The 57,312-nt window shown below is 71.5% G+C and carries 43 protein-coding genes and 4 pseudogenes (1 of these 47 running past the window's edge); 20 read left to right on the plus strand and 27 right to left on the minus strand.

What is annotated here, in order from left to right:
• Positions 1-2,128: 2,128 nt before the first annotated feature.
• Both ACIOMQ_RS34455 and ACIOMQ_RS34460 read left to right on the plus strand, forming a co-directional pair.
• A complete protein-coding gene (locus ACIOMQ_RS34455; RefSeq protein ID WP_401268126.1) occupies positions 2,129-2,893 on the plus strand; it encodes a GNAT family N-acetyltransferase in 765 nt (254 codons plus the stop codon).
• Between the two features lie 543 nt (positions 2,894-3,436).
• Entirely contained in the window at positions 3,437-11,584 is an 8,148-nt protein-coding gene (locus ACIOMQ_RS34460; RefSeq protein WP_402191768.1) for a type I polyketide synthase, read from the plus strand.
• 481 nt (positions 11,585-12,065) lie between these two features.
• Here the strand turns inward: ACIOMQ_RS34460 and ACIOMQ_RS34465 are convergent, their stop codons facing one another.
• Positions 12,066-12,974, minus strand: coding sequence for a helix-turn-helix domain-containing protein (locus ACIOMQ_RS34465; protein WP_401939970.1), 909 nt, complete (start codon positions 12,972-12,974; stop codon positions 12,066-12,068).
• Between the two features lie 137 nt (positions 12,975-13,111).
• On the opposite strand from ACIOMQ_RS34465, the gene ACIOMQ_RS34470 reads away from it, so the two are divergent.
• Both ACIOMQ_RS34470 and ACIOMQ_RS34475 read left to right on the plus strand, forming a co-directional pair.
• Positions 13,112-14,029: an MBL fold metallo-hydrolase gene (locus ACIOMQ_RS34470; protein ID WP_401270886.1), complete on the plus strand. Its 918-nt coding sequence runs from the start codon at positions 13,112-13,114 to the stop codon at positions 14,027-14,029.
• Positions 14,030-14,058: 29 nt separating this feature from the next.
• The gene (locus ACIOMQ_RS34475) at positions 14,059-15,498 is read left to right on the plus strand and encodes a carboxylesterase/lipase family protein (RefSeq protein WP_401939973.1); all 1,440 of its coding nucleotides are present in this window, start codon (positions 14,059-14,061) and stop codon (positions 15,496-15,498) included.
• A 457-nt stretch (positions 15,499-15,955) separates the two neighbouring features.
• Here the strand turns inward: ACIOMQ_RS34475 and ACIOMQ_RS34480 are convergent, their stop codons facing one another.
• Together ACIOMQ_RS34480 and ACIOMQ_RS34485 are read right to left on the minus strand one after the other, a co-directional pair.
• A complete protein-coding gene (locus ACIOMQ_RS34480) occupies positions 15,956-16,168 on the minus strand; it encodes a hypothetical protein (RefSeq protein ID WP_362211233.1) in 213 nt (70 codons plus the stop codon).
• A gap of 52 nt (positions 16,169-16,220) precedes the next feature.
• Complete coding sequence (locus ACIOMQ_RS34485; RefSeq protein ID WP_362211230.1) at positions 16,221-16,643, minus strand: hypothetical protein; 423 nt, start codon at positions 16,641-16,643, stop codon at positions 16,221-16,223.
• A 631-nt stretch (positions 16,644-17,274) separates the two neighbouring features.
• Between ACIOMQ_RS34485 and ACIOMQ_RS34490 the strand changes: the two genes are divergently transcribed.
• Positions 17,275-17,430: a DUF6131 family protein gene (locus ACIOMQ_RS34490; RefSeq protein ID WP_266798967.1), complete on the plus strand. Its 156-nt coding sequence runs from the start codon at positions 17,275-17,277 to the stop codon at positions 17,428-17,430.
• Positions 17,431-17,675: 245 nt separating this feature from the next.
• Complete coding sequence (locus ACIOMQ_RS34495) at positions 17,676-17,849, plus strand: CsbD family protein (protein WP_362211226.1); 174 nt, start codon at positions 17,676-17,678, stop codon at positions 17,847-17,849.
• A 33-nt stretch (positions 17,850-17,882) separates the two neighbouring features.
• Here ACIOMQ_RS34495 and ACIOMQ_RS34500 read toward each other — a convergent pair whose 3' ends face one another.
• Complete coding sequence (locus tag ACIOMQ_RS34500; RefSeq protein ID WP_362211223.1) at positions 17,883-18,425, minus strand: hypothetical protein; 543 nt, start codon at positions 18,423-18,425, stop codon at positions 17,883-17,885.
• 250 nt (positions 18,426-18,675) lie between these two features.
• Positions 18,676-19,542 carry an IS701 family transposase gene (locus ACIOMQ_RS34505; RefSeq protein ID WP_402191792.1) on the minus strand — a complete coding sequence of 289 codons (867 nt, stop codon included), beginning with the start codon at positions 19,540-19,542 and terminating at the stop codon, positions 18,676-18,678.
• Between ACIOMQ_RS34505 and ACIOMQ_RS34510 the strand changes: the two are divergent.
• Together ACIOMQ_RS34510 and ACIOMQ_RS34515 are read left to right on the plus strand one after the other, a co-directional pair.
• Positions 19,542-20,181 (plus strand): annotated as a pseudogene (locus ACIOMQ_RS34510) (ISAzo13 family transposase); the annotation flags it as partial. The gene ACIOMQ_RS34505 and the pseudogene ACIOMQ_RS34510 sit on opposite strands and share 1 nt — an antisense overlap.
• Before the next feature lie 274 nt (positions 20,182-20,455).
• Positions 20,456-20,902, plus strand: coding sequence for a hypothetical protein (locus ACIOMQ_RS34515; protein WP_362211220.1), 447 nt, complete (start codon positions 20,456-20,458; stop codon positions 20,900-20,902).
• Between the two features lie 365 nt (positions 20,903-21,267).
• Here the strand turns inward: ACIOMQ_RS34515 and ACIOMQ_RS34520 are convergent, their stop codons facing one another.
• From ACIOMQ_RS34520 to ACIOMQ_RS34530, 3 genes are all read right to left on the minus strand, one after another.
• On the minus strand, positions 21,268-22,155 hold the full coding sequence (locus ACIOMQ_RS34520; protein WP_402191770.1) for an SDR family oxidoreductase: 888 nt from the start codon (positions 22,153-22,155) through the stop codon (positions 21,268-21,270).
• A 211-nt stretch (positions 22,156-22,366) separates the two neighbouring features.
• Positions 22,367-23,149 (minus strand): SAM-dependent methyltransferase, encoded by a 783-nt coding sequence (locus ACIOMQ_RS34525; RefSeq protein WP_401270868.1) that lies wholly within the window; start codon positions 23,147-23,149, stop codon positions 22,367-22,369.
• 75 nt (positions 23,150-23,224) lie between these two features.
• Entirely contained in the window at positions 23,225-25,540 is a 2,316-nt protein-coding gene (locus ACIOMQ_RS34530; RefSeq protein WP_362211210.1) for a hypothetical protein, read from the minus strand.
• A gap of 189 nt (positions 25,541-25,729) precedes the next feature.
• Here ACIOMQ_RS34530 and ACIOMQ_RS34535 point away from each other — a divergent pair, with 189 nt between their 5' ends.
• Positions 25,730-25,894 (plus strand): hypothetical protein, encoded by a 165-nt coding sequence (locus ACIOMQ_RS34535; protein ID WP_401270862.1) that lies wholly within the window; start codon positions 25,730-25,732, stop codon positions 25,892-25,894.
• A 392-nt stretch (positions 25,895-26,286) separates the two neighbouring features.
• Here ACIOMQ_RS34535 and ACIOMQ_RS34540 read toward each other — a convergent pair whose 3' ends face one another.
• Positions 26,287-27,249 (minus strand): ornithine carbamoyltransferase, encoded by a 963-nt coding sequence (locus tag ACIOMQ_RS34540; RefSeq protein WP_362211207.1) that lies wholly within the window; start codon positions 27,247-27,249, stop codon positions 26,287-26,289.
• A gap of 1,033 nt (positions 27,250-28,282) precedes the next feature.
• On the opposite strand from ACIOMQ_RS34540, the gene ACIOMQ_RS34545 reads away from it, so the two are divergent.
• Both ACIOMQ_RS34545 and ACIOMQ_RS34550 read left to right on the plus strand, forming a co-directional pair.
• Positions 28,283-29,452 carry a glutamate--cysteine ligase gene (locus ACIOMQ_RS34545; protein ID WP_362211204.1) on the plus strand — a complete coding sequence of 390 codons (1,170 nt, stop codon included), beginning with the start codon at positions 28,283-28,285 and terminating at the stop codon, positions 29,450-29,452.
• Between the two features lie 49 nt (positions 29,453-29,501).
• Complete coding sequence (locus ACIOMQ_RS34550; RefSeq protein ID WP_362211201.1) at positions 29,502-29,729, plus strand: CDGSH iron-sulfur domain-containing protein; 228 nt, start codon at positions 29,502-29,504, stop codon at positions 29,727-29,729.
• Between the two features lie 15 nt (positions 29,730-29,744).
• Here ACIOMQ_RS34550 and ACIOMQ_RS34555 read toward each other — a convergent pair.
• A pseudogene (locus tag ACIOMQ_RS34555) lies at positions 29,745-29,882 on the minus strand (transposase); the annotation flags it as partial.
• A 344-nt stretch (positions 29,883-30,226) separates the two neighbouring features.
• On the opposite strand from ACIOMQ_RS34555, the gene ACIOMQ_RS34560 reads away from it, so the two are divergent.
• Positions 30,227-30,649 (plus strand): hypothetical protein, encoded by a 423-nt coding sequence (locus ACIOMQ_RS34560; protein WP_401270857.1) that lies wholly within the window; start codon positions 30,227-30,229, stop codon positions 30,647-30,649.
• 385 nt (positions 30,650-31,034) lie between these two features.
• Here ACIOMQ_RS34560 and ACIOMQ_RS34565 read toward each other — a convergent pair whose 3' ends face one another.
• From ACIOMQ_RS34565 to ACIOMQ_RS34590, 6 genes and pseudogenes are all read right to left on the minus strand, one after another.
• On the minus strand, positions 31,035-32,351 hold the full coding sequence (locus ACIOMQ_RS34565) for an MFS transporter (protein ID WP_402191773.1): 1,317 nt from the start codon (positions 32,349-32,351) through the stop codon (positions 31,035-31,037).
• A complete protein-coding gene (locus ACIOMQ_RS34570) occupies positions 32,348-32,947 on the minus strand; it encodes a helix-turn-helix domain-containing protein (protein ID WP_362211192.1) in 600 nt (199 codons plus the stop codon). Before ACIOMQ_RS34570 ends, ACIOMQ_RS34565 begins: the two co-directional genes overlap by 4 nt.
• An 87-nt stretch (positions 32,948-33,034) precedes the next feature.
• A pseudogene (locus tag ACIOMQ_RS34575) lies at positions 33,035-33,396 on the minus strand (Tn3 family transposase); the annotation flags it as partial.
• Between the two features lie 234 nt (positions 33,397-33,630).
• A complete protein-coding gene (locus ACIOMQ_RS34580) occupies positions 33,631-34,641 on the minus strand; it encodes a TauD/TfdA family dioxygenase (RefSeq protein ID WP_402191775.1) in 1,011 nt (336 codons plus the stop codon).
• 39 nt (positions 34,642-34,680) lie between these two features.
• On the minus strand, positions 34,681-35,799 hold the full coding sequence (locus ACIOMQ_RS34585; RefSeq protein ID WP_402191777.1) for a hypothetical protein: 1,119 nt from the start codon (positions 35,797-35,799) through the stop codon (positions 34,681-34,683).
• Between the two features lie 186 nt (positions 35,800-35,985).
• The gene (locus ACIOMQ_RS34590; protein WP_402191778.1) at positions 35,986-37,038 is read right to left on the minus strand and encodes an iron-containing redox enzyme family protein; all 1,053 of its coding nucleotides are present in this window, start codon (positions 37,036-37,038) and stop codon (positions 35,986-35,988) included.
• A gap of 144 nt (positions 37,039-37,182) precedes the next feature.
• On the opposite strand from ACIOMQ_RS34590, the gene ACIOMQ_RS34595 reads away from it, so the two are divergent.
• The 3 genes from ACIOMQ_RS34595 (at position 37,183) to ACIOMQ_RS34605 (ending at position 39,504) form a co-directional block, all read left to right on the plus strand.
• Positions 37,183-37,509: a hypothetical protein gene (locus ACIOMQ_RS34595; RefSeq protein ID WP_401270845.1), complete on the plus strand. Its 327-nt coding sequence runs from the start codon at positions 37,183-37,185 to the stop codon at positions 37,507-37,509.
• Between the two features lie 19 nt (positions 37,510-37,528).
• Entirely contained in the window at positions 37,529-37,849 is a 321-nt protein-coding gene (locus tag ACIOMQ_RS34600; RefSeq protein ID WP_362211043.1) for a hypothetical protein, read from the plus strand.
• Positions 37,850-38,058: 209 nt separating this feature from the next.
• Positions 38,059-39,504, plus strand: a complete 1,446-nt coding sequence (locus ACIOMQ_RS34605) for a hypothetical protein (RefSeq protein ID WP_401754229.1) — start codon at positions 38,059-38,061, stop codon at positions 39,502-39,504.
• A gap of 300 nt (positions 39,505-39,804) precedes the next feature.
• On the opposite strand, the gene ACIOMQ_RS34610 is transcribed toward ACIOMQ_RS34605, so the two are convergent.
• The 4 genes from ACIOMQ_RS34610 to ACIOMQ_RS34625 form a co-directional block, all read right to left on the minus strand.
• Positions 39,805-41,058, minus strand: coding sequence for an alpha/beta fold hydrolase (locus tag ACIOMQ_RS34610; protein WP_401754232.1), 1,254 nt, complete (start codon positions 41,056-41,058; stop codon positions 39,805-39,807).
• 171 nt (positions 41,059-41,229) lie between these two features.
• The gene (locus tag ACIOMQ_RS34615; RefSeq protein ID WP_401270899.1) at positions 41,230-41,886 is read right to left on the minus strand and encodes a response regulator; all 657 of its coding nucleotides are present in this window, start codon (positions 41,884-41,886) and stop codon (positions 41,230-41,232) included.
• On the minus strand, positions 41,871-44,042 hold the full coding sequence (locus ACIOMQ_RS34620) for a histidine kinase (RefSeq protein ID WP_402191779.1): 2,172 nt from the start codon (positions 44,040-44,042) through the stop codon (positions 41,871-41,873). The genes ACIOMQ_RS34615 and ACIOMQ_RS34620 overlap by 16 nt, the downstream gene beginning before the upstream one ends.
• A gap of 358 nt (positions 44,043-44,400) precedes the next feature.
• Entirely contained in the window at positions 44,401-45,423 is a 1,023-nt protein-coding gene (locus ACIOMQ_RS34625) for an Lrp/AsnC family transcriptional regulator (RefSeq protein WP_402191781.1), read from the minus strand.
• A 271-nt stretch (positions 45,424-45,694) separates the two neighbouring features.
• Between ACIOMQ_RS34625 and ACIOMQ_RS34630 the strand changes: the two genes are divergently transcribed.
• Both ACIOMQ_RS34630 and ACIOMQ_RS34635 read left to right on the plus strand, forming a co-directional pair.
• Positions 45,695-47,083 carry an MFS transporter gene (locus tag ACIOMQ_RS34630; RefSeq protein ID WP_362211060.1) on the plus strand — a complete coding sequence of 463 codons (1,389 nt, stop codon included), beginning with the start codon at positions 45,695-45,697 and terminating at the stop codon, positions 47,081-47,083.
• Entirely contained in the window at positions 47,080-48,276 is a 1,197-nt protein-coding gene (locus ACIOMQ_RS34635; protein WP_362211063.1) for an amidohydrolase, read from the plus strand. The genes ACIOMQ_RS34630 and ACIOMQ_RS34635 overlap by 4 nt, the downstream gene beginning before the upstream one ends.
• Positions 48,277-48,834: 558 nt before the next feature.
• Here ACIOMQ_RS34635 and ACIOMQ_RS34640 read toward each other — a convergent pair.
• From ACIOMQ_RS34640 to ACIOMQ_RS34655, 4 genes are all read right to left on the minus strand, one after another.
• Entirely contained in the window at positions 48,835-49,293 is a 459-nt protein-coding gene (locus tag ACIOMQ_RS34640) for a CBS domain-containing protein (RefSeq protein WP_362211066.1), read from the minus strand.
• 203 nt (positions 49,294-49,496) lie between these two features.
• A complete protein-coding gene (locus ACIOMQ_RS34645; protein WP_362211069.1) occupies positions 49,497-49,796 on the minus strand; it encodes a hypothetical protein in 300 nt (99 codons plus the stop codon).
• A 239-nt stretch (positions 49,797-50,035) separates the two neighbouring features.
• Entirely contained in the window at positions 50,036-50,419 is a 384-nt protein-coding gene (locus tag ACIOMQ_RS34650; RefSeq protein WP_402191784.1) for a hypothetical protein, read from the minus strand.
• 41 nt (positions 50,420-50,460) lie between these two features.
• Positions 50,461-50,589, minus strand: a complete 129-nt coding sequence (locus ACIOMQ_RS34655; RefSeq protein WP_402191786.1) for a hypothetical protein — start codon at positions 50,587-50,589, stop codon at positions 50,461-50,463.
• Positions 50,590-50,925: 336 nt separating this feature from the next.
• Here ACIOMQ_RS34655 and ACIOMQ_RS34660 point away from each other — a divergent pair, with 336 nt between their 5' ends.
• Genes ACIOMQ_RS34660 through ACIOMQ_RS34670 form a run of 3 tightly spaced genes read left to right on the plus strand, consistent with a single transcriptional unit; the run spans position 50,926 to position 54,952 of the window.
• Complete coding sequence (locus ACIOMQ_RS34660; protein WP_401939998.1) at positions 50,926-51,837, plus strand: ABC transporter ATP-binding protein; 912 nt, start codon at positions 50,926-50,928, stop codon at positions 51,835-51,837.
• An 8-nt stretch (positions 51,838-51,845) separates the two neighbouring features.
• Positions 51,846-52,820, plus strand: a complete 975-nt coding sequence (locus tag ACIOMQ_RS34665; RefSeq protein WP_362211073.1) for an iron-siderophore ABC transporter substrate-binding protein — start codon at positions 51,846-51,848, stop codon at positions 52,818-52,820.
• Positions 52,821-52,822: 2 nt separating this feature from the next.
• Positions 52,823-54,952, plus strand: a complete 2,130-nt coding sequence (locus tag ACIOMQ_RS34670) for an iron ABC transporter permease (protein WP_401270821.1) — start codon at positions 52,823-52,825, stop codon at positions 54,950-54,952.
• 365 nt (positions 54,953-55,317) lie between these two features.
• Here the strand turns inward: ACIOMQ_RS34670 and ACIOMQ_RS34675 are convergent, their stop codons facing one another.
• The 3 genes and pseudogenes from ACIOMQ_RS34675 to ACIOMQ_RS34685 all read right to left on the minus strand — a co-directional run.
• Positions 55,318-56,052, minus strand: coding sequence for an MgtC/SapB family protein (locus tag ACIOMQ_RS34675; RefSeq protein ID WP_362211076.1), 735 nt, complete (start codon positions 56,050-56,052; stop codon positions 55,318-55,320).
• Positions 56,053-56,391: 339 nt separating this feature from the next.
• Positions 56,392-56,922 (minus strand): annotated as a pseudogene (locus ACIOMQ_RS34680) (siderophore-interacting protein); the annotation flags it as partial.
• A gap of 80 nt (positions 56,923-57,002) precedes the next feature.
• Positions 57,003-57,312 carry the 3' portion of an ATP-binding cassette domain-containing protein gene (locus ACIOMQ_RS34685; protein WP_402191794.1) on the minus strand. Its footprint extends 392 nt past the window's final position, so the window shows 310 of its 702 coding nt (coding positions 393-702); its start codon lies beyond the right edge, outside the window; its stop codon occupies positions 57,003-57,005.

Below are 57,312 nucleotides of genomic sequence, written 5' to 3' on the forward strand. Positions count from 1 at the left end.
CGTCCGGGGCGCGAGCACGTTCCGCGTCACCAGCGGTTCCGGACCGACCGCGCCGTCGAACAGCGGCAACCGGACAGCACCGAGCCCGATCGGTCCCAGTTCCAGAGTCCGAGGCAGCCACTTGCCCACGGGGCTATGCGTATCAGCTCCTGGTGCTGTGCCGGGCGGCGTGACGCCTGCACGTGACAGGCCCCTCTGGCGCCGCCAGACGGCTCAACCTTCTGGTTGGTAAGGCGGGAGCATGACGGAAACGCTTAGAACACCGGAATCCGGACGGTGCGCTGGAACTGCTCCGCGTCGAGGGAGGCGGGTCGATCCCTCTGGACGTCGCGGCCGAGCAGGTCGGTCTGACCAAGCCGGGGCTGATGTACCACGTTCCGACCAAGGAAGCGCTGATGGTCGGCGTTGTGGGCCACACCCCCGACGACTCCGCCTACCAACCCGCCGCCCGCACCCAGAACGCCTGACAGCCCGCCAACGTCCGGCAGTCTCGCCTCACACCGGCTCCGGCGCCACCTCGTGGCTGCTCGGCTCATCCGGCTTGCTTCTCGTCGTGGGAGGGGCCACCTCCTGGGCTTCGCGCCGTCGGCGCCCGGGTTCGGAGCCCGCGTCCGGCTGACGCGCCCGCGTAATCGCCTCGTCCATTACGAGGGCATGATGCCCTTCACTCACTGGACCATCGATCAGCCGCCCAGCGGCGCACGCTTCAGCACTGCGGATATGGCACCTTCGAGGAGATCCGGGACCACTCCGATTGGGGGACAGGGGAAGGCGCCCGCGCCAACCGGCTGTGCGACGCCGTCGAGCAGTACACCACCGTCTGGTTCTCCGGTGCTTGGACCGCGTCCGCGCCGAGCCGCGTTGTGGGCCGTGCCGTTCACAAGACTCCCGCCCCGCCGGCCACCCGCAGAGGTGGCCGCGCCCGCTGAGTCGCGGCCCCATCCCTGTGCGCAGCGTTCCGCGCGGCCTTGCCGGCAGGGGCCCCTTCGTGTCGCCCGATCCGCTGCCCTCGCCGCCGCGGTGACCGGCACTCTCACTTGGGCACCAGCCGCGACTGCCCAGTCGGCCGAGCCGGCGTCCTCCGCCTCCACTGCTCCCACCGAGGCTCCCGCACCCGACGCCGGCAGTGTCGCCATCACCAAGAAGGACCCGGTCGCCGAGTATGCCGAATCGGTGGACAGGGCGAGGGGCGACGGAGCGTGAAACGGGCATCGTCCGCGTTTCTCACGCGAGTTTCTGGAACCGATCGATCTCCGCCGGCGTCGTGACGTCTATGGCGCAGGGTGGGAGCACGATGGGTGAGGAGCCGACATGGGCAGAGCTCCTGCTGTCCTTTGCTCTCGCGGCGGCCGTCCCCATCGTCGTCGGAGGGACGTTGCTCCTTTCCCTTGTCGGACTGACGATGTGGGTGACAGCATCGCTTCGGCGACGCAGGCGTTCACACTCCGCTGAGAGCCGGTTACCCGAGTCGGGGATTCGTCGGCAGTAGGCGGCGAATCTGCTCGCAGCCTGGACCGGATCTGACCACGGGCTGGGGCGCTCCCGGGGCGGCCCGACCACGAAGATTCACCTCGCGACCGAGCAGGGGCGGAAGCCGCCGTCACCGCTGATCACCGCCGGACACCGGCACGACAGGCCGCAGTTCCGGCCCGTCCTCGAACGCAACCGCGTCCCCGCACGGGGCCGGGACGGCCACGGACCACACCCGACAGAGTCCGCGCCGACAAGGCCTACGGATCTCGCGCGAATCGCTTCTGCCTGCGCAGACGCAGGATCGAGTGCACCATCCCGGAGAGGGCCGACCAGGTCCGCAGCCGCAAGAAGCCTGGCTCCCGAGGCGGCCGTCCACCGAAGTTCGACAAAGACGACTACCAGGAGCGCCACGCCGTCGAGCGCGGGATCAACCACCTCAAGAGGCACCGGGCCGTCGCGACCCGATATGACAAGCCTGCCGTCCGCTACGAGGCGGCCGTGCTGGTCGCCGCCATCAGCGAGTGGCTGCAGCCGCCGTCACGGGATGCAAGCCGACCACTAAATCAGAGGTGGTTCCGGCCTCCGTGTGATGGAATCAAGCGCTATGAGCGAGGTGGAGTACCCGGTTTCGGACGATGGCGATCTGCTGGTCAGGATGGAGCAGAACCTGGCCGAGCACGCGTGTCACCTGCATCGACACATCGCGGGCATGGCGGTTGCCGACGCGGACGACCTTCTGGTCGCGGACAGTGGGTTGGACGACGACACCTTCAACATCGTCGCCCTGGCCCGTTTCAGCGGGGCCGGCGCCGATGCACGCATCGCCGACACCACCCGGAAGCTGGCCGTCGCCGGCCGCCCGTTCTCGTGGTGGGTGGGCCCGGCCTCGACTCCGGCGGATCTGTCCACCCGTCTGGCCGCCTCAGGCTTTGAGGCATCCGAACGGGAGGCGGCCATGTGGGCGCCCCTGGACGAGGTCCCGCCACCGCGGAACGCCGACGGGCTCGACATCCGCCTCGTGACGACGCCTGGGGAACTCGCCGATTTCGCCACGGTCCTGGCCGCGAACTGGGATCCGCCCGCCGCCACCGTCCGAGGCTTCTTCGCCCTGGCCGCGGAGCATGCACGCGCCGCCGACTGCCCGGCCCGCTACCTGGTCGGCTACGTGAACGGCCGACCGGTTTGCTCGGCGGAGATCTTCCTCCACGCGGGGGTCGCAGGGATCTACAACATCGCCACCCTGGCCACCCACCGCCGACGCGGCTACGGCGGCGCCATCACCCTCGCCGCCTTGCACGCCGCCCGCGACCACGACTATCGGACCGCCGTCCTACAAGCATCTGCGGACGGCCAACCCGTCTACCATCGCCTGGGCTTTCGCGACTGCGGCCAGTTCATCGAACACGCCATCAGCCTCTGAAAACCCATCACCACCCCTGAGCCACTTTCGCAACAGACCTTAGTTGGCCACGACCAACCGATATCCCCATGGCGGCCCGGAAGGTCCGGGTGAAGCCGGAGTGTCTGGCGAACCCCCAGCGGGCGCCGACCGCGTGGACGCCGAAACCGAACCCGCCGGTGAAACTGCGCGGCAGCGTGCACTTCGCCGACCTCGCCCAGGCCTCCCGCACCTTCCGGAGCGGCACCGGTTGCCGGCCCAGCCGGGCGGGCCGGCAACCGGACACGAGGCAACTCAGGCCCGGCGCCCGGCACATGGAGGCGGCCCGGGTCCGCTCCGCCGCGTCCTCCTTCTTCGACGACCCGGACTTCCCCCGGGACCGCCGCGCCGGCCTGCGCCCTGGTGATGCGCCACGTCCAGGCCGAGCCGGCACCCCTGCCCGGCCCGGCCGCCTCCGTCCCAACCCGCGTGACGGGCCGTGCCCGGAGTGCCTGGCGGAGCCGAACCCCCGCTGACCCTATAGTTGTTGGGCGTCGGGGGCACAAGAGCACAAGAGGGGTACGCATGGCGGATGTCCGCGCGGAACTGGTCCGCCCGTTGGCCGAGGCGCTGAGGGCACACGCTGCGCGCGCGGGCGAGAGGACCGCCTTCCGGGACGGGCAACGCGAGGTGACCTGGGCACAGTTGGAACGACGGACGGCCCGCGTCGCAGGGCATCTGGCACGGCTGGGCGTACGCAGCGGGGACCGGGTGCTGCTCTGCCTGCCCAGCCGGGTGGAAATGGTGGAGAGCTGCCTGGCGGCCCTGCGGGCCGGCGCCGTCGGAGTGCCACTGGACCCGGGAGCGACCGACGACGAACTGGCCCACGTCCTCGGCGACAGCGGTGCGGTGGCGGCCGTGGCCGAGGCGCCGCTCCTCGAACGGCTGACACGGGTGGCGGCCGGGCGGCCCCCGCTGCGGGCGCGCGTGGTCGTGGGCCCGGTGGCACCGCCGGCCGGGCCGCCCGCGGACGTGGTGCCGTACGAGGAACTCGCCGGGACCGACGCGCCAGGACCGCCGCGCGACGACCTCGCCCTGGACGAGCCGGCGTGGATCCTCTACACCTCCGGCACCACCGGCACGCGCAAGGGCGCGGTGACGAGCCAGCGGGCGGCGCTGTGGTCGACCGCCGCCGCCTACGCACCGCTCCTCGGCATGTCCGAGCGGGACCGGCTGCTGTGGCCACTGCCGCTGCACCACACCTACGCGCATTCGCTGTGCGTCGTCGCGGTGGTCGCGACCGGCGCGTGCGCCTGGCTCCTGGACCGGGGCGTGGACGTCGTGGAGGCTCTGCGGCGACAGCCGCCCGACGAGCCCTTCACGATGCTGGCCGGGGTCCCGGCCACCTACCACCTGCTGGTGAGCGCACTGCGGGGGACCCGGCCGGTCACCGGTGCGTTGCGGGTGTGCGTCACCGCCGGAGCACCCTGCCCCGCGGAACTGCGCGCCTCGACGGAGGAGTTGCTCGGCGCACCGCTGCTGGACGGCTACGGCGCCACCGAGATCAGCGGCAAGATCGCGCTCGCCCGGCCCGGCACGCCGGGCCCGGACCGCGTGCCGCAGCCACTGCCCGGCGTCGACGTCCGGATCGCCCACCCGGTCTCCGCGGACACCGTCGCGGACGGCGACGAGGGCGAGATCTGGGTGCGAGGCCCCGGTCTGATGACCGGCTACCACAACCGCCCCGACAGCACGGCGCAGGTCCTGCGGGACGGCTGGTACCGCACCGGCGACCTCGGCCATCGCACACCAGGCGGCGGGCTGCGGGTCACCGGCCGCGTGGGCGACCTGATCATCCGCGGCGGACAGAACGTCAACCCGGTGGAAGTGGAACAGGTGCTGCTGTCCTGCCCCGGAGTCGCGGACGCGGCGGTCGTCGGCCGCTCCCACGACGTGCTGGGAGAGGTCCCGGTGGCGTTCGTCGTCCCCGGCCCGCAGGGCCTTGACCCCGCCGGACTGCGGGCCGCGTGCCGCAAGCGGCTGTCCGCGTTCAAGGTGCCGGACGAGATCCGGCCGAGCGCCTCCCTGCCCCGCACCTCCTCCGGCAAGATCCGACGGACTGTCCTGGCCGCCCAACTGGCCGAGGCCCTCGCACACGACGGCGCGAACACCCGCGCCGGGCTGCGCGCAAGGCTGCTCGCACTGCCCGCCCCGGAGCGGCACCGCACCGTGCTGCGCCTCGTCCTCGACGCCACGGCCGAGGCGGACGAAGCGCGGGGGACCCGACCCGACCCCGAACAGACCTTCGCCGACCTGGGACTCGGCTCCCTCCAGGGTGTGCTGCTGCGCGACCGGCTCGGGACGGCCACCGGCCTCGACCTGCCCTCGACCCTGGTCTTCGACCGTCCGACTCCGGACGCGGTGGCCGGCTTCCTGCACGACGCGCTGCTCGGCCCCCCGCCCCCGGCGGCGCGCCCGGCCGGGCGCGGCACCCGCGGTGACGCCCCGCCGCCCGACGAGCCGGTGGCCGTCGTCGCGATGGCCTGCCGCTTCCCGGGGCCCGTGGACGACGTCCGCACGCCGGAGGAGCTGTGGCGGCTGCTCGCCGACGGAGCGGACGCCACCTCCGCGTTCCCCGCCGACCGCGGCTGGGACCTGGCCGCCCTCTACGACCCCGACCCCGACCGACCGGGCACCTCGGTCACCCGGCGCGGCGGGTTCCTGCGCCGGGCCGCCGACTTCGACGCGGCCTTCTTCGGCATGTCGCCCCGGGAGGCGCTGGCCACCGACCCCCAGCAGCGGCTGCTGCTGGAGACCGCCTGGGAGGTCGTGGAACGGGCGGGCCTCGCCCCCACCGCCCTGCGCGGCAGCGACACCGGTGTCTTCGTCGGAGTGATGCACGGCGACTACGGCGGCCGTCTGCTGCACCGAGGGGGCCACGCGTACGAGGCCCACCTCGCGCTCGGATCCGCCGGCAGCGTGGCCTCCGGGCGCATCGCCTACACCCTCGGCCTGGAGGGGCCCGCGGTGACCGTGGACACGGCCTGCTCCTCGTCGCTGGTGGCCATGGACTGGGCGGCGCGGGCGCTGCGTTCGGGACAGTGCTCCCTCGCCGTGGCCGGTGGCGCCACCGTCATGGCCAGCCCGGTGCCGTTCGCCGCGTTCAGCAGGCTGCGCGCACTCTCCCCGGACGGCCGCTGCAAGCCGTTCTCCGCCGCGGCCGACGGAACCGCCTGGGGCGAGGGCGTCGGACTGATCCTGCTGGAACGGCTCGCCGACGCACGGCGCAACAACCATCCGGTGCTCGCCGTGCTCCGCGGCTCCGCCGTCAACTCGGACGGCGCGTCCAACGGCCTGACCGCGCCCAGCGGACCCGCCCAGGAGCGGCTGATCGGCGACGCCCTGGCCGCCGCCGGACTCACCCCGGCCGAGATCGACGCCGTGGAGGCGCACGGCACCGGCACCCCGCTCGGTGATCCCATCGAGGCCCGTGCGCTCCTCGCCGCCTACGGGCACGACCGCCCGGCCGACCGGCCCCTGTGGCTCGGATCCCTCAAGTCCAACCTCGGACACACCCAGGCCGCGGCCGGTGTCGCCGGGGTCATCAAGACCGTGCTGGCGATGCGGCACGGCGTGCTGCCGCGCACGCTGCACCTCGACGAGCCGTCCCCCGGCGTCGACTGGTCCTCGGGCGCCGTACGGCCACTGACCCGGGAGCAGCCGTGGCGGCCCGCCCCCGGGCAGCCCCGCCGCGCCGCGGTGTCGGCCTTCGGTATCGGCGGCACCAACGCCCATGTGATCCTGGAGGAGGCCGTCGCGGAGCGGGACGCGGGGGAGGACGGCGGCACCCCGGCCGCTCCGCACCCGCCGCTCCTGCTGTCCGGCGCCGACGCGGGCGCCCTGCGGGCCCAGGCACGGCGTACGGCCGCGTTCCTCCGGGAGCGGCCCGGACAGCCCCTCGGGGACGTGGTGTTCTCCGCCGCCACCACACGCGCCGCGCTCCGGTACCGGGCGGCGGTACCTGCGGACGACCGCGCCGGCCTGCTGAGCGCACTGGACAGGCTCGCCGCCGGGACGACGGCGCCCGTACCGGTCCGCACGAGCCCACGGCTGGCCCTGCTCTTCACCGGCCAGGGCGCCGCACGGCCGGGCCTCGGCAGGGAACTGCACGCCGCCTACCCGGTCTTCGCCGATGCCTTCGACGCGCTGTGCGGCCGGTTCGACGCCGTCGGCGCGGGGGACCGGCCGCTGCGCGAGAACCTGTGGCCCGAGCCGGGCAAGGCCGCCGACGCCCTCGACCGGACCGATGTCGTCCAGGCCGGCCTGTTCGCGTTCGAGGTCGCCCTGTTCAGACTGCTCGCCTCCTGGGGGGTGCGGCCCGACGTCCTGGCCGGACACTCCGTCGGGGAGCTGGCCGCGGCGCACGCCGCCGGGATCCTCACCGAGGACGACGCCGTCGGCCTGGTCGCCGCCCGGGGCCGGCTGATGCAGGGCCTTCCGGCCGGCGGCGCCATGGCCGTCCTGGACGCCACCGAGGAGGAGGCGACGGCGGAACTCGCGAGGACCCCGGCCGCGGCCGGGCCGGTGGCGGTCGCGGCGGTGAACGGCCCCCGGTCGGTCGTCGTCTCCGGGGCGGAACAGGCGGTGGCGGCGGTGGCGGCACGCTTCGAGGCCCGCGGGCGCCGCACCGAACGCCTGCGGACCAGTCACGCCTTCCACTCCCCGCTGGTCGAACCGGCGCTGGCGGAGTTCGCCCGGGCCGTGTCGCGGGCCGCCTTCCACGAGCCCCGCATCCCGGTCGTCTCGGCCCTCACGGGGCGCCCGGCCACCGGGGACGACCTGCGCTCACCGGCCTACTGGGTCCGCCACGCCCGTGAGACGGTGCGCTTCGCCGACGCCGTGCGCCACCTCGCGGACGAAGCGGGGGTGACCGCCTTCGCCGAGGCCGGTCCCGGCGCCCACCTCACCTCGGCCGCGCTGAGCACCGTCGGGGAGCCCGGGGACCGCGTGTTCACCGCGACGACCAGGCCCGGCCACCCGGAGCCCGGCACGCTCCTGGCGGCACTCGCCCGGCTGCACGTGCACGGCCTCCCGGTCGACTGGGAAGCGGTCCGGCAGGGGCACCCGGGCCCGCCCGCCCGGCAAATCGGCCTGCCCACCTACCCCTTCCAGCGCGAGCGCCACTGGCTGGCCGAGCCCTCCGTCACCGCGGCAGGCCCCGCGGACACGACCGCGCACGCCACCGGCCACCCGGTGCTGACCGCGACGACGAGCCTCCCGGACACGGACCGCCTGCTGAGCACCGGCCACCTGTCGGAGGCCGGGCAGCCCTGGCTGCGCGACCACGTCGTGCACGGCCGGGTGCTGGTGCCCGCCACCGTTCTCGCCGACCTGGCGCTCCACACCGGCGCGGCCTGCGGCCTGGCGGAACTGGAGGAGCTGACGCTGCTGCTCCCGCTGCACCTGCCCGGCTCCGGCGAGCGCGTCGAGGTGCAGGTGGTGCTCGGCGCGCCGGACCCGTCCGGCCGCAGGACCGTCGACCTGCACGCGCGCCCCGGGGACGGCGGCCCCCTCGGGGAGTGGACCCACCACGCCACCGGCCGTCTGGGACCGCCGGCCGGCGGTCCCGGCCCGGCGCACGGCGACGAGGAGTCCTGGCCGCCCCCGGACGCGGTGCCCGTCGACCTGACCGGAGCCTACGAGCGCCTGGCAGAGGCGGGTCACGCGTACGGCCCGGCGTTCCGCTGCGTGCGGGCGATGTGGCGGCAGGGCGACGACCTGCTGGCCGACGTACGGCTTCCCGACGAGGCCGTGGCCGAGGCGCAGCGCTACGTCCTCCATCCCGCGCTGTTCGACGCCGCCCTGCATGCGTCGCTGCTGCTCTCCGCGGATCCGGCACAGCCCGGCGGGACCGGCCGGCTGCCGTTCGCCTGGAGGGGCGTCAGCCGCCACGCCGCGGGCGTCACCGCCCTGCGGGTCCGGCTCCGCCACACCGGGGACCACACCGTCGCGGCGGACCTCACCGACCCGGCCGGGCGGCCGGTGCTGCGGGTGGCGGAACTGACCACCCGCGCGGTACCCGGCCCCGACGGCGCCGGCGGGATCCCGCGGCCCGAACCGCTGTACCGGCCGCACTGGACGCCCGCCGACCCGGCCCGCTCGGCCCCGCCCGCCTGGGAGGTGGGCACGCCGGACGACCTCGGCCTGGCCGCGGCGCTGTCCGGCGCAGGGCGGCCCGCGTCGGCCGCGGACACGGCCCCGGGCGGCGGCGCGTCCGTCCCCGGGCGGCCGGGGCCCGGGGTGCCCTCCGCCGGGTCCGCCCTCCTCGTCTCCCTGGCCCCGCCCGGCCCGTCCGCGGGCCCGGTGGCCGGCACGCACGACCTGGTCACCCGGGCCCTGGAGCTGCTGCGCGGCCGGCTGCCCGCCCTGGCCCCGGGAACGCGCCTGGTCCTGGTGACCCGGGGTGCCACCGGCGCGGACCCCGACCTGGCCGCCGCCGCGGTCTGGGGGCTGGCGCGCAGCGCCCAGTCCGAGTACCCCGGCCGCCTCACCCTCGTCGACGTCGACGGCCACCCGGAGTCGGTGCACCGGCTGCCGGCCGTCCTGGCGACGGGCGAACCCCAGCTCGCCGTGCACGCGGGCAGGGTGCACTTGCCCCGGCTGACCCGGCCGGCGGCCGCCGAGCCCGCCCGGGCGGCCGGGTTCGAGGCGGACGGCACGGTGCTCGTCACCGGCGGGACGGGGGCGCTCGGCGCCCTGCTGGCCGGTCATCTGGCGGAGCGTCACGGCGTACGCCGGTTGCTGCTCACCAGCCGTAGCGGCCCGGACGCGCCCGGCGCGCGCCGACTGCGGGAGCGGATCGAGCGCGCCGGCGGCCGGGTCGACGTGGTGGCCTGCGACGCCGCCGACCGCTCCGCGCTGGCCGGGGTGATCGCCGCGAACTCTGCCGACCTGACCGCCGTGGTGCACGCGGCGGGGGTCCTCGACGACGGTGTGCTGGAGGGCCAGACACCCGAGCGTGTCGCGGCCGTCCTGCGGCCGAAGGCGGACGCGGCCTGGCACCTGCACGAGCTGACGGAGGATCTGCCCCTGTCGCGGTTCGTGCTCTTCTCCTCGGCGGCCGGCCTGCTCGGAAACCCCGGCCAGGCCGGCTACGCCGCCGCGAACGCCTTCCTCGACGCCCTCGCGCTCCACCGGACGGCCCGGGGACTGCCCGCGCTCTCGCTGGTGTGGGGACCGTGGGCGGGAGGCGAGGGGATGGCCGCCCGTACCGGCCGGACGGGTGACGGCGTGGTCCGGGCCGTCACAGCGGCCGAGGGCCTGGCGCTGTTCGACGCCGCCCTGGCGGCGGGTGAGCCCGTCCTTGCGCCGCTGCCGCTGGACCCGGCGGCCTCCCGGGCCCGACGACCCCTCCCGCCGCCGCTGCGGGACCTGTCCGGTCCGTCCGGCCCTCCGCCGACCGCGGCCGGGGAGCCCGGTGACGGCGGGGGATCCGCCTCCGGTACCGGCCGGGTGCCGGACGAGACGGCGGGTGCGTGGCGCGAACGGCTGGCGCGGCTGCCCGCAGCCGACCATGCCCCCGCTCTGCTCGCGCTGGTCCGCGAGGCGGTCGCCGACGTGCTCGGGCACACCGGCGCGGCCGCCGTAGCGGCCGACCGCGCTCTCAGCGAACTCGGCCTCGACTCCCTGGCCGCCGTTCAGCTGCGCAACCGGCTGAGCCTGCTCACCGGTCTGGAGCTGCCCCCCACCCTCACCTTCGACCTGCCCACCAGCGAGCAGCTGACGGAGCATCTGCTCGCCGGGCTTTCCGAGGCGCCGTCCCACGGGGAGGCAGCCGCAGCCGGGCCGGTGCGCCCCGCGAAGGCCAGGTCCCCCCAGACCCTCGCCTCCCTCTACCGCCGCGTGTGCGCGACGGGTGACGTCGTCTCGGCGATGCACCTGCTCGTGACCGCCTCACTGGCAGTCCCCGGCTTCGGCCCCGAGGACACCGACGCGCACGCCCTGGACCCGCTCCACCTGGCCAAGGGGGAGGCCGGCCGGCCGCCGCTGGTGTGCTTCCCCGGCTTCTCCCCGGCCCTCGGCAGGCCCTGGTACGCCACGCTCGCCCGCCACTTCGGGGAGGACCGGGACGTGCTGGAGATGCGGCACCCGGGGGTCACCTCGGGCGACGTGTTGCCGCGCGACTGGCAGACACTGGTGGACCTGCACACGGCCACCCTGCGTGAGCGGCTGGGCGGGCGCCGTCCCGTCCTGCTGGGGTGGTCGATGGGCGGGTGCCCGGCCCACGCGGTTGCCGCGCGGCTGGCGGCCACCGGCACTCCGCCCGCCGGCCTGGTCCTCCTCGACACCTACCACGTGACCCCCGAACGGGAGGCCGAGCCATGGCTGCTCGCCATGCCCGCCCGCGCGGCCCTGGCCATGGGAGCGGAGTTCGACACGGCGGTGGACGACATGGCCCTGGCCGCGTTCGGCGCCTACACCCGAATGCTCCGGGGGTGGCGCCCCGAACCCCCGGACGTGCCCGTCCTTATGGTCCGCGCCGCCGAACGGCCGCCGGAGGCGGACACCCACGGCGGTACCCCGGCCGGGCGTGAGGGGCAGGCCTCCTGGCCCGGTCCGTGCGACACCATGGAGGTCCCGGGCGATCACTGGACGATGGTGGAGGAACACGCCGTCACCACGGCCCGGGCGGTCCGCGCCTGGGCCGACGGGCTCGCAGGGCGCACCGGCTGAGCCACGGCCACCCGGCGGGGGCAGGCCGGAGCCGCCCACCTGACCTGCGGACGATGACAACGGGGCGGACCGCGGTCACCGCAGGGAGGAGGAGCCGATGAGCCTTCGTCGGTTCGAGTACGCCCCGGCCGTTGCCGAGGAGGGCTCGGTGACGGCCGGGGCGGAGCTGCCGCACGTTGCTCAACCGCCGGTGTCCTCTCACCGCCGCGTCATTTCCTCACCCGGGATCTTCCGGGCCGCCCCGGCGACGCGTTCCCGAACGGGGCCGGCTTCGTGGCCGTGCCGCGTTCGGCGCGTTCGAGCGGGGGGCTGTCCGAGGTCTGCACCGAGCCGGTCGATCTGGAACAGCGGCGGATGCCGGTGGCCGCATGTCGCCGCTGTGGATGGTGATCAGCAAGCGCTCCGGGTCTTCGTCGACCGCGTCCGCGGTGACGCGTTGGTTGCCGGAGGGAACCCGGCCGGGCTGCAGGGTCCGGGCCGCCTACGCCTGTCGGGGTGACTTCCCGGGAACGCCGACGCTGTCCGCGTGCGGCGCCCGGCTGCCGCCCGCCTGCCGGAGGAGCGCGAGGGCCTCCTCGGAAGAGGAGCCGGCGGGGGTGGTGCACACGATGAGCATCTGTTCCGGTGAACGGGCGATCGACAGCGTCTGCTGTGTCACCGTCACCGTGCCGACGACGGGATGGTGCAGCTCGTAGGACGCGGCATCGCACGGCTCCACCCGGTGGTCCCCCCACAGCGCGACGAACTCCGGGCTCTTCATCGTCAGCTCGCCGATCAGCTCCGCGAGCAGCGGGTCCTCCGGGTGCCTGCCGACGGCGATGCGCAGATTGCCGACCACCGCGCGCACCTTGCGCTTCCAGTCCGCGTACAGCTCCTGACAGTGCAGGTCCAGGAACAGCATCCGGCTCATGTTCGGGCGTCGCGCCGGGTCGTCCGGGCCGCGGAAGTCCAGGTGGCCGGCCAGCAGGGCGTGCCCAAGGGTGTTCCAGGCCAGCACGTCCGTACGGCGGCCGAGCACTATCGCCGGGACGCCGTCGACGGCGCGGAGGAGGTCGCGTGTTTCGTCGGCGAGCTTTTCGGGCCGCGGGCGGCGCACCCGGGGCGCGTGGCGCGCGGCGCCGGCGAGCCGGTCGAGGTGCGCGCGCTCGTGGTCGTCGAGCAGGAGAGCGCGGGCGATCGCGTCGAGCACCTCGGCCGAGGCCCCGCGGGACAGGCCCTGTTCCAGCCGCGTGTAGTACGAGACGCTGACGCCCGCCAGTTGGGCCAGTTCCTCGCGCCGGAGCCCGGCCACCCGCCTGCGGGGCCCGAAGTCGCGCAGGCCGACGTCCTCGGGCCGCAGCCGCGCCCGTCGTGCTTGGAGGAAGGCGCCGAGGGGGCCGGGTCCGTTCATTGCCCCAGTATTCGGTGCGCGGCCGATCCCGGCCACACCCTGCGAGGGGTAGGACAACCCGGGACTGGTTCGTGCCCGTCCGCGCGTCCAGGCTCGGTCTCATTCGGCCACGTACCCCGGACCCGAGGACGGACCACATGGATCAGAACCCCGAGCAGATCACCCTTGGCGACGTCACCGTCACCCGGATCAAAGAGTTCTACGGCTCGGTCGAGATGGCCCCGGGCCAGTTCTTCCCGGACAGCCCCGACGGCTCGTGGGACGAGCACCGCGACTGGCTGGCGCCCGACTTCTGGAACCCGGAGACGGACGAGTGCCATACGGCGATCCAGTCCTGGCTGCTGCGCAGCGAGGGGCGCACGATCCTCGTCGACACCGGCGTGGGCAACCACAAGGACCGGCCCTACGCGCCGGTGTGGAGCCGCCTGGACACGAACTACCTCGACAACCTCGCCGCCGCCGGGGTGCGGCCCGAGGACGTCGACATCGTGGTCAACACCCACCTGCACATCGATCACGTCGGCTGGAACACCCGCCTCGACGGCCGGACGTGGGTGCCGGCCTTCCCGAACGCCACGTACCTGATGACCCGGCGGGACTTCGAGTTCTGGGACCCGGCCAACGAGAACAGGACCGTGCTCGGCCGCGGGAACCAGAATGTCTTCGAGGACAGTGTCACACCGGTCCACCAGGCGGGACTGACACGCCTGTGGGAGGGGACGTACCGGATCGACAAGAACCTGCGTCTCGATCTCGCTCCCGGGCACACCCCCGGCTCGTCCGTGCTCACCCTGGAATCCGGCGGCGATCAGGCCTTGTTCGTCGGGGACCTGGTGCACACCGCGCTGCAGATCGCGGAGCCGGAGACCAACTCCTGCTTCTGCGAGGACCCGGCGGAGTCCCGCGCCACCCGGCACAAGCTTCTCGGCCGCGCCGCCGAGAACAACGCGCTCGTATTCCCGGCGCACTTCGGCGGCCGAGGCGCCGCGGAGGTCGCGCGCACCGGGTCGAAGTTCGCGATCAAGGAGTGGGCGGGCTTCTCCCGCATCTCCTGATGTCCCCCTCCAGAGAGGAAGTGTGTTCCGTGACCCAACAGGCAGATCCGGTCGTCGAAACCCCGGCGGGCGCCGTACGCGGCGTCCGTGACGGATCCGGCGAGCGCTACCGCGCCCTCCCCTACGCGGCGGCGCCGACCGGCGCCGGCCGTTTCGCCCCGCCCGCACCGCACCCGGGCTGGTCCGGTGTCCGCGACGGCACGCAGCCCTCGCCCACGGCTCCCCAGCCGGCCCGCGATTTCGGCCGACTCGACATGGCCCCCTACTTCGGGCCGGGCTGGGTGCCCGGCGAGGAGTACCTGACCGTCGATGTCCACACGCCCGCCGCCGACGGCGGCAGGCGCCCCGTCATGGTCTTCGTGCACGGCGGCGGGTTCGTCACCGGTTCGAGCCGCGCCGCGCTCTACGACGGCAGCGCGTTCACCCGTGACGACGTCGTCCTCGTGACGGTGAACTACCGCCTCGGCATCCCCGGGTTCCTCGATCTGGCGGGTGCTCCGGCCAACCGCGGGCTGCTCGACGTGCTCGCCGCACTCGGCTGGGTGCACGACACAGTCGCGACATTCGGCGGCGACCCCGAGAACGTCACGGTCTTCGGCCAGTCCGCGGGTGCCACGCTCACCGGCGCGCTGCTCGCGACACCGGAGGCCAACGGCCTGTTCCGGCGGGCGATCATCCAAAGTGGCAACGGCACCGGCGCGTTCACTCCGGAGCAAGCGCAACGGGTCACCGCCGCGGCGGCCGCCGCGCTGGGCGTCGAACCGACCGCCGAGGCGTTCGCCCCGATCCCGGACGAACGCTTCCTGGCGATCCTGCCCGCACTGGCCGGCCTCGACCTCCGCACCAGCACCGCCACGGACCCGCTGGCCGGGCTCAGCCCGTTCAGCCTGGTCCTGCCGGTCCAGCCCGCCGACGGTCTCGCCGACGGCCCGGCCGGCGACGTCGACCTGCTCATCGGTACCAACACCGAAGAGGGGCACCTCTACCTCGTACCGCAGGGCGACCTGGAGTCCACCACGGAGGCCGACGTGCTCGCCCTCGCCACCCGGGTGCATGCAGACCCGGAGACCGACCTCGCCGCGCACCGCGCGGCACGGCCGGACGAAACACCGGGCGAGTTGCGCTCCGCCGTGCTCGGGCAGGCACTGTTCGGGGCCGGTACGACACGCATGGCGCAGGCCCACGCGCGGATCTCGGGCGGCCGCACGCACCTCTACTCGTTCGGGTACCGCTCGACGGCCCTGGACGGGCGACTCGGCGCTGCCCACACCGTCGAACTGCCCTTTGTGTTCGACATCGCCGACAAACCCTGGCTGCACGGGGACACCCGCCTACTCGGCCCCGACCCCGCCACAGCAGGGCTCGCAGCCCGGGTACACGGCGCCTGGGTCGCGTTCGCCGGCACCGGGAACCCGGGCTGGGCTCCCTACGACCCGCAGCGGCCCGTGGCGGAGATCCTCGGCGGCTGAGCGTCCTCTCACCGGACGGGGCGCCGCCGGTCGCCGAAGTCCGGGGCGACCGGTCGCGCCCGCAAGCTTCTCCGCCGCTCGGCAACCAACCAGCGAGAACCTCCGTGACACTTGAGCACATGCTCACGCGGTGCTCTTACACACGTGGAAGAGCCCGAATCGGTGCGGAAACTACATGAACGCTCCGACCAGGAGGTCTCAGATTCGTGGCCGCTCGGCCACCGCCTGGCCATCGCTCGTGGGATTCGGCCACGAAATCCGAGACCCCACCATTGATGTGGGATCTCACATGTGGCGACAGAGGAACGGTCAAGACCTGTGGAGTGGCATGATTGGTCACCTCTGGTAGTGGGGGTGGCTTCCGTCCCATCTGACCCGCTGTCACCTCCCGCGCATCTCGGGGGAACCTCAGGACGACAAGAGGGGACCCGGTCGGTTCGCTGCCTTCTGAGGCCGGTCAGGCCGCGTCCCATTGGTGGGCGCGGCCTCCTCGCCACTCCACCATCTGTGGGTCGTCGATCAGTGTCTCGGCGTCCGGGAGGCCGGCGCGGCGGAGGAATTCGATCAGGTCCTGGTCGTCGTGGGCGAGGCCGAGGATGTGGCCGTACGCCGTCACCCGTCGGCCGCCAGACGGCGACGGCCGGTGCACGACTACCGGTGCAGCAGCCATGCCTCCTATCGTGCGACGGTTCGCAGGCCCCGGCACGCCGACGCCGCCAAGGCTATTGATGGGCGGATCGGTGCCCGAAGAGATGCCACCTGCGCGCCCCACCACTGCCCGGGGAGACAGAGCGGTCGTCGTGGGGTCGGTGCGCAGTCTCCGCTCGGTGGGTGTCGCGTTGACCTATCGTGTCTTCGCGATCCGCAGCTGGCTCGCGGCCGGACTGCCTGAGGCCCCGGCGCGAGGTTCTGGAATGGTGGGACGGGCGGCGCACAGCGGCCACGATCAGGCTCAGCCCGAACATGGCCAGCGCCCCGACGATGATGCCGTAGAGAAACAGTGTGCCGGTGGAACCGGTCACGTGATGTCCGAACACCGAGAAGTCGTTGGTGAGCTGGTGAGCGCTGCCGCCGTTGGTGACAATGCCGGCCACGGCGACGACAACCGCGGCGATCAGGATGATGAGCCCCAGGATGAGAATCATGACGTGCTCCGGGAATTGCGGTGTTTATCCAGAATAAGTCTGTTTGGAAAGCATGAAGCGTCAGATCCATGACGTCAGGCTTGGGTGAGCGCTGTGTCCTCGGCGACTCAGACTCGTCGCCTATCACGAGAGATAGCTCGTTCAGCCGACAGCAGGGCGCGTCGACACTGCACCGCTCGCCCTCAGCTGTCACGGTTGGCCCAAGGCTGCATCATCGCCGTCACACTCGATATGCCGCCCCGCCCCGCTCTGAGCGCCTGGGCCGACGTCGCCTTTCACCAGGCGCCAGGGCGGGACGCATAGTCGTCGGGCTTGGCAGCTCCCACCCTGCACAAGCTGTCCGGCCGGGGTCACCCGTCGTGGACGGTAGGGCCGGCACCGCCGGACAGGCAGTCTTCCGGTCTCCGTCCGTGCCACTCCCCGCGAAGGGCGCGCTCGTCGTACGACCTGGTGGCGCCCAGCAGCCGAGATGGAGACCGACAGGGCTACCGCGGGCCGCACAGGCAAGCACGCGTCCGGCCTGCGGTACGGCGGCCCTTTTGACCCTGCTGGGCAATTTGTCAGTAGGGCAGGCAGGGAGGACGATTAACAAGGGGGTGGGGCTCGGGGTCATGCGTGATCGGAGGAAACCGTGATCGTCATCGGAGTCGTTCTGCTGATTGTGGCGTTCTTGGCCAAGATCACCATTCTGTGGACGGTCGGGATCATCCTGATCGTGATCGGGGCGATCCTGTTCCTGCTGGGAAGCCTGGGCCACGCGGTCGGCGGACGACGGCATTACTGGTAGGCGCGGCCACACCCGCTGCACGACAACCGCCAGCGTGGGCGCTTGAACCGCCCCCTTCGAGGCGTGACAGGGGGGCCGCATTGCACGGGGCTCACTCGGCTGACAAGCGGAGGACCCAGGTCCCCTGTTGTCATCATCATTGCCGTCGTGCTGGTGCTTCTCTTGTGCACGGTGGCAGCGTGGATGGTCACCACGCGCGGCCGGAAGCTACGGGAGCAATTCGGCCCGGAGTAGGACGGCCGACCATGAGTATCGCCAAGAAGATCGCGCACAAAGCCGAAGCGGTCAAAGGTGGCGCCAAGAAGGCTGCCGGGCGCGCCACAGGTAGCCCGCGTCTGCGGACGGAAGGACGCGGCGACCAGGTCAAGGGCAACATCAAACAGGCTGGGGCGAAGATCAAGGACGCGTTCAAACACTGACCATCACCCCCCTCGCCCCGACCCGCAGGGGTCCTACGCGGAGGAGTGGCGCTCCAGGGCATGCTGGCGGGTGGCTTTGGTCAGTTCGTGCCAGAAGGGGGCGGCGGTGAGGTAGAGGCCGAGGACGGAGATGATGCCGAGCGAGATGTCGACGCTGATCCGGCCCTGTTTGGCCCAGTAGACGTCCTTCAGGTCCAAGAGGAGGGCGAATTCGTCTGCGATGAGCGCTGTTCCGGCGCCGTAGGCCGCCCCGACGCCGGGATGTCCGACGTATTGAGCGTCACCCCGTACGGCGACCAGTCCGACGCCGGCCAGTGTGGCGATACCGAAGTTGTAATGGTGCATGTGGGTTCCGCCCGACGTGGAGAGGTTGCCCCAGGGCAACCGGCCGCTGCGGATGCCGTGAGTGATCAGGCGTGCGGCCCCGAAGGTGGCCCCGAAGGAGAGCCAGGTCGCAAGGAGGGAGCGCTGGGTTGGGTCGGTGTGCTCGTCCAAGGTTTCTCGCCACCGTCGCAGCAGCCCGGGACGCCGCCCAAGGCGCTCGTCGTCTCCGCGCTGTTCCGTGTTCTCGCGCATCGGAACAACCTCCTCGTCACGTTTCGCGGTAGCTTTCCATCACTGACCTCATACCACCTCACAGGGCAATATTCCACTCCAGTTGGACTCCTTCCTTCGTGCTGGTCAATGGTTTGGGCGTGGGTGTGTAGCGGGATGGAATCGAGGGTGGGGCGGTCTTTGCCGGGTGGTCCCACAAAGGTGTGACCCCGCCGTGTGTAGTGGCAGTGGCGGGCGCGTGCTTGGTGGCGGCGACACCAGTGGGACCACGTCATCGCGTGGTCGCGGTGTGGAGCACGGCGGCGGGGTCCAACTGCCAGCAGACGTCGAATCTCGGCCGGTGTGAGGTCCACGAGGTTGGGTGTGTCCCGCTCAATGCCCCCTTTTCTCGTTCCTGGCCGGCCAGGACGGCGAGGAAAGCGTGCGCGAGCATGGCGAGCGTGATGTGCCGGTACCAGCCCACGTAGCGGCGGACTTCGTACTGGTCCAGGCCGCATTCGTTCTTCGCGCTCTGGAAGCATTCCTCGACCTTCCAGCGGCAGCCGGCGATGCGTACGAGGTCGGCGACGGTGGCTTCCAGGGGTGCGCTGGCGGGGTAGTAGGCCATCTCGGCGGGCTTGGCGATGCTGCGGCGGGCCGGCATCCAGCGTTGCCGGGTGGGTTCGTCGAATTCCCACGCGGCGGGCAGGCGGGCTGCGGCCCAGTCGTAGAAACGCTCGCCCTTCGTGCCGCTTCCTGCGGACAGCCGCTGCCAGGCTTCCGGCGGGGCCTGGCCGATGAGGTGGTCGATGCGCGGGCCGTGGACCTGCTGGGGCTTGGGCACGGCGACGACGTAGGAGAGCTGATGGTCTTCGAGGAAGCGGCGGAAGTGGGTGTCCTGGCCGTAGGCGGAGTCCGCGGCGACCCGGCCGACAGGCAAGGGCGAGGCGAGGGCCCGCAGGATGATGGCCCTCGCCAGTTCGCCTTTCGCGGCGAAGGCGCGGTCGTCGGGGACACGGGCGGCCCAACAGCGTTCGCGGTCCTCGGTCCAGGACTTGGACAGGTAGAGCCTTCGGTCGACCAGGGTGTGGCCGCGGCCAGTTGCGTGGGCGGCGAAGACGCCGATCTGGCAGTTCTCCGTGCGGCCGGAAGCCCGTATTTGAAGCTCTGATCGAGCCGCACACCCGGGGCGATCCGGTCTCGCCGTTGCGCTGGACCACGCTCTCGCTGCGGTCCCTGGCCTCGGCGCTGACCGCTCAGGGCCACCCTGTCAGCGCGGCGACCGTTGGGCGCCTGCTGCATGCCCTGGGATACAGCCTGCAGGGCACCGCCAAGACCACGGAAGGCGCCAGTCATCCGGACCGGGATGCTCAGTTCACGCACATCAACGCCACCACCGCGGCCTTCCTCGAAGACAACCAGCCGGTGATCAGCGTGGACACCAAGGCCAAGGAGTGGCTTGGCAGCCGCGACCGACCCGGACGCATCTGGCGTCCGGGCAAGAACCCCATCCGTGTGGACAGCCACACGTTCACCACCAGTGACCAGCCCGTGGTCATCCCCTATGGGATCTACGACATCGCTCGCAACACCGGCTGGGTCAACGTCGGGACCGACCACGACACGGGCGAGTTCGCGGTGGAATCCATCCGTCGTTGGTGGCAGCAGCGCGGACGGGACGCCCCCGGACGCCGGCCGGCTGCTGATCACCGCCGACTGTGGTGGTTCCAACGACCCTCGCCGCTGGACATGGAGGAAGCACCTCGCCGCCTTCGCCCTGGAAAGCGGACTCCGTGTTCCTCGGCCGGACGGCGGACACCCGCGCACTCGGCCCGACCACCTTGGGGGCGACAAAGCCTATTCGTCGGGTCCGATTCGACCGTGACCAGGCGCTGCCGACGATCGGGTACGGCCGACCGGTGCGCCCTGACGGATTCCGCCTGAACGGGGCATTCTCTGGAAGGCCAGCCACGAAGTGCCGTCGGGGTACCGCCATGACACCCTTGGACGTGGGAGAACTTCGACCGGGCGGGTTCGCCCGGCCGGATGGTTCAGCCGCCAAGGAGGCCGAGATGGCCAGTGACATCAACAGACCCGAAACAGGCACCGTGGGTACGAATTCGCGGCATGCGTTCCGGTCCGGTTTGACCGTTCTCGCAGCCGTTCTGATGATCGTCGGTGGGGCGATGGCGATCTTCGAGGGGATCGCCGCTATCGCAAAGGGTGGTCTGTTCCTCGCGACGCGCCACTACGTATTCGAGTTCAACCTGACGGGCTGGGGCTGGGTCCATCTGATCCTGGGCATCATTCTCGTCCTCGCCGGCTTCGCGGTGCTCAGCGGTGCCGTGTGGGCGCGCTTCTTCGGTGTCGCCATCGCTGGGCTGGGCGCGATCGCCAACTTTCTGTGGATGCCCTACTACCCCTTGTGGGCAACCGTGCTCATCGCCATCAACCTCTTCATCGCCTGGGCGCTGTGCGCGGGCATGCACTACGAGGCGGAACGCGACTACCGAACTTGAACGCGTGATGTAACGCGGCTACCGAACTTGAAGACGTGATGTCGGGCTGCTCGCCGGAGAGCGCGCAGGCGGCTTCAGCACTCCTGGCGCAGTGAGATATCCGCATGGTGACGGTGTGACCTCCGCCGCAAGGGCCGCGCGGGAGCGGGTCCGGCTCCAGGTCGTGCATCGCTTCGAGGGCGGGGACAAGAGCCGGGAGAGCGTTGGCGCGTCGCGTGTCTCGGAGCGGTCGACGCACCGTCGGCGGCGCCGGTGTCGCGAGAGCGGCCACGCCGGAGTGGCCTCGAAGGGGTCAGTGGTCTGCCCCGGCTGACTGATGTGCAGATCGTCAGGTCGGAGCGGGTGGAGGAATACGGCCCGCTGGCTCACGGGCGGGACGGCGGAAACGCCCTGCCTTCCCGGGCCGCTCGCCCGTTGTCACCTGTGTCACCTTGCCCGAGAAGGAACGCGCGGGCGCCGCGAAGCCTGGTCCGCAGAAGCCGCTGCGTGGCTTGGGCGTCGAGGCGTACGTCGAGGGCCCCGAGCAAGGATGTGTCGGCTCGTCGTCCGGCGGGCAGCCGGGAGGAGTCGAGCTCGTCACGCCGAGCGATGAGGAGGCCGAGGTCGTGACGGCTGAGGGCGTCAGGTCCGGCGAGGTGGAACACTCCGGCTGTGTCGGACGTCGCGAGCTCCCACAGCGCGGAGGCGAGGTCCTCGACGTGCACCGGGCAGCGGATGTCGTCGGTGAACAGGATCCCGTCGACCACCCCGGCGGCCAGAGCGTGGACTTTTCTTTCATGCACGGAGCGGCCGTGTCCGAGGATCAGCGAGGTGCGGGCAACAGCAGCCCCGGGCGCGAGAAGCAGAACGGCGGTCTCGGCGGCCGCCTTCGCAGCGCCGTACGGGGTGACCGGGTCGGGAAGGCAGGTCTCGTCGTAGCGGACGTCCTTGCCGGAGAACACGGCGTCGCTGGAGACGTGGACCAGCCGGAAGCCGAGTTTCGCCGCGGCCATCGCCACGCGGATCGGGCCCTCGGCGGTGACCGCCCAGTCGGCCCTGCTGCTCGCGGTGTTGATGACAGCGCTCGGTGAGACCTCGGCAAGCACCTCTTCGATGCGCTTGGAGTTGCAGAGGTCGAGTTGGTGCCATGCGACTCCGGGAAAGCCCGCGGGGCGGGAGTGGAACGTTGCGGCCGTGTCCCACCCCGCAGCCGTCGCCCGGCGCACCAGCTCGGCTCCCAGGAATCCGCTGCCGCCGATAATCAGGACCGTCATAGCGTCATACGCTAAGGGCTGTCCCGTAGCCCCTGGTGGATCAGTGTGCGGCCTCGTTGCTCGGTCCCGCCGACTCCGAGACCGCACTCGCAGCCCGACCACCACACCCACCGTGCCCGGCACAGCTGAACTAGGGCTCCCGTTCCACAACGGCGGGATGCGCGAACGACCGCGGTCGAGTTCGCCGACCGCTGACTGCGGGGGGCGCTTCCTACAACTTGCGGGCGACGAATCCCCACTGGTCGACGGGCTCGAGATTCTCTTCGTCCGCTCGCCAGAGGGTGATCGACCCGAACCCGGGCTCGATCAACTCCATGCCCTCGGCACTCGCGAGGATCTCCTCCGGCCGGCGCACCAGGTACGGCGGAGTGTCGCCCGCCGCGTAGGCCTCCTGGGCGGCAAGTGTCTGCGGCGTGGCGATCGTGTCGCAGAGGACCAAATAGCTTCCTGCGACCGTGCCGGCCATGTACCGACGCATGAGTTCGATGCCGGCCCGGGGCTCGACATGTCCCAGCGTGGACAGCACCATGACGGCCACGGGTTGTGTCATGTCCAGGGTGCGCGCCGCTTCCTGGAGTACCCGCTCGGCTTCCAGCATGTTCGCGTGCACATAGTCCGTCATTCCGTCCGGCGAACTCGTCAGCAGGGCACGGGCGTGCGTCAGAACCAGCGGATCGTTGTCGACGTACACGATGCGAGCCTTCGGCTCGACGCTCTGTGCGACCTCATGGGTGCTGTTCTGCACGGGGAGCCCGGTTCCGATGTCCAGGAACTGGGTTATCTCCGCTTCGGCCAGATACCGCACCGCACGCGCCTGAAAGGCCCGGGACGCCAGGGCGAGTTCACGGGTCTGGGGGTAGCTCGCGATGACCTGGTCTCCCAGTTCCTGGTCCACCGGGTAGTGGTCCTTGCCACCGATCCAGTAGTTCCAGACTCGGGCCGAGTGGGGAACAGCACTGTGAAGTTGGTCTGCTCTGTGTGCCTCGTGGTTCATAACGCCCTCTTCTATCACGGCTGTTAACGCCGTGGACTGTTGAGGTGGCCCGTCAGGCGGCGAGTGCGGCCGGCTTCAGTTGGACCGGGTCGATCGCGGGAAGGAAGGCGCGGCGGCCTCACTGGAGTGGGGGCACCGGCGACAACCCGGCCACCGCACTGACTCATAGGGCCCGTCCGAGAGCTCTGCCCGGGGCAGCAGGGCCAGTTCGTCGGCGAAGCCGACCAGCAGTGCGCCGCCGTCGACAGGTGCGACGCTGTGTACCCGGTAGGGGAAGCGCAGGGCGCGGCTAATCCGGGTGTGGGTGTGCAGGTCCCAGGCGCGCACGGTGGCGTCGTCGCCGCAGGTGACGGCGACGGTCCGGTCGTCGAGCGTGGTGACGGCCAGGTCGGCGATCCGGCTGCGGTGGCCGAACAGCGGCTCTCCGCGCTCCCGGCCCGTCGTGAGGTCCCAGACCCTCGGCTGGGGGTCGTACCCGGCGGTGGTGACGGCGACGGGCGTACCGTCCACGAGGGCCGTCGAGACTCGCTCCACCGCACGGGTGTGGCCGTGCAGCGGCCGGCCGAGCGAGGCACGGTCGGCCAGGTCCCAGATCCGGACGGTGCGGTCGGTGTGGCCGGTGACGAGCGTGGTGCGGCCGTCGACCGAGATGGCCCCGACCGCTCGTACGCCCCGGTCGTCACCGGTGGCCAGGGGAGGTTCGGTCTCCTGCCCTGCGGTCAGGTCCCATATCCGGACGGTCCCGGTCCGGGTACCCACCAGGACGAGGGGCCGACCATCGGCGACGGTCGTCGCGAGGGCGGCCGGCTCTGTGTCCCGGCAGTCGAGCGGGGCCCCGAACGCATCGCCGGTCTCCAGGTCCGCGATCCGCACGAGCCCGTCCCGGCCCGCAGTAAGCAGCAGGGTGCGCCCGTCCACGACAGCCGTGGCCATGCCCCCGGGAAGGGCTGTATCGGTATGGCCGGACAAGGGCCGGGTGGTGCGAGGACGCGCGAGGTCCCAGAGGCCGACCGTTCCGTCGTACCGGCCGGTGGCCACGATGCGGCGGCCGCCCGCGGTTGCTGTGGTCAGCGATGCGATCTTCCGGCCCGGGCCGTCGACGACGTCGCCGCCGTGGCGGCGTTCGGTGAGGCACCACGTGCGCAACAGGCCGTCGGAGGCCCGGGCGACCACGACGGGCCCCGCGTCCGAAGTGGTGACCGCCACCTCTTGCACCGGCTGGTCGTGGCCGGTGAAGGCATCGGCGAGCTGCGCGCCGGTGAGCAGGTCCCACACCCGCAGGGTGTGGTCCCAGCCTCCGGTGACGGCAAGGATGCGGCCGTCGACGAGGGCGGTGGTGACCGCGCAGACGCGGTGGCCGTGGCCGGTGAGCGGGGCGCCGAGCTGCGCGCCGGTGGCCAGGTCCCAGACGCGGGCCGTGTGGTCCTCGCTCGCGGTGACGGCAAGGGCCCGGCCGTCCGCGTGGGTGGTGGTCACGGCCAGGACGGGCGCGGAGTGACCGGTCAGCGGCCGGCCGACCGGGCGGCCGCTGAGCAGGTCCCGGACCAGGACGTGATGGTCGTGCTCTCCCGCGGTGACGGCGACCGGTCGGCCCGCCACCCGCGCCGTGGCAACGGCGGTCACCCAGCCCCGGTGTCCCCCGGCGGGCTCGGCGACTTCCCGGCCGGTGGCCGGATCCCAGACCCGGACCAGCCCGTCCCAGCCACCGCTGACCAGGAGCGTCCGGCCGTCCGCCCCCATGGCCGCCACGGTGGTGAGGAGGCCATGGGCCACGGCGAGCGGCTCGCCCACCGGCTCGCCGGTGCTCAGGTCCCAGGCCCGTACGGTGTCGTCGGGCCCCTGCCGATCGGTGTTCCAGTGCCGGTCGCGCGCCTCGTGGCCGGTCAGGACGAGTACCCGCCCGCCCGCCTCGACCGACCCCACCACCCGGGCGTCCTGCGGGGCCTTGAACAGTTCCCTCGACGTCCCGTCGAGCACGTCCAGGGCCCTTACCTCGCCGAACGGAACGGCGTCCACGGCGACCAGGCGCCCGTTCCGCACGGCGAGCACCGCGTGCACGCCGTCGCAGCGCATCACCCGCACGGTCCGCTCGTCGGCCCGCCGTCCTGTTGCCCAGCCCACCCGCCACGGCGCGGTCGGCTCCCCGGACGGTGCGACCGAGGCGAACCGTGCTGCCAGGTCGGGCCACCCGAAGCGGGCCGCCTCCAGGGACAGCAGCTGGGCCCGCCCCACGCCGTCGGCCCGGCTGAGCCGCCAGGCCACCGAGCGGTACGCGGCCGCCGTGCGCCGCTCGGCCTCGTCGACCGGCGGCGGTGCCGTACGCAGTACTTCGGCCGGATCTGCGCCGACCAGGAAGGCCGTGTCGTTCCACATCAGCCGCTGTCTCTCCATCCGTTCAAACCTGCAGGTTGCTCCGCGTCCGGGCGGGCCCGCGACCGGTCTCGTGTCCACCGCGAGTACGGTACCGGCGCGCCTGCCGAGGCAGACAACTCCCTTGGCGCAGAGGCGATCGGTGCCACGGCCGTCCAGTCTGTGCCTCCGCGGAACCACGCCGCGCCCAGGCCGAAACACCCTGTCGGCATGCGGCTGATGTGCAAGACGTTCCAGCCGCACCGGAACGGCAAGGACGGTGGCCCGCTCGCCGCCGCCGGAACCGAAAGCGGCGAACAGGAGGCCGCGTCCGCGCTGTTCGCCGATGCCCTCGCATCGGCGCGTACAACGCCTCGTCAGCCACCGCACCGTTGACTTCGGCGATCCGGTCGAGGCAGCCGGGATCGTCCATTCGCCGACCTGCTGCCGCGGCAGATCGAACGCGCCGAGCACCGAGAGGCGGCAGGCACCTCGCCCACTGCCGACGGACCTCCGACTCGGGGGACTCCGGTACCGCAACGGTCCTTGTGGTGACGGGTGGGCAGGTGGCTCATTGCGCTGGGCATGGGGCGCAAGGCGGTGCCGGGTGATGCCCGGCACCGGCGAGCGGTCCGGCTGAGCTGCACGAGAGGTCCACGGGGACGGAGCCGCACGGGTCGGACCGGCTTGCACGAGTGGCCTGATCGAGGGCGGCTTCAGCAGCGCGCCGTCGAGGCATGCGCTGACACGCGGGACGCCCTCCTTCGCCTGCCGTGCCACGGCACCGTTCAGCCGGTGGTGGGGCCCACGGTGGCCTCCAACACGGCCATCGCGCTGCACAGTTTCATCGCGGCCTGAGTCCAGGCGAGGGAGCGCGGGCCGTCGAGCACTTCGCCTGCGACCTCGTCGCCCCGGTGGGCCGGCAGGTCGTGCAGAAACGACGCATGGGGCCATCGGCGCATCAGCGTCGCGTCAACGTGGAACGGCCGGAACGTGTCTCGCCACGCTGGATCGGCCTTGCTTGTTCCTGTGGTCTGCCAGCGGGTGGTGTAGACGACATCCACCTGTTCCGGCACCTCGGCCATATCGTGCGTCTCGACCAGCACGGCACCGGCGGCTCCGGCGATCCGCCGGGCGGTGCGGAGCACCTCCGCCGGCAGCCCGTACCCGGGAGGCGTGACGAAGGTGCCTCGGACTCCGGGCACCCTGGCAATGCCGTATGCCAACGCGACGGCCGTGTTGTTGCCTTCACCGATGTACAGCAGGCTGAGACCGTTCAGGTCACCGTGTGCGAGGGCGAGCGTGGCCAGGTCGCATACGCCCTGGGTAGGGTGCTCCTCTGCCGCCATCGCGTTGATCACGGGCAGCCCGCCTTCGCTGGACAGCTCGCGGAGTTCGTCGAGTGGACCGGCGGTACGGGCGACGAGCAGGTCGAGCATGGAACCGAGGACCCGGGCGGTATCGGCCATGGATTCACCGGTGTTGAGCTGGAGATCGTGCGGTCCATAGGAAATCGGGGTGCCTCCGAGCCGTACGATGCCTGTCTGGAACGCGGTACGTGTCCGCGTGGACGTACGGGTGAAGAGCACGCCGGCGACCCGGCCGCGCAGGGGCAGGCCGTGTGCCTCTCGGTCGTGGAACAGCTCGACCGACCTTTCGACAAGCTTCCACAGTGCGGCGGGCTTCAGCTCCGAGAGCGAGAACAGCCCGTGGTCCCGGACGCTGTCCGGCCGGCCGTAGAGGTCGGTCATTGAAGATCCTTCCCTCGGTGAAGGCATATCGCTCAGCACAGGCGCAGTCGCTGTCCGACCCCGCGGCGCGGGGCGGCCTGGTGTACGGCCTCCAGTAGGGCGACATCGAGAATCGCCCTGCCGAAGGGGTTGCCGATCACGTGGCCGTGACGAGTCCGGACGGCCGGTACGCGCCCCGCGACGACCTGCCCGAGGGTGCCGTTCGGCGCCGTCCTGCCAGGGAGACGCCGCCGAGGCCCGCTCCGGGTTCGTGGGGAACTTTGGTGGGCCGGCCGGCACGGGATGCGACACGCCGCCACGGCGCCGGAGCAATGCGGCCCTTGAGCGATCCGTACACGTCGTACACCTCAAGCTTCGGCCACGAGGTGCGGGGTGTGTTGTCGGCCAGGAGACGGACACGGTCGACGGGGGAGGTACGCCATGCATAGCCGTGCCCTTTCCACGCTGCCGGGGCCAGTCGACACTGGGCTGTGTGATCAACGACTCTGCGAGCCACGTCGAGGATGTCAGCACCTCGCCGGGCGGTCACGAGCGAGAACCGGCCATGCCCGGTCTGGCGCAGCAGGCCCGTAGCGGCAGTCCCGTCGCCGCGGCCGGGTGCTGCGGGCGAGGCCATCCGTCGTGCGGTCGAGTTCAGTTCGACCGATCCGGCCAATCTCGCCGCCCCCTGGATTTGTTCGCGGGCCGTGGCCGGGCCCGAGTTAGCATGGGGCGTTTGGTCCTGGCCACTTCTCCGCAGCGGGAGGGATCGGGTGGGCGCTCCGCTATCGAACGACGCGACACACCGCTCTGCCAAGCCGGCCACCGATTGCCGCGAGCCCGATACCCGTACTGTCGAGGCCCCGGCCAAAGGTCCAGGGCCTACGGCGCCCCGGGTCTGCACCTGCCAGCACCTGCGCCCCGAGGGCCGGGTTCCGCCCCATCGGCCGCACGTGTTCTTCGACCGCTTCAGCCGGCTGCTCGGTTGCGGACGCCGATGGAATGAGCGGTGTCCCTCCGGCCCATATCCCACTTCGGATGGTGAGTCCGCCCGATGAGTACCGATGCCGTCACGTCCGACCCGGCGCCCGGGGACAATCCCGGGCAGTCGCCCGTGAGCGGGCCGTTGTCGATGGGGGTCGAAGAGGAATTCTTCGTGGCCGACGCGCAGACCGATCACCTTGCCGACAGCGGGCCCCTGCTCGACACAGTGAGCCGGGACGGCGCCGAGTACTACAGCGCCGAGCTGCGCCCGTGCATGATCGAAAGCCGCACCGGGATCTGCTGGAGTCTGGCCGAGTTGCGGACCGAGCTCCGAGCCCGGCGGGACGCCTTGATCAGCGCCGCCGCCGAGGCGGGAACCGTGATCGTCGCCTCGGGCACCTACCCCTCCGCCGATTGGCGCCAGGTCGGGTTCACCCCCCAGCCCCGATTCGACCACATCGCCACCGCCTATGCGCGGCTTGCCGAAGAGCATCTGATCTGTGCCTGCCACGTGCATGTCGGTGTCGACGATCGCGACACGGCTGTGGAGGTGATGAACCGCGTACGCTCGTGGCTGCCTGTCCTGTCGGCGCTGTCGGCGAGTTCGCCGTTCTGGGCGGGGGAGGCTACCGGGTACGCGAGCTACCGAAGCACCATCTGGGCCCGCTGGCCCATGGCGGGTATGCCGCCCACGCTGTCCTCCTACGCCGATCACCGTGATCGTGTGCGCCGGCTCATCAGCACCGGAACCAGCGCCGACGCGGGGCAGGTGTTCTGGGACGTCCGACCGGGCACGCGGTACCGCACGGTGGAGTTCCGCATCGCCGATTCCTGCACCACCATCGATGAAGCCGTCCTCCAGGCCGGGCTGTCCCGTGCCCTGGTCCATCAGTGCCTGATCGAGATCGCCCAGGGCGCCCCCGCTCCCGAAGCGCCTTCCGAACTGCTGCATGCCGCCAAGTGGCGCGCTGCCCGCTTCGGGCTCACCGAAAAGCTGGTCGATCCCGTGACAGCCGAACTCGTCCCGGCAGCCGTGCTCGTGAACCGGCTTCTCGACCATGTCCGCGGACCCCTCGTGGAGGCCGGGGACTGGGCGGAGGTCACCGGCCTGGTACGCGGAACGCTCCACCGGGGGAACTCCGCCGGCCGGCAACAACGGGCCTTTGCCGACAGCGGCAGCCTCGCCGACGTGGTCAAGCAGCTGATCACCGAAACGATGACCACCGAGCCCCGCCGATGACTCCGAGCGAAGTGGAGAAGCGATGACTCCGAGCGAAGAGGAGAAGGCCGTGCGACACGCAACCGAATGTGTGGTCACCGCATACCCCGACGGGCCCTACCTGGTACGCGGCGCGCACCGCGTCGTCGACGCCGACGGCAACGAGATCGAGGTCACTCGGCCGGTGATCGCGCTGTGCCGCTGCGGGCTGTCCGGCCAGAAGCCGTGGTGCGACAGCACCCACAAACTGATTCGCTTCCGCGACCCGGCACGACACCGTCGGCGCGAGTCGGACTAGGGTCGTGGGCCGGCAGTCCATCAGGTCTTTGCCCGCGGCGTTCTGGTGTGCGGACGCTGCGAGGACGACGACCGCGACGATCAGGCCCAACGTATCCACGGCCAGGCATCCCTTCCTCCCAGGCACCTTCTTCGCGGCATCCCGGCCCGTCGTATTTCGGGACGCTCATCGTTCCCCTGGAGGGGGGAACGGTCGGGACGGCAGGCGATACATCGTTCCCGCTCCGGGGAAACCGCAGGTAGCCGAGGTGTTCACGAAGTACCTGTTTGCGATATCGGACCGCGTAGGTCAAAGGGCTGCCGCTCCCGAGAAACGATTTAGTGGCTGTTGGAGGGATCGGGCATGGTCGGCGGGTTTTGTCGTGGATCTGTAACGGAGCGGGCGGGGTGCAACGGGCGGGGCGGCCGACTCATCTGGGTAATCAGCAAGGCGCACCGGGTGCCTCGCAAAGGGGTTGGGTCTCACCACGTGGGGGGAGATCCACGGAAGGGAAGTCCATGACCAGGACGAAGAAGACCGGGATGAAGGCGCGGGGCGGCCGGGTGGCTGTGATCGGTGCGCTGGGTCTGGCCTCAGTGACTCTGGCCGCAGCGCCGGCGTTCGCCAAGGGCTCTGTGGAGATCACGGCGCCGCACACTGCCCAGGTCGGCAAGACCATCACGGTCAAGGCGCACGGCGGCGACGACAGCGCCGGCTACCTGCATCAGCTGTGCCTGGAGGAGAACGGCTTCGGCGAGGGGTGGCACCAGGAGACGTGCAGCGCTGCGGTCAAGGGCGATGCGCGGGTCACCGCACATGGCACGTCCGCGCGCCGCGGCAACCTGCGATTCCGTGCGGTGCTGTACGGCTTGACCAGCACGCACGACCAGAATCCCGTGCGCTTGCACGCCTCTGACGTGGTGACGGTGCACGTCCGCTGAGCAGCAGCAGCGCGGCCGCGGACAGCAGGCACGACCACTGCCCACGGCCGCGCGGTGGAGCGCCTGTTCTGCGATGCCGTCCGTCGGACTCCGATCGTTCCTCTTTGCGGGAAGTTGCAGGCAGCCGTTCCGCATGGTGGCGCTGCTGCCACGAACGCTTGACCGGCAGCGATGCCGCAACATCACCCCATCGAGCGGCGACAAGCCGGGCATGGAGCCGCGTAGCGCACTCTCGGAAGTACCTCGCACAACACGTCAGTTTCGAGAGGATTCTCGCAAACGACGACCTGCGGAAACGTGATCGCTCCCGGGGCTCGCAGAACTTGCGCAGATGTTCCGTTGGTGAGAGTTCTGCCCACGCTCGACAGCCGAATTCGTCACCAGGTCAGCAAGGCGTCGGGCGGACATCCGGATCGGTGTCGCCGCATGGAGCGGCCATCTCATCCTGAGCAAGGGAGCGGATGCGTGGGATCGGCGAGGCGAGGAGCCAGAGCAGTGACAGCATTCCCCCTGCGGCGCCAATGAGCAGTGTTGCCCGCAGGTCGAAGGCAGTGGCGAGCAGGCCGCCAACGATGGCCCCGATGGGGCGTATGCCGTAGTTGACGGTGCTGAACGCGCCCGCCACGCGACTGCGCATGCCATCGGGGATGACGCTGGTCTGCAGGGAGTTGAGGTTGACGTCGAAGAGCATGACGCCGACTCCGGAGAGGAACTCCGCCGCGGCCAGTACTCCGGCTCGGGCCCAGAGCGGGCCTCCCGCGCCGGCTGCAATCGCGATGGGCGCCGGAAACAGCACGGCTCCCACAGCGATGCTGCGCCCCACACCGATACGTCGCGAGATTCTCGGAGCAAGGATGGCACCGAGGAGAGCGCCGGTCGAACCGACGCCCAGAGCCAGTCCGACAACTCCGGCTGACAGCCCCAGGACGCGGCTGGCGAACAGCACCATCAGCCCGCTGCCTGCGACAAAGGTGAAAAAGTTGACAGTGACCGCGCAGCAGAGCCCGGCACGCAGTACCGGGTGCCGCCAGACGAAGGCCATCCCCTCCCGGGCGCGTCGAAGCAGTGAAGGAACCGCTGCTCCGTCCATGCCAGTTGGCGATTCACCGAGCGGGATCCGCCCTATCAGGACCGCGGACGCCATATACGACAAGGCATCGACAACGACAGCGACGGGCGCGGTCAACGCTTGAACGAGAGCGCCGCCGACCGCCGGTCCGGCCACGTGCGACACCGACCGACTGGCACTGAGCTTGCTGTTCGCTTCGACGTAGGACGAGCGGGGCACGAGGTGAACGAAGAAGGGCGGATAGGCGGTGCTGAAGAGCACCGCCGCGGCGCCGGTCAACAACGCCACGGCATACAACTGACCGAGGCTCACCACATCGAGCAGGTGCGCCACGGGGAGGCTGAGTAACACCGCACCGCGCACCAGATCGGCGAGAACCATCAGGCGGCGTTTGTGGACCCGACGGTCAACCCAAGCCCCCAGAATGATCGCGAGCAGATTCGGAGTCCAGATGAGCGCGGTCAGCCACGCCACCTGGTTGGCCGAGGCACTCAGCGCAGTTACGGCGATCAGCGGCAGCGCCAGTTCGGTGATCCGGTCGCCGAACTCCGAAATCGACTGCCCCGCCCAGAACCGGCGGAAGCGCCGGTCGCGCCAGAGAGATATCGGGCCGCCCACCTCCGGGGCGCTCACCGGGTCCCGCCAGCCTGCTCGTCGTCCTGCTCCGGTAGGACATAACGCATCAGTCGGACGCCGCGGCTGCCGGCCGGACGCTCGGCAGGTTCGCGTGTCACGTAAGGCGCAAGCACCCGCTCGATGCCGTCCTGGATCGCCGCAAGTTCTTCCGCTGAAACGACCACACGGGTGTTGGCCAGACCAGCAGCCCCCTGCCACAACGGGTCCAGGTTGGGCTCGACTTCGGCCACCCACCTGCTCGGTAGATCTCCATAGCGCACAAACATTTCCCGGGACAGCGCCCGCGCAGCCGACCTGCCCTCCTCGTCCTGCCGTGCCCCGAATCGGAATCCACGCGCTGCCGCCTCCCACCGCCGTTGCCGACGGTCCGCCCCGGCCTCGGCATCCCGGACCAGTCCGAAACCTGCCAGGTGCCGCAGATGCCAACTGGTCACCGAGGGAGTTGCTCCCACATGGGGCGCGAGTTGCGTGGCCGTCGCCGGCCCGTGCCGTTGGAGGCGGTCGAGGATCGCCAGTCTCACCGGATGTGCCAACGCCCGCATCGCATGCGGATCGGTGATCTCGATATCGCCCAGCTGATTTCCGGAATCCATAACGTGAGAGTGTCCTCTCACGTTATGTGAGAGTCAACTCTCACATTGAATGTGCTCACGCTCGCCGTCCCTCCCCGGCCCGGCACCTCACCCCGGACAACGATCCGGTTTCCGGGGGGAGATGCCAGTCCTGCCTACTCCTCGTCGAGCCCGGCCGCTGTCCGGGTCCCGCAACGGTCGCAGGCCGCCACCTGCCGGGGTGGAGGCGGTGAAGCTGTACCGGCCGAGCACGTTGAGATTGCGGTGCTGAGCGGAAGGAGCCGGGCGATGTCCTCGTCCCGGATCTCGCGGCTCTCGGCGCGCAGTTGGGCGATGGCGGCGTCGACGTACCGGGTGGCCCGGAGGACCACGGCGTTGAGGACCGGCCCGAGTGTGCCGAGCTGGTCCTCCATTCCGTCCCGGTACGCCTGGTGGATGATGCTGTGCTTGCCGTGGCACACGTCGCGGGCCGTGTGGCGGATCAGTGGGGGGCAACGGTTCGATACCAGAGGCGGCGAGAATGCTCCTGGTGGACGGTGTCACTTTGCTGCGGCCGGAGGAACGGGTCTTCACGGCGATGCTGACCGGCTTCGCCAATCAGCAGCTGGCGCGGGACCTGGCTCGCACGACCGTGGAAGGCCGGGAGAACGCGGGGAAGATGTTCACCGCGTACGTGAACACCTACCCGTGGGACTGGACGCTGGTCAGCGGGCGAGTATGTGGCCGTCGTGGGGGCGGTGGTCGCGGGAGCGGCGCAGGTCGGTGGTGACGTAGGTGCGTTGCAGCCAGCGGTCTGCTCCGTCGTAACGGGGGCGGAAGGCGGTGCGGCCGTGGACGGTGACGCGGTTGTCGACGATGACCAGGTCGCCAGGTGTCAGGCGCAGGGTGCGGCTGGTCGCCTCGCAGGCGCGGCCGAATTCGGTCAGCGCCGCGGTGGCCCGAGGGGTGAGCGGGGTGGTGACGAGTTGGGCCATCCGTATGTCGGGATCCTCGACCGCTCCCGACAGCACCGGTCGGGGCTTGACGTCGGGCTCACGCGTGGAAGCGTCGGGGCCGAAGGAGGGTGGTGGTGTGGTGATGAACTCCGGTGCGAACAGGGCCTGGCGGCTGGCTGGGGTGAGGAGCGGCAGCGCCTGGCGGATGCCGGCGACGCGCATGCCGGCTATCTGGTCGTGGTCGGCGCGCAGGCACAGGAAGATCACATAGTCGGGTGGGTGGGGGTGGAAGCCGTTCTCGGTGTGGAAGGACAGCGGCACCGATCCGGCGTTGCCGTGGAAGCTCTCCTGCCCGGGCACGGGCACGACGTCCTGCACGAGGGCACCGGATTTCTCAGCCCGGTAGGCGAGAGGCTCGCCCAGCCCGCAGGCCACCATGGTGAGCACTGCGGCTGAGACGGTGGCCTGGCGCTGGACCGAGCCGGGTACGGACGGTGTCGCGGGCAGGGCCGCCTGATCGACGGGCAGGCCGCCGATCACCAGTGTGCCGTGCGGGCCGGAGTGCCTTCGAAACCGGCGCACCCCGCGGCGCAGCGGGAACGGCAGGTTCTCCCAGGCGTCCCGGGCCCGGGCCACCCACTCGGGGTTGTCGACCTGGTCGTGCCGGCCGGTGCACAGGGTGCGGGCCAGCCGCTCGCACGCGCCGGTATCGACCGGGTCAAGTGCCCAGTCGGCGGCGACGGCAGAGCTTTGGGTGGTGCCGGGCGTCGTCTCGGGCATCAGGGTCTCCTGCCGGGGGTGGACGGCGGACGCACGGACTCACGAGTGGCGCAGGCCGGCCACGGCGTCGGCGATGTAGTGGTCCCCGAATCGGATCCGGGAGGCGTACTGGGCTGCGCGGCGATGGCGCATGTGCCGTAGTTCGGCAACGGCGTTGTCGGGGCCTTCTGGTTTCTGAGCGATGGAACGATGCAGATGCACCATCGAGTACGCGAGGGTGACGTGCCGTTCACCGTCCACGATGTCGGCTTCCAGGAGAGCGCCCCGTGCCTCGGCCAGCTCCGGGGCGCGGGCCGCCAGGTGCTCGTAGGAGTCGGGAAGCACCGACAGCAGGTCCTTCATCGCCGCCCGGAACAGCTTGTATCCGCGATGCTGGCGCCCGCTCAACGGGACGTCCACCGACGGAGGCGCCATGGTGTGGCGTATCGCCGCCATGTAGTAATCGGCTGGGACCGTACTGGCGTGGGTCATGGCCGCCGGGAAGCCCCGTACGTACACCGTCGCATCTGCCAGCCGCAGTAGAGCGGCATCGCCGTCGCCGTGCCGCAGGTGGCGGGTGGCGTCGGCCACGGCAACCGCGGCGCAGACGTTGAACAGGACATGGACCTGGTGCCCGACGAGCCACCGAGCACTCCACACACTCTCCAATGACGCCCCAGCAGCAGGCTCGGGGACGGCCAACGGCGGGGCGGAGTCGGGGGCGGCGCCCGGCGCTGCGCCGGTGAGGTCGAGTACCGACTGCCGCATCCCGGCCGTCTCCAGCGCCAGGTCGGCACCCGACAGCGGAGCCTCACACAGATCTTCCAGACCGCGGTGGACGACCAGGACACCGTGCAGGGCGGCCTGTTGATCCGACAGCTCCGCCTCACGGACCCGGAAGAACGACTGACTGATCGACTCCGCCGGCAGTTCCTCACCGGCCACGGCCGGAGCCAGAGCCGACAGCGCGGCTGCCAACTCATCGGCAGCCGCGGCGGCCTGCCGCAGCGCGACGGCCCGCTCGACAGGTCTGGCATGGGTCGCCAACCCGGCCAGCACGCGCGCGGTGCGCTTCGCCTCGGCATCGACCCGCGGGCCCAGCACCTGGACGGGCCGCCCGCCTCGGGGTTCACGGAAGACAGCGACAGCAGGATGACCGGCGACCGGCGATAAGTCCATGGTTGAAGTACTTCGCCAAGAACACTCCACACGAAACCTGATCTGCAAGACCATTCCTGTGCGGTGCACTGGAGTTGGCCGGCGAGGTCCGCGGCGGCCCGGGCCCGGCACGCCCTGCGGACTCCGGTCCGATGTCCGTACCGGTGAGCTCGCGTATTCAACTGTCGCCAATGCTAAGAAGCGCCGTCAATCTGCGCGCAGGTGCCCGTGGCCGTGGTCGGTCGGCCGCAACGACGGCTCGCCCTTCTGCCAGCAACCGAGCAGGTACTCGGCGGACATCGCGTCGATGCCGGTCCACGCCGTGGCGCCGAAAAGCACTTCTTCCGAGGCTGCGGGGTCCTGTTCCAACAGACCCCCCACCAGGTCGTGCAGCGCAATCATGTCGTGCACGGAGTCGGCTATCACGTGCTCGTCGAAGAAGTCGGTGGCCGAGTCGCCGAGGCCGAGCCTGCGCATTCCCTCCGCGACGTTCTTGTTGGCAAGCGCCGAGGTCATCTCCGAGATCGCGAGTTGGCCCGCGACGGCTGCCCGCAACCGCCGGTGCAGCCCGAACATCGAGACGATGTTGACCGTCGCCAGAATCGGCCCCGGAATCGCGTTCAGATGTGCTCCGTAGCGGCTGTCCAGGCCCAGCGCGTCCATGGTGTTCCGGTACAGCACTGCGTGAATCCGCTCGGCCCGTCCGCTGCCGAACTCGTCGAACTCGACCTCCAGAAGAGCTGCCTTGGCCTTCCCTGTCATGCGCGGGATGGCCCAGGCGTGGGGGTCGGCCTCCTTGAGCTGGTACGCGGACCGATGGACGAGGTAGTCCCGCAGTTCCTCCAGGGTGGCATCCTCGCGCAGGTAGCGCGACAACGGCGGGCCGGGCTGGTTGGCGATCCGCGTCAGAGCGGCCACGGCATCCAGGTCGTCCCGCCCTCCCGAAACGCCGAATCGGTCACGTAGCGCAGTCTCGAACTTCCGCTCCAGCTGTCCCCGTAGGTCGAGTAACGAGGGTTGCCACTCCCAGCGGTCGTCCACCCCCGAGAACCCGCGGTAGTGCAGCTCATAGCACACGTACAGGGCGAGATGGAGATCGTCATCGGCCACCGGGTCGTCGGCGACGACGGGGGGAATCGGGAAGGGGCCCGGTTCGTCCACCAGTGCGTGGAGGAGCGCCTCCGTGACCGGTCCCCGAGGCCTAGGGAGCGCCGCGACCCCGTGCTCCGACGTCTCCGAATCCCGTGCGTCAGCAGCCATCTCAGCCTCCTCGTTCCGCCGTCTCTGTCTCCATCGACGGTAGAGTGGGGACCCCTGCCCATCAATACCTCCCGTCACTGAGCCTGTTCGTTGCGTATCCGGGGCCCGAGCGCTGGGCATCGCCGCCGGGCTATCTTCTCCGGTATGGAGCCGCTCGCATTCGACTACGAGGATTTGCACCTGCGCGTGGACCGGGGGGTGTTCGAGCTGTTCAACCTGGGCACCGCCGAACACACGTTCCGGGTTCCGTTGCCCTGGCTCGGGGCTTTGGTGCACTACAAGAAACCGGGCAAACCCGGCCAGTTGTTCTTCGGTGTCGTGCGCGATCCGAACGCCGCACTGTACGGCACCGACCGGCTCGCCTTCAGGTTTGCCAGCTCGCCCGCGGTCCAGGTGCCGCCCGGCGACGAGCCCTTGTTCCGCGCGTACTTCACCGAAGTGGCCGCGCTCGCCGGCCGGCGGGTGGTCTGACGTGGAATCAGTGGAATCAGTGGAATCAAAGGTGTTCGAGCACGGCCGCGTGCATCTGCGGGTCGATCACGGGATCTTCGAGGTGTTCCGGCGAAGTCACATCACCGGGGCGTACCGGACTCCGCCGAGCTGGGTGAAGGTGCGCGCCGAGGTACGCAAGGGTGGCTTGACCCGGCTGCACTTCGGCAACGTCGAGCAGCTCGACGAACCGATCTACGCCAGCACGACGAGCTCCGGGCACCTGCTCATCACCGTCGAGATCCCGACCACGGCCGAGCCCCTCCACCGCGCCTTCTTCACCGAGCTCGCCCACCTGTCCGACCGACCGATCGCCTCATAGCCCTGCCCCGCCCGGTGGCAGGAGGGTGGTGCCGCCATCCTCCCCGCCGGCTGTTCGGCCACCCTCTGACGCATCGCCGGGCCGGGAAGCGAGCCCTTCTCCCGGAAAGGTGGTGCTGGAGCGAGGGCGACGGGACCATGGGGGCAGCGGGTGGTATCCCCAGGCCGCGATCCGTGCGCGGGGTACGGGGAACGAGCGGAGGAGGAACCATGCGCACCTATGCCAGTGTGCTTGTCGGCAATCTGGTCTTCGCCACGCTCTGCTGTTTTCCGGGCCCGTTTGCGCTCCTCCTGGGATGCGTCGCCTGGCGTGAGGGGGAGGACTGGGCCTGGATCGCGCTCGTCGGCGGAGTGGTCTGCTCGGCCGCCATCCCTGTCATGGCCGTCACGACCGCGCGGCGGGAATTTCCCCGGATCACGCGCAGGGACCGGGTCACGGACACGCGTGTCTCCTACGGGGACGACTCCTTCGTGGTGTGGGCGCCGCGGTCCGAAAGAGGCCCGGCGGAAGCCCGGTTGGTACGGGCGGACGTCCTTGAGGCGTCATTCGTGCGGTACCACCCCGACGGCGAGGCCACGTTCACGACCTACTACGGCAACTACACCCCTGACGAGTTCACACCGTTGATCAGGATGAGGCTGCGGGTGCACGACGTCGAGGAGGCCGAGGAAGCCGACGGGGCCGATGGGGCTGCCGGGTTCGAGATCACGGACGAGTGGCGGGTGCCGTCCCTGTGCCTGTCGGCGGTCACGGCGGGCCGCCTGGTCGTCCTTGTCGCTCCGGCGGCTCCTGCCGGTCGGGTCGATCCGGAGGTCCCCGGAAAGGTCACCCCCCAGTGGCCGCGCAGTGCCCTGCTGGCGGGCACGAGAACCTGCCGGGTGATCGGCCTCGACGGTCGGACGACCGATGTGACCCGGCGGTGCGGTCGTCAGTTGCGGCAGATGCGGATCTCGCGGGAGGTCGGAGGCGTCGAGATGGTCGGCGACACGATCGACCTCCGGCGCCTGGACAGGCACACGGCGGCGCGGTACACCGTCTTGGCCGACCGGGACCGCGCCCTCCCCGAGGACCGGGCGCCGGTGACCGAGCCGGGCGAAGAGGCCCGGTGGATCGTGGACCACCTGCCGGGTGAGCCGGGAGGGTTCGGCTCGGTCGGCCGAGGGTGGTCGCGCCGCGGTGGTCATCTGGTGCGTGCCCGGTTCCTGGAGATGCGTGGCACGAACACCTTTCAGGACCACGGCCCGGTCCTGGACACGGTGCTGCGCATCCATCCGGCGGACGCCACGCTCCCGTTCGACGCCGCCCGGCGGCTGACGGTGCCGATGAACTACTTGACGGTCCTGCACCGCACCAGGGAGGTGGTCCTCAGCGTCAGCCCGAGCGGCAGGTCGTACGTGATCGACTGGGCCCGCACCAACCTGCTCGCGGGCGTCACCGCGGCCACGGTCATCGCCCCCGACGGCCAGGAACTCCCCGTGACCGGCTGCCCCGATGTCATCTGGTCCTTGATGAACCTGCTGGCATCCCACGCCCTCTCGAACCCGGCCCCTGTCCTGGACCTCCGTAAGCGCCGGATGAGCGCGGTGGCGGGGACACTGATGGAAGTGGTGCGGGGCAGAGAGGCGGAGGCGAACCCGGTCGGGCCCAACACGTAGTGCAGAAGGCTGTGATCCGGGCATTTCGATTGCATGCGTGGGGTGTTGAGGGCTGAGTCCGCGTGGTTCCTTCCGCTCCCGTGCCATAGGAGATCCGAGTCGGCGCAGCGCCCGCAGCGTGAGGGCGTTGTCCCGCCCCTCAAGGTGGTTTCTGCTGCGCGAGGTGCCGTCAGCCGGGGCTGCCAGCCGTCGTTCGAGGCGGTGGCAGTGGCGGCGACGAGCCGGCGTCGCCGCCGTCGGCGGGACCAGTGCGGGGCGTGGGCGTTTCCCGTAGCCGGCCGTCGCTCGTTGCCCGCTTGGTCAGGATGCGTTCGCGGGCAGCGGCCTGCCCAGCAGGAAGGCGCGCAGCAGTGCGGTGTAGAGGCGTGGCCGACCACGGGAGATGGCGTGACCGGCACCTTCGACGGTCACGAGCCGGGAGTCCGGGAGGGTGCGCCGGTACTCATCGGTGACCGCGGGTTTGATGAAGTCGCACTCGCCCCGCAGGACGAGAGAGGGGACGTGCGCCGTACGCAGGTTCGGCCGGGGGTCGGGGATCCGTTCGAAGTCCTTGCGGAGGAGCTGGTTGCTGTAGAAGCCCTGAGGGTTGTGGTGCGCCGCGGTGGGCGGTGTGCCCTGGCACGAGGTGCTGTCCTTGCCCGTCAGAGCGACCTCGTGCATCCAGTGATCGACCTCGCGGTCGCCGACCAGGGCGTGCGCGGCACCGGGGTTGACGTCCAGCAACAGGCTCGCGGCTACCATCCGGGGCGCGCTGTTCAGCTTTTCGAGCCGGGCCTCCTGGGCCTTCGTGAGCCGGCTCCAGGGTTCGCCGGCCGTGGAGCCGGGGAACTCGTGGCCCCAGAGCGCGCCCGGCGAGGTGAACACCGCCTTGGCCACGTGCCGACTGTGGGCCGCCAGGTACTGGGCCGCCAGCGACCCTCCCCACGACTGGCCGACGATGACGATCCGGTCCGCGCCCAGCGTGCGGCGGATCGCGTCCAGGTCGGCCACCTGGCGGGCGACCGTGTATCCGGTGACGTCCCGCAGTCTGGTGGAGCGACCCGATCCGAGTTGGTCGTAGGAGTAGACGTCGAAGCCGTCCGCCGCGAGTTCCCGGCCGCCGGCCGGAATGCCCTCGGCGGGTGTGCCGGGGCCGCCGTGCAGGAAGATCACCGGCGTCGGTCTGGCCGTGCCGACGGCGGGGGCGTGGACGTATGCGATGCGTGAGCCGGTCGGCAGCTTCCAGAATCTGACGCCGGGTGGGGCGGGCGCCGCCGCGGAGGTCGGCAGGGGACGGAACACGGTGACGGCGGCGAGTACCGCCACAGCGACGGTCAGCCCGCCGGCGAAGAGGACAGCCGCCCGGCGCCCCGCGCCGAGCAGGGCGAACCCGGCGCGACCGAGCAACCAGCCGACGAGGGCTCCGGACGCAAGACCGGCGAAAGCGAACACCGGAACGCTCGTGGTGACGAACGCCGTGATGAGGAAACCGGCCGCCGCGGCGACGGACGCCAAGGGCAGTGAGAGCAGGAGAAGAGCGCCGCCGAAGACGCGGCGGGGAAGTGTGTGCGCCATACGGACAAGGCTAGGAACGCGCTCTGCGCATTCCTTCCCGCTGCGGGACGATCCGGGAGCGGGAGGTCACCGCCGTGCGGCGGGGCCCTCACCCCGCCGCACGGCGGGGTCGGGAACGGCGTACGGCGGGGTCGGAACGGCGGACGGGCCACGGGCGCCCGTGCCCGCGGTTCAGCGTGTGCCGGGCCGGATCAGACCGGTCTCGTACGCCGCGATCGTCGCCTGGACCCGGTCCCGTACGCCGAGTTTGCCGAGGATCACGGAGACGTGGTCCTTCACCGTGGGCGCGCTGATGTCCAGCGCCGCCGCGATCTCCGCGTTGGACAGCCCGCGCGCGACCTGCCGGAGCACTTCGGTCTCGCGTGGGGTGAGCCGGCCGAGCCGGGTTGTGTCGAACGGGTCGGGCGCCTGGGCGAACCGGTCGATCAGCCTCCTGGTCACTGCCGGGTCGAGCAGCGCGGCCCCGGCCTCGACCACCCGTACCGCGTCGATGACCCGCTCCGGTTCGGCGTCCTTCAGCAGGAAACCGGCGGCTCCGGCGCGCAGGGCGGCGAACAGGTACTCGTCGAGGTCGAACGTGGTGAGCACGAGGACACGGGTCGCCGGATTGCGCGCGGTGATCGCGGCGGTCGCCGCCAGGCCGCCGGCGCCCGGCATCCGGATGTCCATCAGCGCGACGTCCGGCCGCAGCGACAGCGCGAGTTCGACGGCGGCCTCGCCGTCCGCCGCCTGCCCGACGACGCAGAGGTCGGGTTCCGCGTCGATGATCGCCGCGATCCCGGCACGTACGACGGCCTGGTCGTCCGCGATGGTCACCCTGATCGCGATGGGAACACCTCCGGCAGCCACACCCGTACCGCACCGCGGCCGGTCGTCGACAGGGTACCGCCGGTGGCATCGGCCATCGCGCGCAACCGCCTCAGCACACCCGGGTCGGCGGGGGCGGGACCGGAGAGCTCGACCCCGTTGTCGAGGCTGCGCACAGTGAGCGTCACCCCCGGGGCCATCAGCGTCGCGGCTGTCCGGTACGCGGCGACCTCCACGACGGCGGGTGCCGGACGGCGCGAGCCGGTGTAGCGGACGGCGGTGCCGTACCGGGTGGCCAGCGCCGCGATCCCGGCCACGGTGGGCGGCGGGGTGTCCCCGCTGTCCCGGCCCCGCAGTTCGGTGAGCAGTTCCCGCAACGCGGTGAGGCCGGCCCGGGCCTCGTCCCGTACAGACTCCAACTGACCGGCCTCGGCGGCGGCGACCACAGCCCGCGCGTGCCGCTGCGCCGTGCGCCGCAGCCCTGCGGCGATCCGTCGGCGCTGGTCGCGCACCGCGGCGTCGGCGTTTCGGTCGAGCAGTTCCCGCCGCCGGGTGTCGGCGGCCCGCAGCCGGTCCCGGCGACGGGCCGTGAACCGCCCGAGCGACCAGACGGCGAACGCGGGGAGGGCCAGCATGCCAGTCAGTACCGCCCAGGCCGCCGCCCGGTTGCCGGTGATGCCGCTGCCGCCGGCTAGCACGAGACCGCCCACGGAGGCCACCGCGAGGGGCGCGAGCCGGCTGCGACGGCCGGGCAGATACGCTCCGGCGCTGTACGCGAGCGTCAACTCGACCCACCAGTACACCAGGAAGATGTCGCTGACCGGTGGCTGTGTCCAGCCGGCCAGATCGCAGGCCAGCCACAGCACGAGGGCCAGCAGCACCGCCGCCAGTGCGCGTCCGGGCAGACGCGAACGCCACCCCAGCGGCACGGCGTGCAGCCCCGACAGCAGGACCGTCGGCACCGCGGGCAGCAAGCCGCGGAAGGAGTCCGGTACGTCGGCCGACAGCAGGCTGGCGCCGAGTGAGAGGGCGATCGCGAGGACCACCAACGCCCAGTCGAGGGCGGTGGGTCCGCGCCAGCGGGGCCACCGGCGTGCGACAGGTGACGCGGCCGACGGCAGCCGTGCCCGTACGGTCCAGCCGGAGCCTTCCGGCCCCGACCACAGTGTTCCGCCCGCCGCGTCGACCACGGTTCGCAATCCCGCGAGGCCGTGCCCGGTCCCGAGGCCGGACACGGCGACCGTACCGCCGTCGTCGGTGATGGTGACGGTCAGCCCGGACCCACTGGTGGACCGGTCGGGTCCGTCGGACCTCTCGGACCTCTTGGACCTCTCGGGCCTCTCGGTCCCGCCGCACTTGTCGGCCCCCTCCACGCGTACGCGCACCGCCGCCCCGTGGGCGTACCGGGCCGCGTTGGTCAGGGCCTCGCGGACCACGCGGTAGGCCGCATCTGTGCTGCTCCCGGGTGCCGCGTCCACCGTGCGCCGGTAGTCCGCCCCCTGTTCGGCGGCCAGCGCGTCGATGTCGGCGAGGGTGGCCACTGCGGCGCGCTCGCCCAGTCCCGTGAGGCGGTCCAGTTCGTGCACGGCCTGCCGACCCGCGTCGATCGCGTGCCGGAGCGCCTCGGCGGTCCGCTCCCGGTCGGCGAGCCGGAGCGCGGCACCTGCGGACACCACGATCCCGGTCAGCCGGTGCGCGGCCACGTCGTGCAGCTCCGCTGCCAGCCGGTCTCGCTCGGCGAGCGCCGCGAACCGGGGCACCGCGGAGGTGCCGGCCCGGTACGCGACCAGGGCGGACCGGTAGGCCCGCGTGCGTCGGCGGGAGCGTCCCGTCGCCCAAGCGACCGCCGCGCCACCGCCCGCCAGCAGTGCGACGCCCGCCACGTAGTGCGGCGGCTCGCCGAGCGTAGCGGCGGTACCGGCGGCGACCACGGTGACCATGAGCGCTCCCGCGAGTGCGGGCCCGGCGGTCCGGTGCACGGCCAACGAGTGGAGCGCGATGAGCACGGCGACCGGCGCGGCCACCGCGGTCGCCATCGCGGCCTCGCCGAAGGGCAGGGCCACCAGCGTCGGGGCCAGGACGAGCACCGGAAGCGCCAACTCGCGCCATCCGGGCGGACGGTCCGCCGCCGCCCCCGTGGGCGGACCGTCCGTCACCGCCTCCGTAAACCGGCTCATCGCCGGAACGTACCTCCTGCACGCCGCCTCTCGGTAGCGGCGACGGGCCCATGGCTCTCCCGCCCGGCAGCGAGGTTGCTCGTCTTTCTCCGCGAGGGGGATCCGGTGAGGGTGCATCCGTTCATCGAGGGGGAGAAGCAAGCAGGTCGGAGCGTCGGACGGGCGGGTGAACCGATGAAGGTCCCGCGGACCGCCTGCCAGGTCCGTCGCCCCGGCGGGGCCGGCCCCCGCGCAGTGCGGGATGCCGGGTCGGCCGGGCAGTGTTCGACGGCATGCGTCGGCCGTCGCACGGCTCGTCCCTTCGCCGTGGGACGTATACGGTTGCCTCCCACGCCGGCCGCGGGCGGATCAGGCGCCTCTACCAAGGAGAGATCGGCTGTACGCCGGTCCGGTGGCCGTCGGCGCCCAAGAGGTGGCCCATCCGCTTGACGGTGCGCAGGCCGACGATACGGTCGGTGATGGTCAGCGTGGGAAGGCGGGCGCAGAGCGCGGTCTCACGGCGCTGGATGTCGGCGACGTCGTGGACCCAAAGGGTGGCCAGGACATTGGCCGGACCGGTGACGCCTGCGACGAGGCGGCACTCGGTGAGGGCGGCCAGGGTTCGGTGTACGGCGCCCATGTCACGGGCCGGGGCGTGGGCGAGCAGCGTGACCGGGACCGGGTGGCCGGCCAGCGGGGCGGCGAGGTCGCAGCGGAAGGCGAGCACCCCCGCGTCCGTGAGGCGGCGCAGCCTGCGGCGGACGGTGGCGGGGCTGGTGCCGGTGCGCTCGGCCAGCTCGGCCAGGGCGAGGCGGCCGTCGTGGACCAGCTCGTCGAGCAGAGCACGCTCGACGGTGTCGAGTTCGAGGGTGCGGACCTGATCGGCCGCCGCGGAGACGGGGTTCCCGAGCGCGGAGAGCTGGGCGGGGTCCAGGGAACGCAGCCGCCAGCGGCTCCCCTCGACGTACAGGGAGGTGGCGACAAGACACCCGACCGAGGTGATTCCGGGCAGTCGGTCCAGCGTCTCCGTCACGAAGCGACCGAGCGAGGCGAGGTCCGGGGCGAGGACGTCGAGGAGCAGGTCGGCGCTGCCGGGCGCGGTCACCTCGATCGTGGCGGCCTCCGGGAGCACGCTGAGCTCGGCGATCAGCCGGGACCGCGCTCCGGGCCGGCAGCGCAGCAGCACGAAGGCGGTGCACCGGCTGTGTGTGAACTCCCGGCCCGGCACCGCGTATACCCAGGCGAGCCCGGCATCGGAAAGCCGTTCCCAGCGGCGCGCCAGTGTGCTCGCGGTGACGCCGAGGAGAGGAGCCAGCTCGGACCAGGACGCGCGGGGGCGCAGCTGCAGGGCGTTCACGAGAGCGAGGTCGAGCTCGCTGGCGGTGACCGTTTCTTGTGCCATGCCGGGTTGCCTCTCGGATCATGCCGTGACCGATTCCCGGTCGCATCGTGACCGTTTCTCGCATCGGTGCGCTCTGTGCGCACGAATCCTTCGATCTGCGGGGTCACTTGCGCCCGGACCCGCACAGTAGCCACCACTTCCGGTTCCGGCCACCAGGCTTCGGCCACCGGACCACCAGGCTTCGGCCACCAGATGAGGTGAGGCTTTGTCCACGCGCATAGCGGAACTCCGGCTACGAGCGAAGAGTTCAGGCCCCGGCATGCTCCCGGCCATGGCGGTCGTCGTGCTGTTCAGCGGCATCGTGCAGGGCTATCTGACGCCGCTGCTGCCCGAGCTGGGGCGGCAGCTGCACATCGGTGGCGTCGGCCAGAACAACATTTATCTGCTCTCCCAGCTGGCCTTCGCCGTGATGACCCCGCTGCTGTCGAGGCTCGGCGACCTCTACGGACACCGCAGGCTGCTCCGTGCGGCCCTGGCGATGGTGGCGGGCGGCTCGCTGCTGATGGCCGCGTGGCCGACGGCGGTGACGCTCGCCGTCGGGGTGGTGCTGCAGGGTGCACTGGTCGGGTTCTTCCCGTTGCTCGTCGGGATCCTGCGGTCCCGGGCGCCCGAGCGGAACCGCGCCGGTATCTCGCTCCTGGTCGGCGTGCTTCTGATCTCCATCGGGGTGGGCGGCCTGGTCGCGGGCGTGCTCAGCGAGCGCCACGCGGCGGCGGGGCTGTGGACGGCCGTGCCGGTCGCGGTCCTCGCCGTGGCCGCCGGAGCCGTGCTGCCCGACAGCGACGTGCCGCGGGGCGGGCGCTTCCACTTCGGAGCGGCGGCCCTGCTGACCGCGGGCCTCGTCTCGCTGGTCCTGGTCCTCGCGCAGGGCAGCTCCTGGGGATGGGCCTCACCCCGGACGCTCGGCGCGGCGGCGGCGGTCCCCGTCCTGCTCGCGGCCTGGGTAGCGGTCGAGCGGAGATCCACGCATCCGCTGGTGAGTGTGCGGATGCTGAGCAATCCGCGACTCGCGGTGATCAGCGGCTACACCTTCTGCGCCGCCTTCGGCACGATCGGTTTCCTCGGCGCCAACGCCCTCTTCCTGGGCGCCTCCCCGGCGGAGACGGGCTACGGAATGGGGATGGGGCCGCAGACGATCGCCACCATCTCCCTGGCCATGGTGATCGCCGGGTTCGCGGGGTCGACGCTGACGCCCCGGCTCACCCACCGGGTGGGCGACCGGGCGGTGCTTGCCTCCGGAGGCTGCCTCATCGCGCTCGGCTTCGCCGGGATGGCACTCTTCCACGACACCCTCGCGCAGTACCTGGCCTCCGCGCTCGTCGTCGGGTTCGCGACCGGGCTCTTCGAGTCGATCACGCGCACCCTGTCCGCCGAGGCCGTCGTGGAGGACGAGACCGCGCTCGCTGTCGGCCTCAACGAACTGGCCCTGTCACTCGGCGCGGCCATCGGCGCCGCCGTGATCGGCGCGTTCTTCGCCGCGCACGCGTTGCGCGGCACCGGGCTCATCGGGGAGTCCGGCTATCTGTGGAGCTGGGGCGCGTGCGCGTGCGTCGCGCTGTTGGGCACGGTCCTCGCCCTCCGCTACCGCGAGCCCCGAGCGGCGGGCACACAACTCGTACGACCGTCCGAGCACGTGACGGAGAGCGGAGGACCGGCATGACCGGCGGCGCACACGGCGACCTCGACGAGGCGCGGCACGCGGTGACCTCCACCGTACGTTTCTGGGGCGACCGGCTCGTCGGTCTGAGCCACAGCCTGCACGACGAGCCCGAGACCGCCCTCCACGAGCACCGCTCGGCCGCGAAGATCGCGGACCTCCTCGCGGAGGCCGGGTTCGAAGTCTCCCGGGGAGTCGGCGAGCTGCCCACTGCACTGGTCGCCTCCCACGGCACCGGGGAGCTCGTGCTCGGGTTCTGCGCCGAGTACGACGCACTGCCGGGCATCGGGCACGCCTGCGGGCACAACGTCAACGGCGCGGCGGCGGTCGGCGCCGCCCTCGGGCTCGCCGCCGTCGCGGACGAACTCGGCCTGACCGTCAAGCTGATCGGCACCCCGGCCGAGGAGGACATCGGCGGCAAGGCACTGCTCCTGAAGGCGGGGGTCTTCGACGGCGTCGCCGCGGCGATGATGGTGCACGCCGCCCCGGACGACAGCGTCGGCGCCTCCTCACTGGCCATCGGCGCCTGGGATCTCACGTACACCGGTACGCCCGCGCACGCTGCGGTCGCCCCATGGGAAGGTGTCAACGCCCTCGATGCGATGGCCCTCGCCCACACCGCGATCGGGCTGCTGCGCCAGCAACTGCCGCCCGGCGCTCTGGTGCACGGCATCGTCACGGAGGGCGGCCAGGCCGTGAACGTCATCCCCGCACGCACCCGCGCCCGCTACGAGGTCCGGGCCCCCTCCCTGGAACTGCTCTCCGAGGTGCGTGAGCGGGTGCGGGCCTGCTTCGAAGCGGGCGCTCTGGCCACGGGTGCCGCGCTCGAACTACGCCCGCACGGGCAGGATTTCGCCGAGCTGCGGCAGGATCCCTACATGACGGAGGCGTACGTCAGGGCGGCCCGTGGGCTCGGCCGTACGGTGACGTCCCGGCAGGGCGAGACCCTGGCCTCGACGGACATGGGCAACGTCTCCTGTCTCCTGCCCGCGATCCACCCCACGATCGGGTACGACACCGCAGGCGCCCGGCAGCACACCCCCGAGTTCACCGCCCACGGCAAGAGCCCCGGCGCCGACCGGGCGGTACTCGACGGCGCGACCGCCCTCGCCCTGGTGGGCGCCGACCTCGCCGCGTCCGCCGAACAGCGCCGTCGGCTCCTCGCAGGGCTCGCCGAACGGCGGGCAGGAAGGTGACGGCCGGCGAACAGCCCGAGGCCGGCGCCGGTCAGGAGGGCGACCGGGACGAAGACCCACGACGGCTCTGCGCATGACCGTGACTTCGTTTCCTGCGAGGTGGACGCGGTCGCCCTGCGTGGCGGTGTGGAGCCGGGCGTGGCGGTGCGGGCCGGGCCGGGACGCGCAGGCCAGGCGCGTCAGGGCGGCCACGGCGTCCAGGTCGGGACGCGCAGCCCTTTGTGGCATGCCAGGGCGGCCACGGCTCCCACGTCGGGAGTCACAGCCCGGATCGTGGCTTCGTCGGGCAGGCGGTTTTCCGACGGCGGGGGGAGAGGCCGCCGAGGACGGCGGAAGCGCCAGCCGTACCCAGAACCTCGTCGACCGTTTGGCCGGTCAGGCCGTCGCGAGCCGGAAGGTCGTACCTGCCGTATCGACATCAGGAGCATGGCCCGCGCATGCAGTGCGGACCGTCCACTCTGCGGATGCGGTACCCGCCAGTTCACCGGGCCCTCGGCCGGGCGGGGTGCGGATGGGACACCCGGTCGGAGGCTGCCGCCCAGGGTTCGACGAGGCGCCTCAGCCGGCGGACCGACCCGACATCCCGGCACTCGCGTATACGCGGCTCGCGAACTCGGCGATCTGTTCGTCGCTCAGATTCTTCGCAAGGTCGGCCTCTGTGATCATGCCGACCAGACGGTGGCCGCTCTGGACGTCGATCACCGGCAACCGCTTGATCTGGTGCTCCTCCATGGCCGTCAGGACATCGGCGGCGTCCGCTTCGGCGTCGATCCAGTGCACCTTGGCGTTGAGTGATCCGGCCTGCACGGTTGCCGGGTCGACTCCCTCGGCGCAGCATTTGACGACGATGTCACGGTCGGTGATCAAGCCTGTGAGCTTGTTGTTGTCGCCGCAGATGGGCAGGCAACCGACGCCCAGATCGCGCATCATCTTCGCCACGTCGAACAGCGACTGGTGCGCACCGACGCACTGCACGCCACCGGACATGATGTCTCGTGCTCGCATCTTCTCAGCCATGATGTCCTCCGTTCTCGACAAGCGTTGTGCCCTCCGCCATCGATCACAACACGAATGGCTCAGCACCGCTCCCCGGACGAGTCGGCACCACAGGAACCCCCGGGCCCGCTGCGATCGCGCCCGGGGCCAAGTGCTCGTACAATGTCTCCCGTTCCTTCGGCCCGCCGACTTTGCGGTGCCGTCAGCATGCCGAGCGGTGACTGCTACGGCTCCAGATGACTGAAGCCCACTTCGAAGCGCTCGACCGAGACAACCCGTTGGCCTTCCCTGTGCGCGACTTCCTCGCGGAGCCGGGTTGTCCTTGCCTCTCCGGCCCGCATGGTCTGCTCGTCATCCCACAAGGTCAGTGAGGTGGCCTTCCCGGAGGCCCGGTCGATGAGGTAGTACACGCCCCGGAAGCCGGGAACCTCCTGGACCTGCTGGAGCGTGGCTTCCCAGTTCGCGGTCAGGACTCCCTGCGCGGGAACCGGTGATCCCTCATAGGTGCTCAGCCTCGCGAACATCGCTGTCACCCCTTCCCGGCCGGCTGCCGGTCGTGGACAGGCTGCTTCAGGTTCAGCGTGCTCCGGCACGTCGCGCGACGCATGCCGAGCAGCCGTCCCGTCCATCCATTGGCTCGGTGGGACCGGTCCGCCCGGCGCCCGACGCGCGCCGGGCGACCATCTGGTGGAGATGCGCCGAACGCCGATGCTGCCTCCACGGAGATCCGCAGGCCGGCGCATCGGCGCGCCCGGCCCGGCGGTCAGCCGGTCTGTGCGCTGCGGGCGTACGGCGCGAACAGCAGCGACCAGTTGCCGACCGCGGTCCGGGCTTGTACCGCACCCCGCCTCCGCAGCACCCCGTCCTCGTCGTCGGGGGTCACTTCGTCGGGCCGGAGTCCGGCCTGTGTGGCGGGCTCTCGGGATCCGGTCCGATTGTGGTCGGTGCCGCCGTGGGCCGGTTCCTCCGTTGCCGCGTCGAGCAGGTACAGCAGGTGTCCGTGTGCGGAGCCTGCGTCCCCTGCCTCCAGTGCTTGCGTGGTGAAGGTGCGCTGCTCGTCACTCCACACCAGGTCCGAGCTTTCCACAGCGGCTTGGACGAGTTGGGCCCAGTAGTGCTCGTCGTGGGCACCTGTGCGCTGGCGCATGTGTTGCGCGGCGTACCGCGCCATGGCTCCTGCGTCGTCGATCAGGGGGAGAGCACCTGGTCGGAGGTGAAATCGAAGCCGAACCACAGGCGGCGGCCGTCGAGGACCAGCGACTCGATACCGCCGACGACGCCGATGCGGCCGGGCAGCCCGTGGGCCGGATCCGCCACGTCATCTCCCGGTGTGCTCGCTGACGTTCCGCTGCCTGCCATGGTGGGTCCCTCTTCCGTGGTGTCGCGCTTGCGTTACTGCCGGAGTGTCTATCGCAGGGCACTGACATCGAGCACGCGGTCTGCGGTCCGCCGGCATCGAGGGGCCGCCCGCCGGGCCGTCCGAGCTGGAGGCCGTCACGGGCGCGCGTTTCCGTCTTACGGGCCATCAGGAGCTGATCCCACCCTCTGCGGGTAGGGGCGACCCTCGGCACCGCCAAGGTTTATTTCCAGCCAACTCATCTGGGGAGGGGGCCGATTTTCGACTATTGGTTAGGTTAGGCTAACCTCGCTCGGGTGATCGTGACTGCACCCGACCGAGAAGACACCCCACGGCCTCCCCGCACCGTGGCCGACGACCCCGGCGCGTCCGCCGAGGGCACCGATGTTCCGTCCGGCCTCGCCGCGACGGGCATCACGGTCGCCTACGACGGCGTCGACGTCGTACACGGGGCGGACCTCCGTCTTCCGCGAGGACGGGTCACCGCGCTCATCGGCCCGAACGGCAGCGGAAAGTCGACCCTGTTGCGTGCCGTCGCCCGCCTGCACCGGGCCCGCGCCGGCAGGGTGACCGTCGGCGTCGAGGGCGAGGACCCGATCGACGCCCTCGCTCTCTCCCGTACGGATTTCGCCCGGCGCATCACGCTGCTCGCGCAGAGCCGCACGACTCCGGCCGGTCTCAGCGTCCGTGAGGTGGTCGGCTTCGGGCGACACCCGTACCGCAGCCGGCTGAGAGGGAGCGACCCGGACGGCGCGCGGCTCGTCGAGCACGCCCTGGCCGTCACGAACGTCGCCGAACTCGCCGACCGCGGCGTCGAGAGCCTCTCCGGAGGCCAGCTCCAACGCGTCTGGTTCGCCTGCTGCCTGGCACAGGACACCGAAGTGCTGCTCCTCGACGAACCGACGACCTACCTCGACCTGCGCTATCAGGTGGAGATCCTGGACCTCGTCCGGGAGCTCGCCGACACACACGGCGTGACCATCGGCGTCGTCCTGCACGACCTGGACCAGGCCGCCGCGGTGGCGGACCAGGTCGTCCTGCTGTCCTCGGGGCGCGTCGCCGCCGCCGGGACTCCGGCCCAGGTGTACGACCCCCAACTGCTGACCGATACCTACGGCATCCGTATCGAGGTCGAACCCGACCCCGCTACGGGCACCCCCCGCACCCGCGCGGTGGGAAGACACCACCTTCGGCTCGAAAGGCCCTGAAACACCTCATGACGACCAAGCACTGGGCATGGCCCGTGATTGCCGGGACCGCCGCGATCACCCTTGTCGGCTGCGGCACCTCCGAGGCACCCAAGAAGGACTCCGCCTCGGCCTCCGCGCTGACGGTCACCGACGCACGCGGCAAGAAGGTGACGCTCGACGGGCCGGCCAAGCGCGTTGTGGGCACCGAATGGAACGTCGTCGAATCGCTCGTGACCCTGGGCATCGACCCGGTCGGCGTCGCCGACGTGAAGGGCTACAAGGCCTACGACACCGCGGCGCCGCTGACCGGCGGTGTCAAGGACATAGGCACCCGCGGCGAGCCCAGCGTCGACACGGTCGCCGCCCTCAAGCCCGACCTCATCGTCGCGACGGACGACCTGCCGGCCTCCGCCATCAAGCAGCTCTCCAAGGTGGCCCCCCTCATCGTGGCGCGGGCGGCGGACGCCAGTCGGCAGATCGACCGGATGACCGACAACGTGAACCTCATCGCCAAGGCCACCGGAACCGAGGACAAGGCCAGGACCGAGATCGCCGCCTTCCGCGAGAAGATCGCCGACGGCAGGAAGGAACTCGCCGCCGCCGGACTCGACGGCGAAGAGGTCGCCTTCGCCGACGGATGGAAGGAAGGAAGCCAGGTCTCGGTGCGCCCCTTCGTGAAGGGCTCGCTGATCACCGACATCAACACCGAACTCGGCCTGGTCAGCCCCTGGACCATGAAGGGCGACAAGGGCTACGGCCTGGCGGCGACGGATGTGGAGGGTCTCACCAAGGTCGGCGACGCCCAGTTCGTCTACATCACCAACACCGCCGACAACGGGGACCCGTTCGCCGACGGGCTCAAGGACAACGCGGTGTGGAAGTCGCTGCCCTTCGTCAAGAAGGACAACGTCCACCGGCTCCCGGACGGCATCTGGATGTTCGGTGGCACGGCATCGATGACGCAGTACATCGACGCACTCGTGGACGCACTGACCAAGTGAACGTGAGCATCCACACGACGAAGGCCGCAGCCGCGCCGTCGAGCACCCCGGCGGAGGAAACTCCCTCCGCCGGGGCCGGCCGGCCGGCCCGCCGCGGCTCTCTCGCCCTTCTCGCCCTCGGGGCGCTCCTCGCGTTGCTCGCCCTCGCGGTCGTGCACATCGGCCAGGGCACGGCGGCCGTCGGACCGCAGACCCTCTGGCGCGCCTTCACCACCCTGTGGACCGACGGCGACGGCTCGGGCTCGGCGGACGCCGTCCTCGTGGCCTCGCGGCTGCCGCGGCTCGCCGCCGGGCTGGTCGTCGGCTGCACACTGGGCGCGGCCGGAGCCGTACTGCAGTCGGTGGCACGCAACGTCCTGGCCTCGCCCGACACGCTCGCCGTGAACGCCGGCGCCTACCTCGCGGTCGTCGCCGTCGCCGCGTTCGGCATCACCCTGCCCGCTCTCCCGGCCGGCGGCACGGCCCTGGTCGGCGGCCTGCTCGCCGCCGGTATCGTGCTGGGCCTCGCCCGTGCCGGAGCGGGCCCCACCCGGCTCGTCCTGGCGGGCTCGGCCCTCACCCTCGGGCTCAGCGGCCTGAGCCAGATGCTCCTCCTCCTGCGCGCCCAGCAGACAACCGGCCTCTACGCGTGGGGCAATGGCTCTCTCGCGCAGATCGGCATGCAGACGATCGGCCCGCTCGCCCCGGTCGCACTCCTGGCGCTGACCGGGCTGGTGGCGCTCGGCAGACGGCTCGACATCCTCGGACTCGGGGACGACGAAGCCGCGGTGATCGGGGTCAGCCCCCGCATCACGCGGGCCGTCGCCGTCGTCCTCGCCGTGGTCCTCTCCGCCGTCTCCGTCACCATCGCCGGACCCATCGGCTTCGTCGGGCTGTGCGCGCCCGCGATCGTCCGGCTGGTCGGTGCCCGCACACCCGCGCTGCTGCGCCACCGGGCGTTCATCCCCGCCTCGGCGCTGGCAGGCGTACTGGTCGTGCTCGGCGCCGACGTCCTCCTGCGCGCCCTCTTCGGGGCCCAGGCCGGCGCGGCCGTACCGACCGGCATCGTGACGAGCTTCTTCGGTGCCGTGGTGCTCGTCGTCCTGGCCCACCGGTCCCGGGACGCAAGCTCCGGCAGCCCCGAGGCGGCCTTCGCCCGGCTGCGCAGCCGCCGTGCCTTCGTCCTCACCCTCTCGGTGGTGACCGTCGCTCTCGTCGCCGCGGTGGTCGCGGCGACCCTCCTCGGCGATGCCCGCCTGTTGCTCGGCGACGTGGGGAACTGGCTCACGGGACGGTCGGGGCAGCTCGTCACCTTCGTGCTCGACACCCGGATGCCGCGGATCGCCGCAGCGCTGCTCGCCGGTGCCGCGCTCGCGACGGCGGGCGCGGTGGTGCAGGCGGTCTCGCGCAACCCGCTCGCCGAACCGGGCATCCTCGGAGTGGTCGGGGGAGCGGGGGTCGGCGCCGTCATCACGCTGACGGTCGTCCCGCTCGCGAGCTTCTGGCTGATCGGCGGATCCGCGCTCGCCGGGGCCGCGGCCGCCGCCGCGCTGGTCTTCGGGCTCGCGGCCCGGCAGGGGCTGGAGCAGAACCGGCTGGTGCTGATCGGTATCGGTGTCTCCGCGGGTGCGGCGGCGCTGGTCAGTCTGCTGATCGTGCTGACCGATCCGCACAACGGGACGAAAGCCCTCGTATGGCTCTCCGGCTCGACCTACGGGCGCACGTTCCCCGAGGTCCTCCCGGTACTCGCCGCTCTCGCCGTGTCTCTGCCGGTCCTCGCCGCGATGCGCCGCGACCTCGACCTCGTCGGCCTGGACGGCGACACACCGAGACTGCTCGGGATCCGCCTCGGCACCACGCGTCTGGTGCTGCTCGGCATCGCCGTCCTGCTCACCGCCGCGGCGGTCGCGGCGGTCGGCGCCATCGGCTTCGTCGGACTCGTGGCACCGCATGCGGCGCGCGCTCTGGTGGGCCGGCGCCATGCCCGGGTGCTCCCGGTGGCCGCGCTGATGGGCTCCCTGCTGGTGGTGGTCGCCGACACGCTCGGCCGGACGGTCATCGCGCCCGCTCAGATTCCCGTCGGGGTCGTCACCGCGGTGATCGGTGCCCCCTACTTCGGCTGGCTGCTGTGGCGGTCCAGGGCCGACGGATAGCGCGGAGTCCCGAGGCCCGTGCGACACGGGAGGCGGCCGGCCGCAAGGGCATCGCGGGGTCACGGTGCGGCGCGAGTCGACCGGCCGGCGAGGCGGGCGCGGGCGCGGCGTCCGGCGAGTGGTGCTCCGTACCATGAGGGGCTGCCGCTGAGGGACGCCGGCCAAGTCTCGCCAGGGCGTGTGGTGAAGGTGCTTGGTGCGGGTGCCGGGAGCGAGCGGGGCGGTGGCCCCAGATCGACGCGACCGGCCTTCGTACCCCCGTCCGACGGGACATGACGACCTTCCGTACCCGGCAGTGCGAACGGCGCGCGCAGGCATGACCGGTGGCGGGACACAGGAGCCGCGTACCGGCCCCGGGCAGGCGTTCACTCCTCGCGCGGACCGTTGCGGCTGCACGCCAGTACCCCGGAAACCGCGGCCAGTTGCGCGGTGAGCGCGTCGGCGTCGCCGTGACCTTCCACCGCCAGAGCGATCTCCACCGTCCGTCCGGCGCCCTCGTCCCCCTCCGGGGCCGGCCCGGTGATGGTGCGCAGTTCGCGCACGGAGAAGCCGGCCTGCGTGCACTGGTCCAGCAGCTCCCGCAGCAGTCCCGTGCCCTGCAGATAGACGATGCGGTACCCCGTCGTCATGGTGCGCAGCGCGGGCAAGCGGTCCAGCAGGGGCCGTACCCCGTACGAGACGCCGAAGTACCCCGCGACGGCCAGCACCGCCAGCAGTGGGAGCCCGGCGGCGGCAGCCGAGCCCACCGCGGCGGTGAGCCAGATGGTGGCCGCCGTGGTCAGTCCCTGAACCGAACCGCGGTTCACGAAGATCACACCGGCGCCGATGAAGCCCAGTCCCGACACGATCTGTGCCGCCATCCGCGAGGGATCCAGCACGACCGCGCCCGCATGCAGCACGTCGATGAACCCGTACTTGCTCACCAGCGTGAACAGCGCCGCACCCGCGCCGACCGTGGTGTACGTCCGCAACCCGGCCGCCTTCTGCCGGATCTGCCGCTCCACCCCGATCATTCCCGACAGCAGCAGTGCCGCGACGAACTCGATGACCTGCGTCCACCCCTGCCCGCTGGGCTCATTCGCCCACACAGCCGACGTCATACCGAAAACCTCCTGCCGTGGCGTGCTCGCTGCGGCCGACCCAGTGCGTTCTCCGAAGGCGGGTGCCCGCGCCGCGAGGTCACGAACAGCATCCGCCCACCTCGCGGCGCGGGACGACGCGCCCCGTGGAGGCACATCGAGCCACAGCACAGACCCACCACCATAGCCAGCCGGCGTCGGCCCCCACCGCAGTGATGGTTTCTCCGCGGGCGCGGTCGGAAGCCTCGTCAGTCCGCAGATCCCGCCAACCGATCGCCGGTACAGTCACTTTGACGAGTTCTTCTGTCGGGAGCCGGTGTTCACGGCCTGGCACACGCGTCGGACCGGGCCGGCCGACGGCGGCCGGCACACCGCCGTGGCCGCTGACGGCGCGGGGACCTCGACGACCGCCCGGGTCCTGACCCGGTCCGGGGTCTCTTCGAGGAGACGGGCGACGGCGGGCAGACCGGTCAGATCGGCGATCAGTACCTGCCAGGCGAGATCGGCTGGGGGACTGTAGAGCGCGGTGGGGGAGCAGAGGCCGATCACATCGCCGGGGCAGGCGGCGGCGGCCCAGCCGGACGCCACCCCGTGGTCGTGCAGCACGAAATCGATGTCGATCTCCCCGGCCTCCGGGCGCACCGACCGGATGGTGTAGGTGCGCATGGGGGCGACGGGATGCCCCTCGGGGGTCTGCCAGCCGCCGTTGTCGGTGGTCTCGGGCAGGGAGACGTCGGCACGGTCCGGGCCGTGGGGGAGGAAGAGACGTACGTACTCCTCGCCGACACCGGTCGAGGTGAACGCGGCGAGGTCTCCGCCGTGGAAGGTGGCGCGGGTCATCGTCGTGGTGAGGGGCCGGACTCGGGCGACGACGGCTCGGTGGATCGTCATGGGTGCTGCTCCTTCGTGCGGGGTGGTTTCCTCTGATCGCGCGGGTGTGGGGTGGTGGCTGCCGGACAGGCGCTACGGCGCTACGGGGCGACGGGGTCCGGAGGATGGGGCGTGCGGGTGTACGCGTGCCAGAGGGCGGCGTACTCGCCTGCCCGGGACAGCAGTTCGCCGTGTGTGCCGCGCTCGGCGACCTCGCCGTGTCCGAGGACGAGGACCTGGTCCGCGTCGCGTGCCTGCTCCAGGCGGTGCGCGACGATCACACTGGTCCGCCCCCGGGTGACCCGTGCGAGGGCCGTCCTCAGGAGTGCGCGGGTCTGCGGACCGGATTCGGCGGTGGCCTCGTCGAGGATGACGACGGACGGGTCGGCGAGCAGGACGCGGGCCAGGGCG

The organism is Streptomyces sp. NPDC087845, assembly GCF_044742755.1.
Classification (GTDB): Bacteria; Actinomycetota; Actinomycetes; order Streptomycetales; family Streptomycetaceae; genus Streptomyces.

What these genes read in the sequence shown, in the direction of transcription:
- ACIOMQ_RS34455 (WP_401268126.1), top strand. Translation starts at nt 2,129, where the DNA reads ATGGAGCAGAACCTGGCCGAGCACGCGTGTCACCTGCATCGACACATC.
- ACIOMQ_RS34460 (WP_402191768.1), top strand. Translation starts at nt 3,437, where the DNA reads ATGGCGGATGTCCGCGCGGAACTGGTCCGCCCGTTGGCCGAGGCGCTG.
- ACIOMQ_RS34465 (WP_401939970.1), bottom strand. Translation starts at nt 12,974, where the DNA reads ATGAACGGACCCGGCCCCCTCGGCGCCTTCCTCCAAGCACGACGGGCG.
- ACIOMQ_RS34470 (WP_401270886.1), top strand. Translation starts at nt 13,112, where the DNA reads ATGGATCAGAACCCCGAGCAGATCACCCTTGGCGACGTCACCGTCACC.
- ACIOMQ_RS34480 (WP_362211233.1), bottom strand. Translation starts at nt 16,168, where the DNA reads ATGGCTGCTGCACCGGTAGTCGTGCACCGGCCGTCGCCGTCTGGCGGC.
- ACIOMQ_RS34485 (WP_362211230.1), bottom strand. Translation starts at nt 16,643, where the DNA reads ATGATTCTCATCCTGGGGCTCATCATCCTGATCGCCGCGGTTGTCGTC.
- ACIOMQ_RS34495 (WP_362211226.1), top strand. Translation starts at nt 17,676, where the DNA reads ATGAGTATCGCCAAGAAGATCGCGCACAAAGCCGAAGCGGTCAAAGGT.
- ACIOMQ_RS34500 (WP_362211223.1), bottom strand. Translation starts at nt 18,425, where the DNA reads ATGCGCGAGAACACGGAACAGCGCGGAGACGACGAGCGCCTTGGGCGG.
- ACIOMQ_RS34515 (WP_362211220.1), top strand. Translation starts at nt 20,456, where the DNA reads ATGGCCAGTGACATCAACAGACCCGAAACAGGCACCGTGGGTACGAAT.
- ACIOMQ_RS34520 (WP_402191770.1), bottom strand. Translation starts at nt 22,155, where the DNA reads ATGACGGTCCTGATTATCGGCGGCAGCGGATTCCTGGGAGCCGAGCTG.
- ACIOMQ_RS34525 (WP_401270868.1), bottom strand. Translation starts at nt 23,149, where the DNA reads ATGAACCACGAGGCACACAGAGCAGACCAACTTCACAGTGCTGTTCCC.
- ACIOMQ_RS34530 (WP_362211210.1), bottom strand. Translation starts at nt 25,540, where the DNA reads ATGGAGAGACAGCGGCTGATGTGGAACGACACGGCCTTCCTGGTCGGC.
- ACIOMQ_RS34535 (WP_401270862.1), top strand. Translation starts at nt 25,730, where the DNA reads ATGCGGCTGATGTGCAAGACGTTCCAGCCGCACCGGAACGGCAAGGAC.
- ACIOMQ_RS34540 (WP_362211207.1), bottom strand. Translation starts at nt 27,249, where the DNA reads ATGACCGACCTCTACGGCCGGCCGGACAGCGTCCGGGACCACGGGCTG.
- ACIOMQ_RS34545 (WP_362211204.1), top strand. Translation starts at nt 28,283, where the DNA reads ATGAGTACCGATGCCGTCACGTCCGACCCGGCGCCCGGGGACAATCCC.
- ACIOMQ_RS34560 (WP_401270857.1), top strand. Translation starts at nt 30,227, where the DNA reads ATGACCAGGACGAAGAAGACCGGGATGAAGGCGCGGGGCGGCCGGGTG.
- ACIOMQ_RS34570 (WP_362211192.1), bottom strand. Translation starts at nt 32,947, where the DNA reads ATGGATTCCGGAAATCAGCTGGGCGATATCGAGATCACCGATCCGCAT.
- ACIOMQ_RS34580 (WP_402191775.1), bottom strand. Translation starts at nt 34,641, where the DNA reads ATGCCCGAGACGACGCCCGGCACCACCCAAAGCTCTGCCGTCGCCGCC.
- ACIOMQ_RS34585 (WP_402191777.1), bottom strand. Translation starts at nt 35,799, where the DNA reads ATGGACTTATCGCCGGTCGCCGGTCATCCTGCTGTCGCTGTCTTCCGT.
- ACIOMQ_RS34590 (WP_402191778.1), bottom strand. Translation starts at nt 37,038, where the DNA reads ATGGCTGCTGACGCACGGGATTCGGAGACGTCGGAGCACGGGGTCGCG.
- ACIOMQ_RS34595 (WP_401270845.1), top strand. Translation starts at nt 37,183, where the DNA reads ATGGAGCCGCTCGCATTCGACTACGAGGATTTGCACCTGCGCGTGGAC.
- ACIOMQ_RS34605 (WP_401754229.1), top strand. Translation starts at nt 38,059, where the DNA reads ATGCGCACCTATGCCAGTGTGCTTGTCGGCAATCTGGTCTTCGCCACG.
- ACIOMQ_RS34610 (WP_401754232.1), bottom strand. Translation starts at nt 41,058, where the DNA reads ATGGCGCACACACTTCCCCGCCGCGTCTTCGGCGGCGCTCTTCTCCTG.
- ACIOMQ_RS34620 (WP_402191779.1), bottom strand. Translation starts at nt 44,042, where the DNA reads ATGAGCCGGTTTACGGAGGCGGTGACGGACGGTCCGCCCACGGGGGCG.
- ACIOMQ_RS34625 (WP_402191781.1), bottom strand. Translation starts at nt 45,423, where the DNA reads ATGGCACAAGAAACGGTCACCGCCAGCGAGCTCGACCTCGCTCTCGTG.
- ACIOMQ_RS34630 (WP_362211060.1), top strand. Translation starts at nt 45,695, where the DNA reads ATGGCGGTCGTCGTGCTGTTCAGCGGCATCGTGCAGGGCTATCTGACG.
- ACIOMQ_RS34635 (WP_362211063.1), top strand. Translation starts at nt 47,080, where the DNA reads ATGACCGGCGGCGCACACGGCGACCTCGACGAGGCGCGGCACGCGGTG.
- ACIOMQ_RS34640 (WP_362211066.1), bottom strand. Translation starts at nt 49,293, where the DNA reads ATGGCTGAGAAGATGCGAGCACGAGACATCATGTCCGGTGGCGTGCAG.
- ACIOMQ_RS34645 (WP_362211069.1), bottom strand. Translation starts at nt 49,796, where the DNA reads ATGTTCGCGAGGCTGAGCACCTATGAGGGATCACCGGTTCCCGCGCAG.
- ACIOMQ_RS34650 (WP_402191784.1), bottom strand. Translation starts at nt 50,419, where the DNA reads ATGCGCCAGCGCACAGGTGCCCACGACGAGCACTACTGGGCCCAACTC.
- ACIOMQ_RS34665 (WP_362211073.1), top strand. Translation starts at nt 51,846, where the DNA reads ATGACGACCAAGCACTGGGCATGGCCCGTGATTGCCGGGACCGCCGCG.
- ACIOMQ_RS34675 (WP_362211076.1), bottom strand. Translation starts at nt 56,052, where the DNA reads ATGACGTCGGCTGTGTGGGCGAATGAGCCCAGCGGGCAGGGGTGGACG.